The following is a 55,366-nucleotide window of genomic DNA, read 5'->3' as shown; positions in this document are numbered from 1 at the left end:
TCCAGAACCTGCGCGGGATGACGCCCACCGCCATCGTCACCAAGCACCTGCTGGACGGCGACGACACCGTGATCCGGCAGATGGGTGATCAGGTGCGGTCCACCGCCGATTCGCTCAACGTCTCCAAGATCATCAACGGCACGGAGCAGGCGCCCGCCGCCGCGGTCGACGCCGCGCCCCTCGAGGTGCCGCCCGGTCCGATGCCGACGATGCCCCGCATCCACGAGCCCCTCACCCCCGGCGAACGCCCACCCTTCGATCCGGACGCCACGTAGCCCTGCTGCCGCTGCCGGTGGTGCGATCCGCGGCCGGTAGTCGGCAGCGGTTGCAGCTCCCGGAGGGGGCTGTCCCTGTGGATAACGCCGATCCTGTGGATGGACGGCCGCCGAGCACCCTGTCCGGAGCCCGACATCGAGTTCACTGGGTGCATGGGGCGGATCTGGACGCGGCAGCAACTCAAGCTGATGGGATGGAGCGACGCCCGGATCGCTCGCGAGACCGGCGCGGGCATCCGGCGCCTGGCGCACGGCGTCTACGGACCGAACACCGACGCCCCGGCATGGGAGCTGTACCGCGAGCGCATCCTGGCCGCCGCCACAACCTGCGGCGCCGTCGTCAGTCATCAGAGCGCCGCCGCCCTCCACGGCATCCCGGTGCTGCATCCGGATCGCAGCCTCGTCCACTTCACGGTCGACCGCATGAGCGGTGGCGGGAGACGACGCGGTCTGCACATCCACCCCCGGCCGTTGCCCGCGGATCAGGTGACCGTGGTCGACGGTGTCCGCGTGACCACGCGATGCCGGACGGCGATCGACGTCGCCATGTCGGGCGATGTGGACCGCGGTGTGTGCGCGATCGACGCCGTGCGGTTGATCCGGCGCTATCCGAGCCCGATCGACCCACCGCCCGTCGAGCTCGCGGATCTGACGCAGTGCCTCGCCCTGCTCAGCGGGCGGACCGGGGCGTTCGTGGCGCGCAGGGCAGTGGAACTCTCCGTCGACCGCAGTGAATCGGCGGGCGAATCGTGGTCCAGGATGCAGATCCTGGCCGCGGGTCTGCCGATGCCGCGACTTCAGGTGCCGCGCACGATCGAGGGTGAAACCTACGTCGCGGACTTCGATTGGGGACCGATGACCGGCGAATTCGACGGCCGCGGCAAATACGGGGCCGATCCGGCCGAAGTCGACAGCGCGCTCGCCGACGAGAAGCGGCGCCATGCCGCATTCGCTGCCTCGGGCGTTGAGGTGGTGCGCTGGCAGTGGCGGGAACTCGCGGCGCCGAACCGGCTGCGGGACATCCTCACCCCCGCACTGGTGCGGAACGGCCTCCTCGCCGTCGCGTGAGCTATCCCCTCCGGTAGTGCGATCCGCTGCCCGCTACCGGCCGCGGATCGGACTACCGGCCGCGGATCGGACAACCGGAAGGCTAGACGGGAAGCCGCATACCGAGGCTGTGCGGTGCCGTCTCGACGAAGCCGAGCTTGCGGTACAGCGGGCGACCGGGACCGTCGGCCATCAGCGTGATGTACGGATCCGCGGGCGCGTGGGTGCGGATCTCAGCGATCAGCCACTCCAGGATGGCCCGCCCGATCCCGCGGCCCTGATACGTGGGCAGCGTGGCCATATCGGCGATGTGGAAGTACCAGCCGCCGTCGCCCAGCACCCGGCCCATGCCGACCACCGCACCGTCGGACAGCACGTGGCACCAGCGCCAACTGTTCGCGAGCGCACCCGCGGCCTGCTCCTCCGATTTCGGCGACAGCCCCGAATCCGCCCGCAGCCGAACGTAGTCGGCGAGCGGTGGCGGACCGACGACGAGCTCGAAGCTCACAGGTGACGCGTGGTGTCGATCCCCAGGCTCATGCCCGCGAGCCCGCGTTTGCGTACGGCCAGCTTGTCGGCGATGGCGCGCAGCGCCGTACCGGTGGGGGATTCGGGATCGGACAGCACCACCGGGGTACCCGCGTCGCCCGCCTCGCGCAGTTGCGGATCGAGCGGGATCTGGCCCAGCAGTGGCACATCGGCGCCCACGGCGCGGGTGAGCCGGGCGGCCACCTGCTCGCCGCCGCCGGAACCGAAGACGTCCAGCACCGTCCCGTCGGGCAGGGTGAGACCGGCCATGTTCTCGATCACGCCGGCCACCCGCTGACGGGTCTGCAGCGCGATGGCACCGGCCCGCTCCGCGACCTCGGCCGCCGCCGTCTGCGGCGTGGTGACCACCAGGATCTCCGCGCCCGGGATCAGCTGCGCGATCGAGATCGCCACATCGCCGGTGCCGGGCGGCAGGTCGAGCAGGAGCACATCGAGATCGCCCCAGAAGACATCGGCCAGGAACTGCTGCAACGCGCGGTGCAGCATCGGGCCGCGCCACACCACGGGGGTGTTCCCACTGGTGAACATGGCCACCGAGATCACCTTCACGCCGTGCGCCTGCGGCGGCATGATCATCGAATCCACCTGGGTGGGCCGCGCCTCGGTGCCCATCATCCGCGGCACCGAGTGGCCGTAGATATCGGCGTCCAGCACACCCACCGAGAGGCCGCGCGCCGCCAGCGCCGCGGCCAGGTTCACGGTCACGGAGCTCTTGCCCACGCCGCCCTTGCCCGACGCCACCGCGTACACGCGGGTCAGCGACCCGGGCTGGGCGAAGGGGATCACCGGCTCGGCCTTATCGCCGCGCACCGTTTTGCGCAGCTCCGCGCGCTGCTCGTCGTTCATCACGTCCAGCTCGACGCGCACCTCGCCCGCGCCGGGGACGTCCGCGACGGCGGTCCGCACGCGGTCCACGATCTGGCTGCGCATGGGGCACGCCGACGTGGTCAGGTACACCTCGACATCGACCGACGAGTCGGGTTGCACCGCGACCGACTTCACCATCCCCAGATCGGTGATCGGCTTCCCGATCTCGGGGTCGTTCACGGTGGCCAGGGCCGACCGGATCGCGTCTTCCGTTACCGCAGTCATAGCCCCTCCATCGTATCCGGGCAGGGAAATCGGCCGAGCGCGGCCGCACCGGGACCGAGGGCCGGCCGGCTGGACGCGGCCGGCCGGATGCCCGACGGTGGGCCGCAGGGCAGGCAGCGCCTGCAGTGACTTCTTAGGAAGGGCCCGCGATCGCGTCGGCCAGCAGCTCCGGGGCATCGTCGACCCCGTGTACCCGCCACGGCGACACCCAGCCCGCCGCGGCCAGCCCGGAGTACACCGCGCCCGTGCGGACCTGCAGGTCGGCGTCCCGCTCGTAGGCGTCGCGGGTGCGCGAGGCATCGGCCGCCTCCCGGGAACGGGCCCGCTCGGCGGCCACCGCCACCGGCACGTCCAGGTACACCTGCAGATCGGGCACCGGCAGGCCGAACCGCTCGAACTCCAACTCGCGCACCCAGGCCGCGGCGGCACCGTCGGCCGACTCGCCCAGGCGGGCCGCGCTGTACGCCGCCGACGATGCGGCGTACCGGTCCAGCAGCACCACGTCGTGCGCGCCGAGCAGGCCGCGGATCTCATCCGCCGCGTCGCGCCGGTCCAGCGCGAACAGCAGGCCCATGCCGTACACCGACGCCGTGGCGTCGCCGTGCCCGCCGCGCAGCGCCTCGGCCGCGAGATCGGCGTGGATCGAGCGCCCGTACCGCGGGAAGGCCAGCGCCCCCACGGTGAGACCACGGCCGGTGAGCCGCTCCGTGACCGCCCGGGTGAGGGTGTTCTTGCCCGCCCCGTCGAGCCCCTCGATCGCCACCAGAGTTCCCATAGGCGGCAATGCTAGGTGTCGTAGCGGCGCGAACATTGTCCGCGGTGACAATATGGACAGTATGAAACCCCGCATCCTGGTGATCGACGACGATCCGGCGCTGGCGGAGATGCTCACCATCGTGCTGCGCAACGAGGGCTTCGACTCGATGGTGGTGGGCGACGGCACGCAGGCCCTCGGCGCGGCCCGCGAGTTCCGCCCCGATCTCGTGCTGCTCGACCTCATGCTGCCCGGCATGAACGGCATCGACGTGGCGCGCGTGCTGCGCGCCGACTCCAACGTGCCGATCGTGATGCTCACCGCCAAGGCCGACACCGTGGACGTGGTGCTGGGCCTCGAGTCCGGCGCCGACGACTACGTGATCAAACCCTTCAAGCCCAAGGAGCTCGTGGCCCGCGTGCGCGCCCGGCTGCGCCGCACCGCCGACGAGCCCAGCGATCTGCTCTCGATCGGCAACGTGATCATCGACGTCCCGGCGCACAAGGTGACCCGCGACGGCGAGGTCGTGCCGCTCACCCCCACCGAGTTCGACCTGCTGGTGACCATGGCCCGCAAACCGCGTCAGGTGTTCACCCGCGACGTGCTGCTCGAACAGGTGTGGGGCTACCGGCACCCGGCCGACACCCGGCTGGTCAACGTCCACATCCAGCGTCTGCGCGCGAAGATCGAGAAGGACCCGGAGAACCCGGAGATCGTGCTCACGCTGAGGGGAGTCGGCTACAAGGCCGGCCCGGCGTGAGGCGCATCGTGAGCGCCGCATGGTGAAGCGTCCCCGCCTGCAGGACCTGCGCGACCTGCCGCGCGACCCCCGTGAACTGCTCACGGGGGTCGCCCGGTTCGCCGGACAGTCCCTCACCTATGCCGGCCGGGTGTGGCGCCGGTCCCTGCAGTGGCGCGTGGTGACCTCCACGCTGGCACTGAGCCTCGCGGTGCTGCTGCTGCTGGGCTTCGTGCTCACCTCGCAGCTCGCCACTCAGCTGGTCCAGGCCAAACTCTCCGCCGGTGAGGAGGAGACGGCGCGGGTCAAGCAGGTGGTCGAGGTCACGCTGAGCCGCAGCGAGGCCCGCCCCGAGGGGGTCGAGACCACGCTGCGGCAGGTACGCGCGAACCTCGTGACCCAGGGCTCCGACGTGGCTCCGTCGGCGGCCCGGTCGGGCAGCTACGACCCGGTGCTGATCGTGCCGCACGGCGCCGGCCGGGCGCCCACCGTGGTGGGCGCCGAGAGCGAGGTCCCGCAGTCGCTGCAGACCTTCGTGCGCAGCGGGCAGACCGCTTATCAGCACGCGACGGTCACCGACAGCACGGGCCGCTACGGCAAGGTGCTGGTGATCGGCACCCCCGTGCAGTCGTCCGTGCAGGGACTGGAGCTGTACCTGGTGTTCCCGCTGACTCAGGAGGAGGACACGCTCAACCTGATGCAGCGCACGCTGGTCACCGGCGCCGCGGTGCTGCTGGTGCTGCTGGCGGCAGTGAGCCTGCTGGTGGCCCGGCAGGTGGTGCTGCCCGTGCGCTCGGCCGCACGGATCGCGGTGCGGTTCGCCGAGGGTCGGCTCAAGGAACGGATGCCGGTGCGCGGCGAGGACGACATCGCGCGGCTGGCGATGAGCTTCAACGACATGGCCGAATCGCTGTCCAAGCAGATCAATCAGCTGGAGGAGTTCGGCAATCTGCAACGCCAGTTCACCTCCGACGTCTCGCACGAACTGCGGACCCCGCTGACCACCGTGCGGATGGCCGCCGACATGATCGCCGACTCCGCCGACGAACTCGATCCGGGCCTGCGGCGCACCACCGAGCTGATGGTCACCGAACTGGACCGGTTCGAGCTGCTGCTGGCCGAGCTGCTGGAGATCTCCCGGCACGACGCGGGCGTGGCCGAACTGCACTCGGAGAAGATCGACATCGATGTGCCGATCAACGCCGCCGTCAGCACCGTGCGCCACCTCGCCGACGAGTCCGGCACCGAGCTCATCGTGGACCTGCCCGACGATCCGGTGATCGTCGACGCCGACGCCCGCCGGGTGGAACGCGTGCTGCGCAACCTGCTCGCGAACGCCATCGACCACAGCGAAGGGAAGCCGGTGATCCTCACCATGCGCGCCGACGACGACGCCGTCGCCGTGACGGTGCGCGACTACGGCGTGGGGCTGCGGCCGGGTGAGGAGAAACTGGTCTTCAACCGGTTCTGGCGCTCGGACCCGTCGCGCGTGCGGCGCTCCGGCGGCACCGGACTGGGCCTGGCCATCAGCATCGAGGACGCCCGGCTGCACAGCGGCCGGCTGGAGGCGTGGGGCGAGCCCGGCAACGGCGCCTGCTTCCGCCTCACCCTGCCCCGCGAGCGCGGCCACCGGATTCTGGTGAGTCCGCTCCCGCTCAAGCCCACCTTCCGCAAGCCCGCGACGGAGGGGGACGACGATGCGTGAGTCCCGGTGCGCGCGACTGCTGATCGCGCTGCTCGCCGCATCGCTGGCGCTGGCGGGATGCGCCACCATCCCCGGCGATTCCCGGCCCAGTGTGATCGGCGACCTCGGCGGCAAACAGTCGGTCGATCGGAACATCACCCCGCAGAAGGACGCCCCGCCGGAGACGATCGTGCGCGACTTCCTCAAGGCGAACGCGATGGCGGACAACAACTACGCCGCCTCGCGCAAGTTCCTGGTGGCGGCGGGCGCGACCACCTGGCAGGTGCCGCAGCGCGCCGTGGTGGTCAAGAACATCGACGTGCTGCCCACCGAGCGCTCCTCCGATCTCATCAAGGCGACCATCCGCGCGCAGGCCACCGGATTCTTCGGCGCCGACGGCACTTTCGAGCCGACCAGCCAGTCGATCACCCAGAACCTGCAACTGGTGCAGGTCGAGGGGCAGTGGCGCATCCAGGGCCTCAGCGATGTGGGCGCCACCCCGATGCTGGTGATCGACACCCAGCAGTTCCGCGCCGTGTACAGCCGGTACGTGCTCTACTTCCCGGACCCCACCGGCCGCACCCTGGTGCCGGATGCGCGATGGCTCGCCAGCCCCCGCGCGAAACTCCCCGCCGATCTGTTGATGCTGCTGGTGCGCGGCCCGCGGTCGAGCCTGGTGGGTGCCGTCTTCAATCCCTTCGGCAGCACCGCGTCGGTCCGCGGATCGGTGACCGATGCGCAGGGCGCCGAACGAGACCCCGGGGTCGGATACGCGGGTGTCCGCGTCGATTTCACGGGCCTGCCGCGGATGGACCCCGATGTGGGACGCCTGCTCGCCGGGCAGGTGGTGTGGACGCTGGCCGGCGCCGAGGTGCAGGGACCGTACGTGATCACCGTGGACGGCACGCCGCTCGACGATAAGCACGTCTCGGGCTGGAACCCGAACGACGTGGCCTCCAGCAGCCCGAACGCCTCGTCCGATCTGGCGGTCGGCCTGCACGGCGTGCTCGACGGCCGGTTCGTCAAGGTGTCCGGCGCGGCCGTCACCCCGGTGGCCGGGCCCTTCGGCGTGAGCAATTCGATCCGGTCCGTGGGCCTGTCGGCCTCGGGCCGGCAGGTGGCGGCCGTCCTCGATTCGGGTCCGCGCGGCGGCCCCGGCACGGCACTGTCCATCGGCCCGTACGGCGGCGTGCCCACCCAGGTGCTCACCGCGGGCTCGATGACCCGCCCGTCCTGGATGCCCGACGACGCCACGGTGTGGACGGTGCTCGACGGCACCCGGGTGGTGCGGCTGCGGCAGGACCAGACCACCGGCGAGGTCACGCCGACCGATGTGGATTCGGCGGAGGTCGCCGCCGCGGCGCCCGGTCCGATCACCGAACTGCGGCTCTCCCGTGACGGGGTCCGGGTCGCGCTGATCGCGGGCGGCAAGGTGCTGGTGGGCGTGATCCTCACCAAACCCGACGGGCAGCCCACCATCTCCCGGTTGCAGCCGGTGGAGACCGACCGTGACCTGGCTCCGGCCTCGGTGGACTGGCAGACCGGCGACACCTTCGTGGTGGGCCGCAACACCACGGAATCGCCCGTGCTGACGGTGCGCTACGACGCGGGTGACGTCATCGCGCTGCCCAGCCGCAACCTCTCGCCCCCGGTCACGATGGTCGCGGCCTCGCTGAACACGATCTACGCGACCGATTCGTCCGGGGTGTGGAGCATCGCCATCGGCGCGGACAGCGGCGCGCAATACTGGAGCCAGGTGGATCGCCTGGCGGGGGGCCGGGCGAACCCGGTGATGCCGGGCTAGCGCGCCACCGCCGGCGATCGGGGGAGCCGATGCGGATCGCACGTCAGCTGGTGGGCGCCGTCGACGATCTGGTCGACCTGGCGATCCCGCGCACCTGCGGCGGCTGCGGCGCGCCCGCGGTGCGCTGGTGCGGCCGCTGCGAGGCGGCGCTGCACGACGTTCCCGCGCGCATCCGCAGCACCGTCGACGTCGGGGTGCCCGTGTGGACGCTGGGCCGGTACGACGGTCCGCGGCGCCGCGCCGTCCTGCAGCTCAAGGAGCGGGGCCGCGGCGATCTGGCGGTCCCGCTGGGCCGCGCGCTGGCGCACGGCCTGCTGCGGCTGCGGGCGTGGCACGAACTCGACGATCCGGTGGTGCTGGTGCCCGCGCCCACCACCCGGTGGGCCGCGCGGCGCCGCGGCGGCGATGTGGTGACGGCGATGTGCCGGGCCGCGGCGGAGGCGGCCGGGCCGGTGTCCCGGGTGCGCGTCGCCCCGGTCCTGCGATCGGCGGGGCGGCCCGATTCCGTGGGGCTGAACGCCGCCGCCCGGGCGGACACGGTGGCCGGCACCGTCCGCGTGCTCGGGCCCCCGCCCGACGGTGCGCTCGTGCTGATCGACGACGTGGTGACCACCGGCGCCACCCTCGCCGAGTCGGTCGCGGCCCTGGCGCGGCGCGGTGTGCGGGTCTCGGCGGCGCTCACGATCGCGGCGGCGTGAGGGTACGCGAACCCGGCGCGTGACGACACGGTGAACTCAAGGTGCGCAAACGGTGGCGGGCGAGCGGCGGCCGGGCTATCTTCGGGTACTACCAGCGGGCTCGTGAAACGGTGCCCGACCGGTTCCACGGATCGGAGGTGATGCGACACCCTCCTGGCGCCCGGCAATCCGCCCGGCGCAGAAGATCTGAGCCCGAAGACGCGCGCGCAGCAAAGACGGCGGACTGGTGATCCGGCCGGAGTGCACCCGTCGGGGCCCACACGAAAGGCATCTTCTATGACCCTTCTGTCCTCTCGCGATACCAACCGCACCGGTGCCAGCACCGTCGAGGTGGATCCGTTCCGCGAACCCGGCCACGTGGCCGACGAGCGCGACAAGGAGTACCTGACGCCCAACGCCCCCCTGACCATCGACGGTCGGAACGTGGAAGTGCCCGAACACTTCCGCGTCTACATAGGCGACAAGCTGGCGCGGCTCGAACGATTCCGGTCCACCATCACCCTCTTCGAAGTGGCACTGCTCCACGAACCCAATCCGCGGCAGTCCAAGTCGTGCCAGAAGCTCGAGCTCACGGTGCGCGGCAAGGGAGGCGTCGCACACGCGGAGGCGTCCGCGGACAACTTCTACGCCGCGTTCGAACTGGCCCTGTCGAAGGTGCAGTCCCGCATCCGCAAGGCCTCGGACCGCAAGAAGGTGCACTACGGCAACCGCACGCCGGTCTCCGTCTCCGAGGCCACCGCACCGTCGGCCCTGCCGGACGCCTCCGACGCGACGGACGACGATCCGTACGCGGCGCTCGTCGAGGATCACCTGCCCGGTCAGGTGGTGCGCGTCAAGGACCATCCGGGCACGCCGATGACGGTCGATGATGCGCTCTACCAGATGGAGTTGGTCGGTCACGACTTCTTCCTGTTCTTCGACAAGGAGACCGAGAAGCCAACCGTGGTGTACCGACGGAAGGCTTTCGACTACGGCCTCCTCCGCCTGACCTGACGTTTCGCCTACGATGGATCCCGGTCGCCGTGACGGCGGCCGGGATCTTCCGCTTGCGGGATCTTCCGCGTACGAGATTGAGGTTGCTCAGTGGTTCTCTCCAAGGTGCTGCGATTCGGCGAAGGCCGGATGGTCAAGCGGCTCGACGGTCTGGCCTCCTACGTGGAGAGCCTGAACGACGAGTACGAGGCGCTCTCCGACGAGAAACTCCAGGCCAAGACCGCCGAATTCAAGAAGCGACTCGACGACGGCGAGACCCTCGACGACATCCTCCCCGAGGCCTTCGCGACCGCCCGTGAGGCGTCCTGGCGCGTGCTCGGGCAGAAGCCGTACCACGTGCAGATCATGGGTGCGGGCGCCCTGCACCAGGGCGACATCGCCGAGATGAAGACCGGTGAGGGCAAGACCCTGACCTCCGTGATGGCCGCGTACCTCAACGCGCTGTCCGGCAAGGGCGTGCACCTGGTGACCACGAACGACTACCTCGCCAAGCGCGACGCCGACTGGATGGGCCGCGTGCACCGCTTCCTCGGCCTCGAGGTGGACTGCATCCTGGCCGGCCAGGACCCGGACCGCCGCCGCCAGGCCTACGCCGCCGACATCACCTACGGCACCAACAACGAGTTCGGCTTCGACTACCTGCGCGACAACATGGCGCACAGCACCGAGGAACTGGTGCAGCGCGGCCACAACTACGCCATCGTCGACGAGGTCGACTCGATCCTCATCGACGAGGCCCGCACCCCGCTGATCATTTCGGGCCCCGCGGACGGCTCCAGCAAGTGGTACACCGAGTTCGCCCGGATCGTGCCGCAGATGGACAAGGACGTCCACTACGAGGTGGACATCCGGAAGAAGACGATCGGCGTGAACGAGGCCGGCGTCGAGCTGGTCGAGGATCAGCTGGGCATCGACAACCTCTACGATTCGGCCAACTCGCTGCTGGTGAGCTACCTCAACAACGCGATCAAGGCCAAGGAGCTCTACGAGCGCGACAAGGACTACATTGTCCGCTCCGGTGAGGTGCTCATCGTCGACGAGTTCACCGGCCGCGTGCTCGCGGGCCGCCGCTTCAACGAGGGCATGCACCAGGCCCTGGAGGCGAAGGAGAACGTCGAGATCCAGGCCGAGAACCAGACGCTGGCCACCATCACGCTGCAGAACTACTTCCGGCTCTACGACAAGCTCTCGGGCATGACCGGCACCGCCGAGACCGAGGCCGCCGAGCTGCACCAGATCTACAAGCTGGGCGTCATCCCGATCCCCACGAACAAGCCGATGATCCGCAAGGACCAGACCGACCTCATCTACAAGACCGAGGAGGCGAAGTTCGCGGCGATCGTCGAGGACATCACCGAGCGGCACGAGGCGGGCCAGCCGGTGCTGATCGGTACCACCTCGGTGGAGCGGTCGGAGTACCTGTCGCGGCAGCTGGAGAAGCGGAAGATCCCGCACACGGTGCTCAACGCGAAGTTCCACGAGCAGGAGGCGGCGATCATCGCCAAGGCGGGCACGCCCGGCGCGGTCACGGTGGCCACCAACATGGCCGGCCGCGGTACCGACGTGGTGCTCGGCGGCAACCCCGACATCATCGCCGACCTGCAGCTGCGCGAGCGCGGTCTCGACCCGGTCACCACGCCGGAGGAGTACGAGGCGGCGTGGGACGAGACCATCGAGCAGGTCAAGAAGGAGTCCAAGGCCTACGCCGAGGACGTGCGCGAAGCCGGCGGCCTGTACGTGCTGGGCACCGAGCGGCACGAGTCGCGGCGCATCGACAACCAGCTGCGCGGCCGCTCCGGCCGCCAGGGCGATCCGGGCGAGTCCCGCTTCTACCTCTCGCTGGGCGACGAGCTGATGCGGCGCTTCAACGGCGCGCAGATCGAGGCGTGGATGAACCGCGTCAACCTGCCCGACGACGTGCCGATCGACAACAAGTTCGTCTCCCGCGCCATCCGCAGCGCGCAGACGCAGGTCGAGCAGCAGAACTTCGAGATCCGTAAGAACGTGCTCAAGTACGACGACGTGCAGAACGAGCAGCGCAAGGTGATCTACGACGAGCGCCGCAAGATCCTCGCGGGCGCCGACCTGTTCGACCAGATCAACCACATGACCGACGACGTGGTCTCGGCCTACGTGGACGGCGCCACCGCCACCGGCTACGTGGAGGACTGGGACCTCGACGAGCTGTGGGAGGCGCTGCGCACGCTGTACCCGATCGAGCTCGACTGGAAGAAGGTCGTCGGCGAGGACGAGAACGGCGACCGCGACGAGATCACCCGCGAGGAGCTCAAGACGGTGCTCCTCGACGACATCCACGACGCCTACGACAAGCATCAGGAGCGGATCGAGACGGCGGCCGGCGAGGGCACCATGCGCCAGGTCGAGCGGTCGGTCCTGCTGTCGGTGCTGGACCAGAAGTGGCGCGAGCACCTCTACGAGATGGACTACCTCAAGGAGGGCATCGGCCTGCGCCAGATCGCCCAGCGCGATCCCGTGGTCGAGTACCAGCGCGAGGGCTACGACATGTTCAACGGCATGCTCGAGGGCCTCAAGGAGGAGTCGGTCGCGACCCTGTTCAAGGTCCAGGTGCAGGAGCCGGAGAACGACGGCGAGGCCGGGACCCCCGCGGGCAGCACTGCGCAGGTGAACGCGCCGATCGCCGAGCCCGATCCGGAGAAGATCACGCTGTCGGGCCCGTCCGAGCAGGGCGATGCCACGGATCTGTCGCAGGCCGCTGATGAGCCGGGCGGTACCCGCGCCGAGCGGCGGGCCGCGCAGCGCGAGGCCGCCAAGGCCGCGAAGCCGGCGCCCGCGGGGCGCCGCCCCAAGCACCGCCGCAAGTAGGCGCGGCAGCACCGGACCCGGCGGCTACTTGCCGCCGGGTTTGGCGTAGGCGGGCACCTGTTCCTGGCCGCTGTGCTTGGCGAGCACGTCCATCAGTTCGTCGGTGGCGCGCCGCACCGAGGCCTCGTCGTCGAGACTCGCATCGCTGAGATCGAGCGGCGGCAGCACCTCGACGGTGACGGGTTCACGCTTCCAGAAGTTCTTCAGCGTGCGGTCCTCGGTGTTGCGCAAGGCGATCGGGACGATCGGGGTGCCGGTGGCCAGCGCCACCCGCACCGCGCCGGTCTTGCCCTTGTACAGCCGACCGTCGGGCGAGCGGGTGCCCTCGGGGTGGATGCCCCAGGCGCCGCCGTCCTGCACGATCTTCGTCGCCGCGTCCAGCGCGGGGGAGGAGGCGGTGCCGCCGCTGCGGTCCACGGGGATCTGCCCCATGCCGGAGAAGAAGATCTTCTTGAGCTTGCCGCGCAGGCCCGGCTGGGTGAAGTAGTCGGCCTTGGCGAGGAAGCTCACGGGCCGCCGCGCGCTCTGCACCACGTAGAAGGAGTCGGAGATCGCCAGGTGGTTCGCGGCCAGGATCACCGGACCGGTGCGCGGGATGTTCTCCAGGCCGGTGAACTTCGGCCGGCCCCAGGCCCACAGGCCGGGGCCGATCAACAGGTGCCTGGCCACCCGGTAGCGGAAGGCGGCGCGCAATTCGCTGATGGACATGCCCTTGTGTACCGCGGTTCGACGCCGGGCGGGCGGATTCGGGCGAACCGTTGCCGCACCGCTACCGGGTTCGCCCCGCCGGTTCACGCGGCCGTCTCATGCCGCCATCGCATGCCGCGCTCTCATGCCGCCGTGGTGAAGGCGACCCACCGCCACCGTCCGGCCGCGGCTTCCACGCGGCCCGCGGCGGCGAGCGTCCGGCCGCCGCGGCTGTAGGTGAGGAAGACCTCCGCACCCACCTCCGGATCGTCGGGACGGGGCCGCAGCCGCGGGGTGAGGGCCCGCGGCGAGGCCACGTGTACCCGACCCCAGCCGGTCACGGTGAGCCCGGTCCCGGAGTCGGCGAGCACGCGCAGGACGTCCACCACGGTCGCGGACGCGATCGCGGTGAGGTGCCGGGCCGGCCGGCGGCGATCGAGCACCTCGAACAGCGGGCGCAGCGTGGACAGCACGAAGCGCTGGGCATCGGGGTGCACGGCGGTCACCGGCCCGTCGCCCGACGGTGCCGGCGCGGCCGACGGCGGTGCGGGCTCGGGGACCGGCGGCGCATCGCGGTGCGCGGTGCGCGGCCGGCGCAGCGGCAGCGCCGCGGGTTCGGCGTTCGGCGCACGGAGAATGGTGAATCCGCACGGCGCCGGACCGGTCGGTGGGACCGGCGGATGCAGCGGTGAACGCGGTGTGCGACCTGGCGCGACGACGATTGCCCCCATATCGGTTAGACGCATCAGGGCGGCGTCAGGATCCCTCCGGTCGGTCGCGGTGTCAGCGTATGCTGACGCGGACATCGCGACATGGCATTGCAACGGTGGGGAGGCGTGGATGAAGGGCAGGCTCAGCCAGTCCGATGCGGAGTTCTACGCGCTGGAGGACTCGACCACGCCCACGCACGTCGGTTCGCTGGCGATCGTGCAGCGGCCGGCGGAGGGGCTCGAGTACGAGCAGTTCCTGGCGGCGATCGAGGAGCGGCTCGCGGAGGTCCCGCGCTACCGGCAGAAGGTCCGGACGGTGCCGCTGGGCATCGCCCGCCCGGTCTGGGTCGAGGACCGCGATTTCGACATCACCTATCACGTGCGGGTGTCCGCGGTGCCGCAGCCGGGCAGCGACGATCAGCTGCACGATCTGGTGGCGCGGTTGAATTCTCGCCCGCTCGACAAGGAGCGGCCGCTGTGGGAGGTGTACCTCATCGAGGGCCTCGGCGGCGATCGGCTGGCCGTGTTCACCAAGACCCACCTGGCGCTCGTCGACGGCCGCGCCAACGTCGATCTGATGCAGCTGCTGCTCACCGCCGATCCGCGCCTGCCCGAGCTGCCCGAGGACCTGTGGATGGGGCAGCACGAGCCCAGCGACGGCGAGCTGGTGATGGGTGCCGTGATCGACATGCTCTCGCGGCCGGCGCGCACCGCGTCGATGATCCAGGGCGTGGTGGGCGAGGTCGCCGAATCGATCACCGGCCTGCAGGCGAACGCCGCCGATGTGATCGAGCGGGCCTCCTCGCTGGTCCGCGCGCGCACCGCGGTGACACCGGTGCGCTCGCTCAACGTGCCCATCTCGCGCAGCCGGCGGTTCGCGGTGGTCGCCATGGATCTCGAGGAGTTCCGCCGGCTCCGCGCGGCCTACGGCTGCACCGTGAACGATCTGTTGCTGTCGGTGGTGGCGGGCGGCCTGCGCACCTGGCTGATCTCGCGCGGCGAGCCGATCAGCGCCGGCACCGAGGTGCGGGTGCTGGAGCCGATCGCCGTCGACGATGTGGGCCTGGGCGTGGGGGAGCAGGTGCGGGCGTACATCGTGCGGCTGCCCGTGGCCGAGGGCAACGCGGTGGTGCGGCTGCGGCAGATCGCGCACGGCGCGGCGGCGCAGGTGGACCGCAACCGGCAGGTGGCGGCGCGGGCGCTCGCGACCAGCGGCGGTTTCACTCCGCCCACGCTGCACGCGCTGGGCGCGCGGACCGCGATGAGCGTCTCGCCGCGGTCGTTCAACATCCTGGTCACGAACGCGCCGGGGCCCCAGGCGCCGGTGTACCTGGCCGGGATCGAGGTGCAGCAGGTGTACCCGGTGCCTCCGCTCATCGCGAACCAAGTGGTGTCGATCGGGATCACGTCGTACAACGGAAAGGTGTACTTCGGTCTCAACGCCGACCGCGATGGCATGTGGGACGTGATCTCGATGACCGAGTTCCTGTACGAGGCGCTGGACGAGCTGGCGTCCTCAGCGAAGGGAGATCGATGACAGTCCGGGTGTACGTGCCTTCCACTCTGGCCGGCCTGCAGGTGCTGCAGCGCGATGGTCAGCTGTTCCCGTTGGGCGGCACCGTCTTCGGCGTGACGCCCGCGCTCCGCGAGGCCTACACCTCCGGCGACGAGGAGGAGCTCGCCGAGGCGGCGATGCGGCACGCCGCGCGCGCCTCGCTGCGCCTGCTGGCCGTCGACGACGATGCCCCGGGCGCGACCGCGGAGTCCGAGGAGGGCGCCGCCGAACCGGATCCCGTGCGGCGCGTGGTGATCACGGTGGACGTCCCGGAGGCCAAGGAGCGTCCCGATCTCGACGACGCGGTGCTCAAGGTGACCGAGCCGATCCAGCTGTCGAACGTGCTCTCCGTGCACGTGGACGTCTCCGAGGCGGAGGAGGCGGTGGTCCGGGCCGCGCAGGTGGTCGACGCCGCGGACCTGGGCGACGAGGACGCCGAGCTCGCCGTCGGCGATGCCGAGGACCACGATCTGGCCTGGTACGCGACCCAGGAACTGCCCTTCCTGCTGGAGCTGCTGTAGCGCTCCGTGACCGGGACCACGACTGGGACAAGATCACTGGAATTGTCCCATCGGGTTGCGGCCCTCTAGTCTCAGGGTCATGAGCAACTCGTTCCGTGCCTTCCGTGACTGGCTCGAAGCCCCGGCCAAGAACGTCTCCGCCGAGCACCCGCGCACCAATCTGGTGCGCGGCGCGGTGGCACGGCTGACCACGCCGCTGCTGCCCGACGATTACCTGCACCTGATCAACCCGCTGTGGTCGGCGCGCGAGCTGCGCGGCAAGATCGTCGGCGTCCAGCAGGAGACCGACGAGTCGGTCACGCTCACCATCGAGACCGGCTGGGGCTTCAACACCAAGTACGAGGCCGGCCAGTACGTGGGCATCGGTGTGCTCGTCGGCGGCAAGTGGACCTGGCGGTCGTACTCGCTGACCTCCGTGCCGGACATGGGCGAGGGCCGCGGGCCGCGGCTGGTGTCCATCACCGTCAAGGCGATGACCGAGGGCTTCCTGTCGAACCACCTGGTCACCGGGGTCTCCGAGGGCACGATCGTGCGGCTGCAGGCACCGTCGGGCGATTTCACCCTGCCGAATCCGCTGCCGCCCAAGGTCCTGTTCCTCACCGCGGGCAGCGGCATCACCCCGGTGATGGCCATGCTGCGCACGCTGGAGCGGCGCGGCATCCCCGCCTCCACCGACATCGTGGCGGTGCACTCGGCCCCGAGCGCCGATGCGGCGCTGTTCCGGGACGAGCTCGAGGCCTTCGACGCCAACCACGACAACGTGACCGTGCAGCTGCGGTACACCCGCGACGCGGGCCGGCTCACGCCGCAGAACCTCGACGAGGTGGTCCCGGACTGGCAGGAGCGCCAGACCTGGATCTGCGGCCCGGGCGTCTTCCTCAACGACATGGAGGTGGCCTGGAAGGAGCGCGGCATCGAGTCGCGCCTGCACCAGGAGCGCTTCACCATCGAGCGCGCCGATGTCTCCGCCTCGGGCGGCGATGTCACCTTCCTCAAGTCGGGAAAGACCGCCGAGGTCGACGGTGCCACCACCCTCCTCGAGGCCGGCGAGGCCGCGGGCGTGCAGATGCCCTTCGGCTGCCGCATGGGCATCTGCCAGACCTGCGTGGTGCAGCTGGCCGACGGCCAGGTGCGCGATCTGCGCAGCGGTGATCTGCACACCGAGGGTGAGCGCATCCAGACGTGCATCTCCGTCGCGGTGGGCGACTGCACCCTGGACGTCTAGTCCGGTACCGCCAGGGCGGGCTTCCCCGCCGGGTCCGTCACATGCGTTGACAGCCTACGACCCCGTAACTTACGGTTGCGTAGGTTAGAGACGGCTTCGATGGATCACGAAGGGCGGCACCCCGCATGGCGATCACCGACATCCCCGAGTACGCGCACCTCACGGACGCGGACGTGGTGGCGTTGGGCGCCGAACTCGATGCCATCCGCCGTGATATCGAGGCCGTCCGCGGCGAGTCGGACGTGCGCTATCTGCGCAAGACGATCGCGGCCCAGCGGGGGCTCGAGGTGGCCGGTCGCGCGATGCTGCTCGGCGCGCACAAGCGCGGATTCTGGTGGGGCTCGGCGGTATCGCTGGGCGTGGCCAAGATCATCGAGAACATGGAGCTCGGGCACAACATCATGCACGGGCAGTGGGATTGGATGAACGATCCCGAGGTGCACTCGACCACCTGGGAGTGGGACAACGCCGGCACCTCCCGGCTGTGGAAGCACACCCACAACTACGTGCACCACAAGTACACCAACGTCCTGGACATGGACGACGACGTGGGCTACAAGACGCTGCGCGTCACCCGGGATCAGCCGTGGACCCCGTTCAACGCCGGAAACCTGGTCTACAACACGCTTTTGATGATGCTCTTCGAGTACGGCGTGGCGGTGCAGCACCTGGAGATCGGCCGCGCGGTGCAGAAGTGGAACAAGCCCTGGTACGACCAGGCCAAGTTCAAGGCCGACGCCTCGGACGTGGGCCGCAAGATCGGCCGGCAGGTGCTCAAGGACTACGTGGCCGCCCCGCTGGTGGGAATCCCGTTCGGCGGCAAGCGCGGCTGGCGCAAGGCGCTCACCGCGACGATCACGGCGAACGTGATCCGCAACGTGTGGACCAACGCGGTGATCTTCTGCGGCCATTTCCCCGACGGCGCCGAGAAGTTCACCAAGCAGGACGTGGACAACGAGACCCAGGCGGAGTGGTACCTGCGGCAGATGCTGGGCAGCGCGAACCTGTCCGGCGGCCCGGTGATCGACTTCCTCTCCGGGAATCTGAGCTACCAGATCGAGCATCACCTGTTCCCGGACCTGCCGTCGAATCGGTTGTCGGAGATCGGTGTCCGGGTGCGCGCGCTGTGCGAGAAGTACGATCTGCCGTACACGATCGGCCCGCTGCACGTGCAGTACTACAAGTCCTGGCGCACCATCGCCAAGCTCTCGCTGCCCGACAAGTACCTGCGCGACACCGCCGACGACGCGCCCGAGACGGCGAGCGAGGCGATGTTCGCGGGCACCGAGTTCGCGCAGCCCCGGGTCGATGAGCGCACCGGCCGCCGGTTCGGTCTCAAGGCCGCGCGTGCGGCCGTGCACGCACGCCGCCGCCGTCGCGCCTGACGGTCGCGACGGCGGAAGGCGCTGCGGCGGTTACTTCGTGCCGAACTTCGCCTCGAGCTCCTTGAAGTCCTGATCGGCGGAGCCGCCGGCCCGCGTGCCGGCGTCGGTGTTGATGAGCGCCTTGCGCTGCTCCAGCGTGAGGCCGGGCTCGGTGAACGGGTCGACCGGCAGGCAGCCCTCCTTGGGGGCGTCCTTGAGCGAGCCGTCCGCGTTGATGTAGGCCGTGCACTTCTGCAGGTTCTCCGTGCCGGTGGGCTCGGCGCCCGCGGCGCCGGCCGCGGCGAAGCCTCCGACGACGGCGCCGGCGGCGACGGCGGTCCCGGCCACGGCGGTGAGGATGCGGGTCCGGGTCGAGGTGACGGTGGTACGCATGCTGCGTTCTCCTTCGGTAGGTGACTGCCGCACGGTGTTTGCGACATCACCCACGGTCCCCACGCCATGTCCCTAAACCGTCTCAGTGACGCCTCGGCCCGTCACCGTCTTCGCCGCAGGGCTGTGACGGGGCCGAGGTGTGACCTGAGCCCCACGTGGGACAACAATCGTGATTTCGTCCCACGGGCCTGTTACTCTCGATACCGTTCAAAGACGACGGCCGCCGCATGCGGTCTGACCGATTGGGGATCGCCTCGTGGCTATCACTGACATCGCGGAGTACGCGCACCTCACCGACGCCGATATCGAGGCGCTCGGTGCAGAGCTGGACGCGCTGCGTCGTGAGATCGAGGAGAGCCGCGGCGAGGAGGACGCCAAGTACGTCCGCCGCGTGATCAAGAGCCAGCGCGTCGCCGAGACCGCCGGCCGCGTCTTCGGCCTGGCCGCCGGCATGAAGGGCTGGAAGGGCAAGGCCGCCTGGGCCGCCTCCGCCGCGTGCCTGTCGTACGCCAAGGTGATCGAGAACAACGAGCTCGGCCACAACATCATGCACGGGCAGTGGGACTGGATGAACGATCCGGAGATCCACTCGACCAGCTGGGAGTGGGACTCGGCCTCGGACGGCAAGTTCTGGCGCCACACCCACAACTACATGCACCACAAGTACACCAACGTCACCGATATGGACGACGACATCGGCTACGGCATCCTGCGCGTCACGCGCGATCAGCCGTGGGAGCCGTACATGCTGTTCAACCCGGTGTACAACTTCATCCTGATGACCGGCTTCCAGTACGGCAAGGCCGTGCAGCATCTCGAGCTGATGAACGCCATGAAGGCGATGTTCAACGGTGGCGAGCAGTACGCGAACTACGACTGGGAAGAGTTCCGCAGCCGGCTCAAGGTGGTGCTCACCAAGATCGGTAAGCAGACCGCCAAGGACTACGTGCTGTTCCCGGCCATGGCCGTGCCCTTCACCGGCGCCCGCGGTTACAAGAAGGCCGCCTCCGCCAACTACGTGGCCAACACCGTCCGCGATGTCTGGGACCACATGACCATCTTCTGCGGTCACTTCCCGGACGACGCCGAGAAGTTCACCATCGAGGACATCGACAACGAGACCCTCCCCGAGTGGTACCTGCGCCAGATGCTGGGCACCGCGAACTTCGAGGGCAGCAACGCGCTGCACTTCATCACCGGTCACCTGGGCCGCCAGATCGAGCACCACCTGTACCCCGATCTGCCCTCGAACCGGTACAACTACCTCGCCGCCCGCGTGCAGGAGATCTGCGAGAAGTACGACCTGCCGTACAACACGGGCCCGATGTGGAAGCAGTACGCCGAGTCCTGGCGCACCGTGATCAAGCTCTCACTGCCCGATCGGTTCCTCAAGGCCACCGTCGATGATGCGCCCGAGACCCACTCGAACAAGCGTTTCTACGACGAGACCGGCACGTCCACCGTGGTCAAGGGCGAGATCGACGCCGAGGGCAACCGTCGTGGCCTGCGCAGCCACGTCGAGGAGCTGGCGGCGAGCAAGTAGCGGGCGAGATCACCGCGCAGACGGCGTAGCCTTAAAGACGTGGCTATCACAGATGTCGGCGAATACGCACACCTCGATGACGCCGACATCGAGCAGCTCGCGCGGGAACTCGACGCGATCCGGGCCGAGATCGAGGCGTCGCGCGGCGACCGGGACGCGCGGTACATCCGCGGCGTGATCCGCGCGCAGCGCGCGCTGGAGTTCTCCGGCCGTCTGGTGCTGCTCGGCGCCAAGAACCGCTGGCTGTGGAGCGCGGGTGCGGGCATGCTCGGGGTCGCCAAGATCATCGAGAACATGGAGCTCGGGCACAACGTGATGCACGGGCAGTGGGATTGGATGAACGATCCCGAGATCCACTCCACCAGCTGGGAGTGGGACATGGCGTGCCCCGGCGCCCACTGGAAGCACTCGCACAACTTCCTGCACCACAAGTACACCAACGTCGTGGGCAAGGACCTCGACGTGGGCTACGGCGTGCTCCGGGTGACGCGGGACGAGCAGTGGCAGGCCAAGCGCTCCGCGCAGTTCCTCAACAACCTCTTCCTCGGGCTCACCTTCGAGTGGGGCATCGCCCTGCACGACATCGAGCTGGCGCAGGCCTTCGCCGGCAACAAGCCCTGGCCGCAGACCCGCAAGCAGCTCCGCGAGATGGGCACCAAGGCGGCCCGCCAGCTGGGCAAGGACTTCCTGATCTACCCGGTGCTCAGCAAGGCCGTGGGCGGCTCCTTCGGGCGCACCATGAGCGCGAACCTCACCGCGAACGTGATCCGCAACGTGTGGACCTACGTGGTGATCTTCTGTGGCCACTTCCCGGACGGCGCCGAGAAGTTCACCACCGAGTCCATCGTCGACGAGACGCCGGGCGAGTGGTACCTGCGCCAGATGCTGGGCAGCGCGAACATCTCGGGCGGCCGCGCCATGGATTTCATGACCGGCAACCTGAGCTACCAGATCGAGCACCACATGTTCCCGGACCTGCCGTCGAACCGGCTGGCCGAGATCAGCGTGAAGGTGCGCGCGCTGTGCGAGAAGTACGACCTGCCCTACACGGAGGGGCCGCTGCTGCGGCAGTACTACCTCTCGCAGCGCACCATCGCCAAGCTCTCGCTGCCGGACCGCTGGCTCCGGGCCACCTCGGACGACGCCCCCGAGACCGCGTCCGAGCTGCGGTTCGCCTCGGCCCGCGAGCGCCTCGCGCAGGCCCAGGAGGCCGCGCACGAGCGGTTGGTGCACGCGCAGGAGAACGCGCACGAGCGCTTCGTGCACGCGCAGGAGAACGCGCACGAGCGGCTGGTGCACGCCCAGGAGGCGGCACAGGCCGCGCAGGAGACGGTGCAGCGGGTGGGGCTGCGCACCGCACTCGCCGAACTGGGTCGCAGGCGCGTCGAGGAGCGGCGCGAACGTCGCAGCCGCAAACGCCGCCGCGTGTGACGTAGACTGCCGACTTTGGGTAGCCCCCGGGCGCTTCTGGGGACGGGTCGTTTCAGGAGTACGTGGATGAAGCCGTTGCGCGTAGCGATCGTGGGTTCCGGGCCGTCGGGATTCTTCGCCGCCGGGAACCTGCTCGAACAGGACGACATCGAGGTCACCGTCGATGTCTACGACCGGCTCCCCACACCGTTCGGACTGGTCAGATACGGTGTCGCGCCGGATCACCCCGCGATCAAATCGGTCACCAAGATCTTCGACCGCACCGCCCAGCACGAGAACTTCCGCTACTTCGGCAATGTCGAGGTGGCCACCGATGTCACCGCCGCCGAGCTGGCGCAGTGGTACGACGCCGTGATCTACGCGATCGGCGCGTCCGGCGGCCGCCGGCTCGAGGTCGACGGGGCCTGGCTCCCCGGTAACCACCCCTCCAGCGACTTCGTGGGCTGGTACAACGGCCATCCCGACCGCTGCGACCTGGACGTCGACCTCGGCGTGGACCGCGCCGTGGTGATCGGCAACGGCAATGTCGCGCTGGACGCCGCCCGGATCCTGGTCACCGATGTCGAGAAGCTGGCCGGCACGGACATGGCCGATCACGCGCTCGAAGCCCTCCGCCGTTCCGCGGTGCGCGAGGTGGTCGTCCTCGGCCGCCGCGGCGCCGAACACGCCGCGTTCACCCCCTCCGAGGTCGCCGAGCTGGGCAAGCTCCCCGGCGTCGACGTGATCGTCGACCCGGCCGACGTCCCCGTCGAGGACAAGGAGCGCGATAAGGCGCGCCCGCCGGTCGAGCGCAACAACCTCAAGCAGCTGCGCAAGCTCGCCGCGCAGGAGCCGACCGGTGCGGATCGCCGGATCGTGCTCAAGTTCCTCCGCTCGGTGGTCGGCATCGGCGGCGGTGATCGGGTCGGCACCGTCTCGGTCGCCACGAACGAACTGGTCGAGGGCCCGGACGGCACCGTCGAGGCGCAGCCCACGGGGACCGTCGCCGAACACGCTGCGGGCCTGGTCATCCATGCCGTGGGGTACCACGGCACGCCGATCCCCGGCATCCCCTTCGACACCGAGCGCGGCGTCTTCCGCAACGCGGACAGCCGGATCGTGGGCTACGACGGTGCGCCGCTGCCCGGCCACTACGTGGTGGGCTGGATCAAGCGCGGACCGTCGGGCGTGATCCCGACCAACCGGGACTGCGCGCGCGACACCGTCTCGGTGCTGCTCGCCGACGCCGCGGCGGGGAAGCTGGAGCGCAGCGACTTCGACGGTGCGCGGGTGGAGGCGATCATCGCCGAGCGCGTGCCGAATCTCGTGGAGTACGACGGCTGGGTGGCCATCGACGCGCACGAGACCGCGCTCGCGGAGCCCCTGGAGCGGCCCCGGGTGAAGCTCACCAGTGTGGACGCCATGGTCGATGCGGCACAGGGCGGCGCCACCGCGTAACCGTTGACACCGCGCCCGGAGTGATAGAAAGTAGTCAATATTCACTCATGTAGGAATGGCGCGAGCAGAGGCGGTCCACGATGACGCAGCAGCAGGAGATCCCCGCCGAGGTCCTGGAGTTGCACGCCCGCAACGTGACCTTCGACTGGACGGACACACCGCTCGAATGGATCAAGGGCGACCCGTTCGCCAGCGATTTCACGACGGGGCTGCTGCACATGGTGCTGCCCGAGGGGGAGCGCTGGTTCTGCGAGGTGTTCACCGAGGCGCTGCCCTACGTCAAGGACGAGGACCTCGCGCGGGTGATGCGCGGGTTCATCGGCCAGGAGGCCATGCACGCCGAATCGCACGACGGTGCGGTCACCGCCTACCTGGAGCGGCGCGGCGTGGACACTGCCCCGTTCCTGCGCCAGATGGAGTTCGCCTTCCGCCGGATCCTCGGGCCGCGCACGCGGTCCCGCTCGGCCAAGGTCCGCTACAACGACATGGTGCAGCGGCTGTGGCTGGTGGCCGCGATCGAGCACTACACGGCGATCCTCGGCGTCTTCGCGCTCAACGCCGACTGGGAGCGGTTCGACGTGGACCCCACGATGGCCGACATCTGCCGCTGGCACGGCGCCGAGGAGGTCGAGCACCGCGCGGTGGCGCACGATGTCGCGCACTACTTCGATCCCGGCTACCTGCACCGGTGCCGCGCGATGCTCACGATCCTGGCCTTCATGGTCGTGGGCATCCCGCGGGTGGGGCGCTACGTGACCGGTGCCCGTACCGGCCGCCGGCAGTCGCTCATCGGCTTCGTGCTGCGCTACCTGCGGGCCTCGCACCGCGGTGTGCTGCCGCCCGTGCGCAGCCTGGTGTGGTTCACGCTCCTGTACTTCGATCCCCGCTTCCACCCGGACAGTATCGGGTCCACCGAACAGGCCCGCGCCTACCTCGCCACCTCGCCCGCCGTTCGCGCATCGGCCCAGTGACGCAAGCGATCTCGCGCGCCGACTTCGCGGATCCGGCGCTCGCGGAGTTCCTCGCCGCGCACCTGGCGGATATGGCGCCCACGGCGCCGCCCGAGAGCCAGCACGCGCTCGATCTCACCGAGCTGCAACATCCGCGGGTGCGGCTGTGGACCCTGCACGAGCACGGTGCGCTGCTGGGCACCATCGCCCTTGCCGAGGTGGAACCCGGCCACGAGGAACTCAAGAGCATGCGGGCCGCACCGCAGGCGCGGGGCCGGGGGATCGGGCGGGCCCTGCTGGCCTTCGCGATCGACGACGCCCGCTCCCGCGGGATCGCGCGGATCTCCCTGGAGACGGGCAGCCAGGACTTCTTCGCACCGGCGCGGGCCCTGTACCGCGCCCACGGTTTCACCGACACCGGACCGTTCGGCGGCTACGTCGTCGATCCGAACAGCACCTACCTCACGCTCGCGCTGTAGGCGCCGGCCCGGACGGAATGGTCGGCGTACCGTCGATGTTGGAGTAGTCGGCGGCAGAACCCGATCGGGCCGCCGGAGAGGGAGCTCATGACCGACACCGGCACCATCACCACCACCGAAGGCACCGAGACCGCCGTCCTCGCGGGCGGCTGCTTCTGGGGCATGCAGGACCTGATCCGCCGGCAGCCCGGCGTCCTCGCGACGCGGGTCGGCTACACCGGTGGCACCAACCCGAACGCCACCTACCGCAACCATCCCGGTCACGCCGAGGCCGTCGAGATCGTCTTCGATCCGAAGGCCACCGACTACCGGAACATCCTGGAGTTCTTCTTCCAGATCCACGATCCGTCCACGAAGGACCGGCAGGGCAACGACATCGGCTCCAGCTACCGCTCGGCGATCTTCCCGCTGAGCGCGGAGCAGGAGGAGGTCGCCCGCGAGACGATCGCCGACGTCGACGCCTCGGGCCTGTGGCCGGGCAAGGCGGTCACCACGATCGAGGCGCCGGGACCGTTCTGGCAGGCCGAACCGGAGCACCAGGACTACCTGGAGAAGTACCCGGACGGCTACACCTGCCACTTCCCGCGGCCGGGCTGGAAGCTGCCCAAGCGCGCGAGCGCCTAGCTCAGGCCCAGTCGGGCGTGGCGGCCATGTCCGTGAGCAGGGCACGGACCGCCATCGCCCGACGGTGCGCGGTGCCCTCGAGCTGATCGAGGGCGCACTCCGGGTCGGCGGGCGGCCCCAGGTGGGTGCAGCCGCGCGGGCAGTCGGCGGTGGCCTCCGCGAGGTCCGGGAAGGCGGCGATCACGTCGTCGGTGGAGATGTGGGCGAGGCCGAAGCTGCGGATGCCGGGGGTGTCCACCACCCACCCGCCGTCGGGCAGCCACAGCGCCACCGACTGGGTGGAGGTGTGCCGCCCCTTCCCGACCCCGGAGACCACGCCGGTGGCCCGGTTCGCATCGGGCACGAGCCGGTTGACCAGGGTCGATTTGCCGACGCCGCTGTGCCCGATCAGGGCCGTCACCTTCCCGGTGAGCAGATCGCGGGCCTCGTCGATCGGATCGCCCCGCCCGGCGAGCAGCACCTGCAGGTCGAGGTCGGCGAACGCGGCGGTGAACTCGTCCGCGTCGGCGAGGTCGTTCTTGGTCAGGCACAGCACCGGGGTCAGACCGCCGGCGTAGGCGGCGATCAGCGTGCGCTCCACGAAGCCGGTGCGCGGCGGCGGATCGGCCAGGGCGGTCACGATCAGCAGTTGCTCGGCGTTGGCCACCACGATCCGCTCGTACGGGTCGGTGTCGTCGGCGGTGCGGCGCAGCACCGTCTTCCGCTCGTCCACCCGCACGATCCGGGCGAGGGTGTCCTTGCGGCCGGACAGATCGCCCACCACGCCCACGGAATCGCCCACCACGATGGGGGAGCGGCCCAGTTCCCGGGCGCGCATGGCGGTGATGATGCGGTCCGGGTCGCCGTCGAGGGCGCAGCCCCAGCGGCCGCGGTCCACCGAGACCACCATCGCGGTGGCGGCGTCGCTGTGGTCGGGGCGGTTCTTGGTGCGCGGCCGACTGCTCTTGCCCGGGCGCACCCGGACATCGGTCTCGTCGTATTCGCGCTTGCTCAGGATCGACCGTCCAGGAGTGCGTGCCACAGGGCGGGGAAGTCGGGCATCGTCTTGGCGGTGGTGCCGATGTCCTCCACCTGCACGCCCTCGGTGACCAGGCCCAGGATCGCCCCGGCGGTGGCCATCCGGTGGTCGGCGTAGCTGTGCCAGACGCCGCCGTGCAGTGCGGCGGGTTCGATGGTGAGGCCGTCCTCGGTCTCGGTGCAGCGGCCGCCGAGCGCGGTGATCTCCGCGGTGAGGGCGGCCAGCCGGTCGGTCTCGTGGCCGCGCAGGTGGGCGATGCCCCGCAGGTGCGACGGGGAGTCCGCGAGCGCGGCCAGCGCCGCGACGGTGGGCGTGAGCTCGCCGATATCGCGCAGGTCCCAGTCCACGCCATGCAGCGTGCCGGTGCCGGTGGCGGTGAGCGCACCGTCGGCGTGGGTCACCCGGGCGCCCATCTCGGCGAGGATGTCCGCGAACTGCACGCCGGGCTGGGTGGACTGCGGATTCCAGTGCGGCACCGTGACGGCGCCGCCGGTCACCGCGGCGGCCGCGAGGAAGACGGTGGCGTTGGACAGGTCCGGTTCCACGGTCCAGTCGTGCCCGCGCAGCCCGCCTGGCGCCACGCGCCAGGTGTTCGCCTCGGAGGTGTCCACCTCGGCACCGGCGGCGCGCAGCATGTCGACGGTCATCTCGATGTGCGGCATCGACGGCACGGGCTTGCCGTCGTGGTGCACGGTGACGCCCTCGGCGAAGCTCGGCCCGCTCAGCAGCAGGCCGGAGACGAACTGCGAGCTCGCCGACGCGTCGATGGTCACGGCGCCGCCGCGGATCGGTCCGTCGCCGTGCACCGTGAAGGGCAGTGCGTCGCCGTCGATCCGGGCGCCCAGCCCGCGCAGTGCGTCGAGCACGGTGCCCAGCGGCCGGACCCGGGCCTGCGGGTCACCGTCGAACCGGGAGGTGCCGCGCGCCCCGGCGGCGAGCGGGGGCAGGAAGCGCATCACGGTGCCGGCCAGGCCGCAGTCCACCGCGCCGCCGTGCAGGGCGCCGCCGGTCACGGTAACCGTGGTGTCAGTAACGAAGTTCACGTTCGCGCCCAGTGCGGAGAGCGCCCCGGCCATCAGGTCGGTGTCGCGGCTGCGCAACGTGTTGGTCAGCGTCGAGGCCGACGATGCCTGCGCCGCAAGGATGTACGCGCGGTTGGTGATCGATTTCGAGCCGGGCAGCCCGACGGTGCCCGTCACCGGACCCGATGCGAGGGGCGCATTCCATAGCTCCAACCGCTCCACCAGCTCATCCTTGCACATGAGGGTGGCCTGACCTCCGTGCTACCTTGCTCGGCAGAAAGACGCTGCAGATACACCGCCGGGAGACCTCGAAAATGAAGCGCACTCGTTCGTCCGTGGGCAAGGCAGTCGCCGCTGCCGCCGCCGTGGCCGCCGCCACGGCCGTTCTCGCGCCGTCCGCAGGTGCGGAGCCGCCGAAGCCGGTGGAGCCGCCCAAGAACTCGGCCGGCGAATTGGTGATCGGTTCGGGCAACCTCCCGGATTCGGTGAACTTCTCCGGCGCCGTGCTCTCCGGTGCCGCCGCCGGCTGGAACGCCGCCTGGGCCACCCTGAACTCCGCGCGCGTCGAACCCGCCGAGTGCAAGGCGCTGTACGCGGGCTTCCCGATCCCCAAGGGCACGGACACCGCGCAGACCAACGGTTCGGTGCGCGGCACCACCTGGTCGATGGTGGTCTCGAAGTTCGCCGTCGATCTCGCGCCGCAGCGCGCCGCGCTCCCCAAGTGCGGCACCTTCAAGGCGATCACCGGCGACATCGTCAACGAGGTCAGCGTGCGCACCATCGCCGTGACGGGTGCCCCCGATGGCCTGGGCCTGGAGTTCGTGCAGAAGTCCAAGCGCGGCACCCAGGTGCAGTACCTCACCTCGCGGCAGTACACCGCCGTGGTCAACGGCGTCACCATGTCGCTGCGCGGCGGCAAGGAGTCGCGGGAGCCCTCGCCGTACATCGGTGCCGACGATCAGGTGGCGGTCGACCTGCTGACCACGCAGATCGCCATCATCAAGAAGCCGCCGGAGCCCACGGCGAAGCCCGCCCCCGCCCCGGCGAGCGCGGCCCCGTCGGCCAAGCCGGGCGCACCCGCCGCCCCGTCGGCGAAGCCCGCTCCCGCTCCGGCCCCCAAGCCGGCCCCGGCTCCGGCGTCGTCGGCGGCACCGAAGCCCGCCGCACGCTGATCCCTGAACCTTTGTCCAGGTAGGCTGGCGGGGTGGAATCCACCCGGGAATTCAGCGTGGGTCAGCTCGCCGCGCGCAGCGGCGTGGCGGTGTCCGCGCTGCACTTCTACGAGCGCGAGGGCCTGATCACCTCGCGGCGCACCACCGGCAATCAGCGCCGCTTCTCCCGCGAGACGCTGCGCCGGGTGGCCTTCATCCGGATCAGCCACCGCGTGGGGATCCCGCTCGCCACCATCCGCGAGGCGCTCGCCACCCTGCCCGACGGCCGCACGCCCACCAAGAAGGACTGGGAGCGCCTGTCCCGGCACTGGCACAGCGACCTCTCGCACCGCATCGACGAGCTCACCCGGCTGCGCGACAACCTCACCGACTGCATCGGCTGCGGCTGCCTGTCGATGGCCTCGTGTTCGCTGGCCAACCCGCACGATGCGCTCGCCACCACCGGCGCGGGGCCGCGCCGCGTCTTCGACAGCTTCGAGGAGCAGTAGATGTGCGGACGGTACGCCGTGACCACCGATCCGGCGCTGCTGGCGGCGGAGATCGACGCCGTCGATGAGACCGAGGGCACCGAGCTGGACGTGCCCGGCTACAACGTGGCACCGACGACGAACGTGGTCGCCGTCGTGGCCCGGCACTCGCGCGAGCAGCCCGACGAGCCCGCCACCCGGCGGCTGCGCACCGTGCGCTGGGGACTGCTGCCGTCCTGGCAGAAGACGCTCAGCGGCCCGCCGCTGTTCAACGCCCGCGCCGAATCGGTGGCCGAGAAGCCGGCCTTCCGCACGGCGGTGAAGAACAAGCGCTGCCTGATCCCGATGGACGGCTGGTACGAGTGGCAGCTGCTGGAGGATCCCGAGGTGGTGAAGAAGCCGCGCAAGCAGCCGATGTACCTCACCCCGGTCGACGGCACCCGGATGTACATCGCGGGCCTGTGGTCGGTGTGGCGGCCGCAGGGCGCCGGGCTCGATGTGCCGCCCACCCTGTCGGCCACGGTGCTCACCACCGAGGCCGTGGGGCCGCTGCGCGAGGTGCACGACCGGATGCCGCTCGTGCTCACCCCCGACCTGTTCGACGAGTGGCTCAATCCCGACGGCCCCGCCGACCCGGGCCTGCTGCTGCCGCCCGGGCTCGACGTGGCCGAGCGGATCGAGATCCGCCCGGTATCGGCGCTGGTGAACTCCGTGAAGAACGACGGCCCCGCGCTGATCGAGCGGGCCGAGCCGGGCAGCGAACCGGGCCAGCTCAGCCTGCTCTGATCCCGCTTACTTGACCGTGCGGATGAGCTTCTTGTTGAGGAACTCCTCGATGCCCAGCGGGCCCATCTCGCGGCCGAAACCCGAGCGCTTGATGCCGCCGAAGGGCAGCTCGGCACCCTCGGCGAGCACGCCGTTGACGAAGACCATGCCGGCCTCGATGCGGTCGGCGATCCGGGCGGCCTGCTCGGCGTCGGTGGTGAAGACGTAGGAGCCCAGGCCGAACGGGGTGTCGTTGGCCAGCGCGACGGCCTCCGCCTCGCCCTCCACCCGGTACACGGTGGCCACCGGGCCGAACAGCTCCTGCCGGAACGCCGGGTTGTCCTCGGTGACACCGGTGAGCACCGCGGGCGGGAAGTGGGCGCCGCGCCGCTCGCCCACGATCGCGAGCTTCGCGCCGCCGGTCACGGCCTCCGCGAGCTGCTTCTCCAGGTTCTCCGCGGCCCGCTCGGACGAGAGCGGGGCGATGGAATCGGTGGCGGCCAGGATCTTCTCGGTGAACTTGGCCAGGAAGTCGTCGTACAGATCGCCGGCCACGATGAACCGCTTCGCGGCGTTGCAGGACTGCCCGGTGTTGTCCAGGCGGGCCGCGACCGCGGAATCGACGGTGGCGTCCAGATCGTCGGTGGACAGCAGGATGAACGGGTCCGAGCCGCCCAGTTCCAGCACGCACTTCTTCAGGTTCCGCCCGGCCACCTCGGCCACGGCGGCGCCGGCCCGCTCGGAGCCCGTCAGCGAGACCGCCGCCACCCGGGGGTCGGCGATGATCTCGGCGGCCTGCTCGTTGGTGGCGCGGATGTTCACGTACGCGCCGGACGGCAGCCCCGCCTCGTTGAAGATCAGCTGCATCGCCTCGGCCGACTCCGGGCACTGCGGCGCGTGCTTGAGCAGGATCGTGTTGCCGGCGGCCAGGTTCGGTCCGGCGAACCGGGCCACCTGGTAGTAGGGGAAGTTCCACGGCATGATGCCCAGCAGCACGCCGATCGGGCCGCGCCGGATCACCGCGGAGCCGTCGCCCTCCAGCAGCGGCACCGGCTGATCGGCGAGCAGCTGCTCGGCGTTGTCGGCGTAGTAGGTGTAGATCGCCGCCGAGAAGTCGACCTCGCCGAGGGCGTCCTCCATGGGCTTGCCCATCTCGCGGTGGATGATCTCGGCCAGCATCTGCCGGCGCTCGGTGTGCAGTTCCGCGACGCGGCGCACCAGCGCGGCGCGATCGGCCACCGTCGACTCCAGGGGCCACGTGCGCGCCGCGTGCGAGGCCGCGGCCAGGGCGGCTTCGATCTCGGCGGGCTCGGCGGTGGGGTAGGTCTCGAGCACCTCACCGGTCGCCGGGTTCGTGACTGCGTACTGGACGTCGACCATCTTCGGGATCTCCTCGTGGGGGACGGAACGGGTTCGCTCCCAACGATAGGCGTCCGCGGCGAACGGTGGGTGGTTGTCCGTGCTACTGGTCGGCGAAGAGCTGCACCTGGTACCCGTCCGGGTCCTCGACGGCGGCGTACCGCTGGTTCCACGGTGCGTCGAAAGGTTCCATGGCACTGGGACTTCCGGCGGCGACGAGTTCGGCGTGGACCTCGTCGACCACCGCCGGTGAGGCGCACCGCACGCACAACGTGGCGTTCTGCCCGGGTTGCTTGACCCAATCGGGTTCCATCGTGCGGATCACGTCCACGCTGTCCCACATCAGGCGCATCCCGCCGGGCAGGAGGGCCTCGACGTGCGGCTCGTGCTCGGCACCGTCGGGGATGTCCAGGCCCAGGCGGCGGTAGAAGGCGAGGGAGGCGGCGAGATCTTCGGTCACCATACCGATGGCGTCGAAACGCAGTCGTTCAGTCATGGCAGCACCGTATTCGCCGCGACCGCCCGCGGTCTTGAACGTTTCGGACATACTCGAGGGGTGTACAGCGAGCGTCCCGCCTCGATCCCCGGAGCGGTCCGCTGGCGCTCGACGGGCAGTGCCGCACCGGCGCTGATCCTGCCCGACGGCTGCATGGACGTCATCGTGATCGACGGCGCGCCGATCGTCGCCGGGCCGGACGCCGTCGCGGCGCGAGTGGCCGGGAACGACGGTGCGCGGATCGACGGGCTGCGGTTCCCGCCGGGGATGCTGCCGCAGCTGCTCGGCCTCGCCGCCGACGAGCTCACCGGCGCGCGGGTCGCCCTCGCCGAGGTGCTTCCGCACCGCCGGATGGTGCTCTCCGCCGATCCGGAGGAGATCGCGGCGGGCCTGCTGGACGGGGTCGACCTGGATCCGCGGATCACCGGCATCGCCGCGCGACTCGGCGCGGGACGCCCGGTGAGCGCCATCGCATCCGAGGCGGGGCTCGGCGAGCGCGCCCTGCACCGGCTGGCCCAGCGGTCCTTCGGCTACGGCCCCAAGACGCTCGCGCGGATCCTGCGGTTCCAGCGGGCCGTGGCCGCGATCCGAGGCGGTGGTCCGCTGGCGGCGGTCGCGGCAGCGGCGGGCTTCGCCGATCAGGCGCACCTGACCCGGGAGGTGCGGGCGCTCACCGGGACCACGCCGCGGGAACTGCGCGCTACCAGTTGATGCCGGGCAGCCGGTTGATCGTCTTGCGGGCGATGCGGCGCAGGCCCTGATCGCCCGAGATCCCGAACAGCGGGCTGGCGACCGCGGTCGAGAGGTCCTTCGCGCCGTCCTTGGTGGCGGCCAGTTTCCCGCGGGGCGCGGGCGGCGCCTCCACCTCGATCACCTCGGCGCCCCGCTCGCGCCCCTCCGCCGCAGCGGATTCGGGGAACAGCAGGTAGCCCTGGTGCTGTGCGGCCGCGGAGATCCGCGGCGAGAGGAACTGTCCGAACTGGGCGAGCGTGCCCAGCGGGGTGTCGATCCGCCGCGGCCGCTCGACGATGGCGCGCACCACGATCTGTCCGGCCTTCTCGACGGGCAGCGCCATCGCGTTGTCGTAGCCGTCGGTGGGCTCGATCATCCGTGTGCGGGTGAGCGGCATGTGGATGTTGGTGAAGGTCACGTGATCCGACATGGTCTCGGACGCGGTTATATCGCTGAACGCCTCCAGCGCCGACTTCGACGCCACGTACGCCGCGAACCGCGGACCCCGCACCTGCACGCCGATCGACGAGACGTTCACCACGTGGCCGGATTTGCGGGCGCTCATGTGCGGCAACAGTTCCAGGATCAGGTACACCGCGCCGAAGTAGTTCACCGCCATGGTGCGCTGGTAGTCGTGGGCGCGGTCGACGGAGTTGATGGTGGCCCGCCGGATCGACCGGCCGGCGCTGTTGACCAACACGTCCACGTGACCGTGTTCGGCCAGGATCTGCTGCACGGTGGTGCGCACGGCCTCGGGATCGGTCACATCACAGGGGTAGGCGCGGACGATGCCCTTCGGCACGCCGGGCACCCCCGGTTCGGCCTCGATCTCCGCGACCGCATCGGCCAGGTCCTCCGGCTTGCGGGCCACGATGAAGACGTTGGCGCCCTTGCGGGCCGCCTGCTTCGCGGCCTCCTTGCCGATGCCCGAGGAGCCGCCCGTGAGCAGGATGTGCTTGCCCACCAACGGTCCCCGCGGATCGTCGCGCCGGTTGCGGGACGGATCGAGGTGCTCAGCCCAGTACCGGAAGATGCGGGGGCCGTAGGACTTGAGCCGCGGCAGCCGCACGCCGAGCCGGTCCAGCGCCGCATGCGTCGCGGCGGAATCGAAGCGGGTGTTGAAGAACGGGTAGTCGAGCACCGACGGCGGGATGCCCAGCTGCCGGGCCACGGTGTCGCGCAGGGCGCGCACCTCGTTGCGGCGGCCCACCCGCGCGGCGAACTCGCCGAGCGGCGCGCCCGGCAGCGAGACCGTCTTCGGCCCCGAGAAGGCGGGCGCGACGGCGTCGTAGACGGTGGTCATGCTCTGGCCCTTGGGGTCGGCCAGGTGGTACACGGTGCCCGGTTCCTGCGGTGCGGTGACGAGTGCGACCAGCGCCGCGGCCACGAAATCGACCGGCACGATGTTGGTGTAGCCGAGGTTGGCGAAGGGGACCCGCAGGTGGTGCGGGATGGTGCCCATCAGCCGCAGGAACGGGAAGAAGTAGTACGGCCCGTCGATCTTGTCGCTGGCGCCGGTCACCGAATCGCCCACCACGATCGACGGCCGGTACACCTGCCACGGCACGTCGGACTCGCGCACCAGTTTCTCGGCCTCGAACTTGGTGCGGTGGTACGGGCTGGGGAACTCCTGCTCCACATCGAAGTCGGTCTCGGTGAAGCGGCCCTCGAAGTTGCCGGCCACGGCGAGGGAGGAGACGTGGTGCAGCGTGGCGCCGAGCGCACGGGCGGCCTCGATCACGTTCCGGGTGCCCTCGACATTGGTCAGCTGCTGCGCCTCCTCGGGGGCGTCCATGTCGTACAGGGCGGCGAGGTGGATCACGTGGTCCACGTGCTCGGGCAGATCGCCCGGTGCGATGCCGAGTCCGGGCGCGGTGACGTCGCCGGCCACCGGGACCACCTGGGGTGCCGATTCGTGGCCGAGATCGGCGATGAGGCGCTCGAACCGGGGCAGCGACTGATCACGGACCAGCACGTAGATCGTGGCGTCGCGGTCGGCGGCGGCGAGGCGTGCCACCACGGCGCGACCGATGAAGCCGGTCCCGCCCGTGACGAAGTAGCTGGCCATGCCCTGCAACCTACTTTCCGTGGCGGCCGTCGACAAACGGTTCGCGACCGCGCTCACCCCCTGATTATCACGGTGCGGCGAGCGGCGCCACCACCGCCGTCGTCAGGGCCACCAGGTCCGACGGTGCCAGCTCCACCTCCAGACCGCGCCGCCCGGCGGAGCAGAAGACGGTCTCGAAGGTGAGCGCGGTCTCGTCGATCGCGGTCGGCAGCCGCTTGCGCTGGCCCAGCGGCGACACCCCGCCGAGCACGTAGCCGGTCACCCGCCGCACGTCGGCGGGATCGGCCATCGCGGGCCGGTGCAGGCCCAGCGCGGTGCCCGCGGCCTTGAGGCTGAGCTTGCCGGAGGTGGGCACCACGGCCACCGCGAGCTGCTTGCCGTCGCTGATCACCAGGGTCTTGAAGACGCGTGCCGGGTCGTGGCCGAGCGCCTGCGCGGCCTCGCCGCCGAAGGACTCCGCGCGCGGATCGTGCGTGTACTCGTGCGTGGCGAACTCGACCCCCGCGGCCTGCAGCGCCGCGATCGCCGGCGTGGCCGCGGCGTTCTTCTTCCCCATGCGGCCGATCCTAGTGACCGCCGGGAACAAGCCCGGCCGCGCCGCTGTTGCAGCATTCGTGAGTGCAGGTAGCGGAGCAGCGGTGCTCGACCGACCGGTAGCCTTCGGAGGCATGACGGACGGCGACATCACGGATGTGACCGAGCTGGACCAGGCGCAGGGCGATACCGAAGCCGAGGTCGAGTCGGAGGAGCAGCTCACGGCCCGGTTCGAGGCCGAGGCGCTGCCGCTGCTCGATCAGCTGTACGGCGCCGCGCTGCGGATGACCCGCAACCCGGCCGACGCCGAGGATCTGGTGCAGGAGACCTACGTGAAGGCCTACAGCGCCTTCCGCAGCTTCCGCAAGGGCACCAACCTCAAGGCCTGGCTGTACCGGATCCTCACCAACACCTACATCAACGGCTACCGCAAGAAGCAGCGGCAGCCGGCGCAGTACCCCACGGACGAGATCACCGACTGGCAGCTCGCGGCCACGGCGGAGCACAGCTCCACCGGCCTGCGCTCGGCGGAGATCGAGGCGCTGGACGCGCTGCCCGATGACGAGATCAAGGAAGCGCTCGCGAAGCTCCCGGAGGACTTCCGCATGGCGGTGTACTACGCCGATGTGGAGGGCTTCCCGTACAAGGAGATCGCCGAGATCATGGGCACGCCGATCGGCACCGTGATGTCGCGGCTGCACCGCGGCCGGCGGCAGCTGCGCACCGAGTTGGAAGGGGTCGCGCGCGAGCGCGGCTTCCTGCGGGACGGCACCGCTGCCGACGGCGGCGCCGATCAGGAGGTTGAGAAGTGACGTACTCGTCGGACGGCAATCCGGACCTTGAGCTCGACTGTTCCGCGGTGATGGCCGATATCTGGCTACTCCTGGACAACGAGTGCGATACCGAGGCCAAGGCCCGGCTCAAGGCGCACATCGACGGGTGCTCGCAGTGCCTGTCGCACTACGGGATCGAGCAGCAGATCAAGGCGCTCGTGGGCCGCAAGTGCGGCGGCGATCGTGCCCCCGAGAGCCTGCGCGAGCGCCTCACCATCACGCTCCGCCATACCGAGGTGCGGTTCCGCTCCGAGTAGTACTCAGCACACAACGAGGGCCCGTCGGCGATACGCCGACGGGCCCTCGTTCATGTGAAGCTTCGAAACCTGAGCGGGTCAGGAGTTCGGACGCTTGCCGTGGTTGGCAGCGTTCTTCTTGCGCGCGCGCTTCTTACGTCCACGCTTTCCCATGGCGGTCTCCTTCCTGGCCTCGGACATCGCAGTACCCGCTATTGTTTCACGCGGCAGCACGAGACGACAAAAAGGCGGTCGCATGGCATCCCTCGCCGACCTCCTGGCGATCCACACGGATCTGCCCGGACGCGCGGCCCGGCACCTGCAGCGGATCGTCGCCGAGTGGCAGTTGCTCGCCGATCTGTCCTTCGCCGACCTGCGGCTTTGGGTGCGCGAGGACTCGGCCGAGAGTGATTCCCGCGAGCCCGGATACGTGTGCATCGCGCAGTGCCGGCCCAACACCCGGCCCACCGTCTACGACACCGACGGCATCGAGGTCACCGTCGAGCCCTGGCAGGCGCCCACGCTGCACGCGGCGTACGAGGGCGGCGTGGTGGTCCGCGGCGTCACCCCCACCTGGACCGGGCCGGTGCGGGTGCGCCGCCAGGCGGTGCCCGTGCTGTGGAAGGGCGAGGTGATCGCGGTGCTCACCCGGGACTTCAACGTGACCCATCCGCGCACGCCCAGCCCGCTGGAGGTGGCCTACACCGAGTGCGCCGACGACCTCTCCAAGATGGTGGCCGAGGGCGCCTTCCCGGAACCGGAGGATCACCCCACCGGCGAGGCCTCGCCCCGCGCGGGCGACGGCTTCATCCGCCTCGACCCCGAGGGCACGGTGGTCTTCGCGAGCCCGAACGCGCAGTCGGCGTACCGCCGGATGGGGGCCTTCACGGATCTGGAGGGCAGCGTGCTCGCGGAGCTGTCCGCGCAGTTGGTGGGGGACCGGTTCGAATCCGAGGAGCTCACCGACGCGCTCGACGGTGCGCTGGCCCGGGGCGACGGTGCCCGCCTGGAACTGACGACCGGCGGCGTCACGGTGGTGCTGCGGGTGCTGGGCCTGCGTCCGGGCGGCCGTCCCGCGGGGGCGGTGGTGCTGCTGCGCGACGTCTCCGAGCTCAAGCGGCGCGACCGGGCGCTCATCTCCAAGGACGCCACCATCCGGGAGATCCACCACCGGGTGAAGAACAATCTGCAGTCCGTCTCGGCGCTGCTGCGCCTGCAGGCCCGCCGCACCCGCAACGACGAGGCCAAGCGCGCGCTGTTCGAGTCGGTGCGCCGGGTCGCGTCGATCGCTCTGGTGCACGAGACGCTGTCGATGAGCGTCGACGAGCAGGTCGACATCGACGGCGTGGTCGACCGGCTGATCCCGATCATGGCGGATGTGGCGCCCGCCTCGGGCGGTGCCACGGCCGCCGTCACGGTGCTGCGCCGCGGCGACTTCGGGTTCCTCGACGCCGATCGGGCCATGCCGCTGGTGATGGTGGTCACCGAGCTGATCCAGAACGCGATCGAGCACGCCTACGGGGTCGGCGAGACGGGCACCGTCGAACTGCTGGCGGACCGGTCCACCCGGCGGCTGGAGGTGATCGTCCGGGACGACGGTGCCGGCCTGCCCGAGGGATTCGCGCTCGGCGACTCGGACCGGCTGGGGCTGCAGATCGTGCGGACGCTGGTCGCGTCCGAACTGGGCGGCGAGATCACGCTGGCGGCCGGACCGTCCGGCGGGACCGATGCGGTACTGCGGGTACCGCTGCAACCGGCCTGATCGTCACCGCCCCCCCGGACACGAGAAAGCCCGGCGGCCTGTGGCCACCGGGCTTTCTTCGAGTACAGCTGTCAGACAGCGGTGCGCGTACGGGTGCGCGCGTTGCGACGCTTGAGCGCGCGGCGCTCGTCCTCGCTCATGCCGCCCCACACGCCGGCGTCCTGGCCCGACTCGAGCGCCCACGAGAGGCACTCGGCGGTCACGGGGCAGCGGTTGCAGACCAGCTTGGCGTCCGCGATCTGCGCGATGGCCGGACCGCTGTTACCCACGGGGAAGAACAGCTCGGGATCCTCGTCGCGACAGATGGCCTTATGGCGCCAATCCATGTCAGTACTCTCCTTCGGGCGCGCGTGCACCACTCGTAAGTTCTCGGGCTGTTAACGCGGAGTGAACCGAACTGTTTCCGCGCTGTTACGTTTCAAATATTTCCACGTTCTCAGCAGGAGTCAATAGATTCCGGCTCGGAGGTGGGGGATCTCACAGCGGGGGCGGTGAGATCCGACCTGCGGGCGGTGTACTACACTGCTGCCGGTTCGGCGGACTGCCCGCAAGAATAACCGCACAAGCTGCATGTTTGCAATGCTTTTCTTACAACCGTGAGGTAGGCCGCAATCGCGGCGATTCCGATCCGGTCAGTGCGAGCGCTTCGGCCGCCCCGGGAATCGGTCAGCGGACCCGGGGGAGCGGTGGCAGGTCGGCCACCACGCGGATGCGCTCCGGCGAGTACCAGAACCGGATGTCGGTGCGGTCGCCGAGGTGATCGCCGTCCACCTGCGCGGGGACCGGGACCGCGCTGCTGATGCGCAGTTCCCGCAGGTCGTCGTGGCGGATCAGGTGGCGCACCTTCGGCCCCTTGGTCCGCCGCGCGGACAGCATCTGCCGCACCAGCATCAGGTTCGGGATCGTGCGCATGCTCCGCGACGCGAAGACCCCCAGGCCGGTGCCGTAGTCGGTGCCCGGATTGGTGAACACGGCGCGGTTGTTGAGGAAGGTCCACGGGCTGGCGTTGGAGACGAAGGCGAAGTGCACGCCGTCGGTGTCCTCCCAGGTTCCGGGCTCCTCGCCGGGTAGGTGGACGGTGAGCTGCGGTTCGCGCCGCGCCGCGGAGAAGAAGGTGCGGATGGCGGTGCGCACGTACCGCGCGGGGGTGGCCGCCTTGCCCTTGTCGCGCAGGGCCTCCATGTTGGCGATCACCTCGGCGTCCACGCCGACGCCGGCGTTGAACAGGAACCAGCGGTCGTCGGCGCAGCCGAGGCCGATGGTGCGGAAACTGCGGCGCTCCAACAGATCCGTGAGGTGCACGGTGGCCTGCTCGGGCTCGCGCGGCACGGCGAGGGAGCGGGCGAAGACGTTGGCGCTGCCGCCGGGGATCACCGCGATCGCGGGCAGCTCGTCGGCGGGGGCGGGCGGCGGACCGTCGGGCATGCCCTCGCGTCCGAGGATGCCGCACACCACCTCGTTCACGGTGCCGTCGCCGCCGTGCACGATCACCAGATCGGTGCCGTCGGCCCGCGCCTGCGCGGCCAGCTCGGTGGCGTGGCCGCGCTGTTCGGTCTGCACCAGGGTGATGTCGAGCTTGGCGGACAGGGCCATCGCCACCAGGTCGCGACCCGCCGGGGTGATGGAGGTCGCGTTGGGGTTGACGATCAGCAGGGCGCGCACATCGCTCAGCGTACCCAGGCGGACCGATACCCTGGGCCGGTGACTTCCTCCCAGGGCGGGCGCCGCTCCGCCGCCAGCAGCACCCGTGCTCATCAATCGGGTGCGACCCGCACCGCCGCCCCGGGCACCGTCCGTGCCGCGGGCGTCATCGTCGGTCTCGAGGGGATCGTCGCGCTGGGCTGGGGCCTGGTCGAGCTGGTCCGCGGCATCACCGGTGCCGCGGAGAGCAGCCGCGGCGCCTACGGCATGGCCTTCTGGATGCTGCCGATCGGTGCGGCGGTGCTGGCGGGCGGGATCGCGCTGCTGCGCGGGCAGCGGTGGGGTCGCACGCTGGGCGTGCTCACCAACCTGTTGCTCGGCTTCGCCGGGATCAGCGGCGCCTTCTCGCAGGGGCGGCCCGAGGTCGGCGTCCCGATGATCATCGTCGCGGTGGTGGTGCTCGGCCTGCTGTTCAGCCCGCCCACGGTGGCCTGGCTGGAGGGCGAGTACCGGCGCGAGCCCGCCGAGTAGCTCAGCGCCCGCCGTAGCCCACGGCGTCGTAGCCGGTGCGGCCGAACTGGTGCAGCTGCGGCACCCCGTCGTGGTCGTAGCCGAAGATCGACGCCGAGGCCGGGAGCACCGGCAGGTGCCGCCCGAACCGCGGGTCGGCGTCCAGGAACCGCGCGGCCAGCACGCGGCCGATGTGCCCGTGCGCCACCAGCACCACGTCGCCGTCGGCCATCGCGGCGCGCGCCTTCGCGATCACGTCGTCGGCCCGTGCGGCCACCGCGTCGATCGACTCGCCGCCGGGGATCGCGGCGTCCCACACCGTCCAGCCGGCCACGTCCTGCCGGATCTCCACGCTGGTCAGGCCCTCGTAGTCGCCGTAGTCCCACTCGGCCAGCTCGGGTTCGACTCCGGTCACCGTGAGGCCCGCCAGTTCGGCGGTGCGGGCGGCCCGCGTGCGCGGGCTCACCCAGACCGTCGGTGACTGCAGCCGCAGCGCGGCGATCACCGGCGCGAGCGCGCGGGCCTGCTCCTCGCCGGTCTCCGTGAGCGGCACGTCCGTGATGCCGGTGTGCCGCCCCGTGCGCGACCACTGCGTCTCGCCGTGGCGGATGTACACGAGGCGGTGCTGCGGTGCATTACTCATCGCACCATCGTGGCGCACGACTGGGTAGGGTCGCACCATGACCGGTCTCACCGCCTCCGACGGCGCCCCGTTCGTTCTCGCCGTCGCGAACCAGAAGGGCGGCGTGGCCAAGACCACCACCGTCGCCAGCCTCGGGGCCGCCCTGGCCGAGCTCGGCGCCCGCGTCCTCGTGGTCGATCTCGACCCGCAGGGCTGCCTCACCTTCTCGCTCGGCCACAACCCCGACCGGATCCAGCACAGCGTGCACGATGTGCTGTTGGGCGACAAGACGATCGACGAGGTGCTGCTGGACACCGAGGACGGCGTCACGGTGCTCCCCGCCACGCTGGATCTGGCCGGCGCCGAGGCGCTGCTGCTCATGCGGGCGGGCCGGGAGTACGCGCTCAAGCGGGCGCTCACGGAGGTCGCGGACCGGTTCGACGTGGTGCTCATCGACTGCCCGCCGAGCCTGGGCGTGCTCACCCTCAACGGCCTCACCGCCGCCGATGCGGTCGCGATCCCGCTGCAGTGCGAGACCCTCGCGCACCGCGGCGTGGGGCAGCTGCTCAAGACCGTGCGCGATGTGCAGGCCATCACCAATCCGGAGCTCACGATGCTCGGCGCGATCGCCACGCTGTACGACGCGCGCACCACGCACAGCCGCGACATCCTCGCCGATGTCGCCGATCGTTACGAGCTGGCGGTGTTGTCGCCGCCGATCCCGCGCACCGTGCGGTTCGCGGAGGCGAACGCGGCCGGGCGCACGGTGCTCGCGGGCCGGAAGAACAAGGGCGCCACCGCTTATCGGGACCTGGCGCAGAGCCTGCACGCCCACGTGCGCGACGGTGCGCCGCTGGTCACCTGGGAGCCCGAGACCGTCTAGGCTCTCGGCCCCTATGCCGCGGCGTAGGCCTGTACGCGCGTGCCCCACTGCGCCACCAGGCTCTGGCCCGCGAGGGTGAGGAGCACGGGGCCGCCGGTGTATCCGGGGCGGTCCACGGTGACCAGGCGCACCTGGTTGCGGCCGATCAGGTCGTAGGAGGCCAGCGCGGTGGGTCCGGGCACCACGATCTGGCCGCCCACCAGCGCGCCGGGTCCGAGCGTTCCGGGGATCACCATCTCGGCGGCGAGGGTCGTGGTGTCGATCACCACGGTGGACGTGCCGGTGTAGAAGGACGCGATGCCCGCTTCGGCGACCACCGGGACATCGCGCGGGGCGCCGCCGGGTGGCGTCGTGATGTCGACCGAGCGCCGCACGTCGCCGCGGTAGCCCACGGTGACCACGCGGGCCGGTTGGCCGTCGTGCGCGGGCACGTAGGCCACGGCGCCCTCGCGGGAGGCGGTCAGCAGGCGCGGCGCGTCGGCCTCCGAGGTCGTGGCGGTGCCGAGCGTGGGCGCCACCACCGAGGAGGTCTCCTGCGGCCGGTCGGCGTCCTTGGGGGCGGAGCCGATCACGGTGAGCCGCGGGTTGGGCTCGGTGGGGCAGCTCTCCAGGATCACCACGGACGGGCTGGCGGGGAGCGCGGAGCCGATGGTGCAGCCGGAACGGGGCTGGACGCCGGTGTTGACGGGCACGTCGGGGCGGCCGTACTGGACGGTGAGCACCAGGTCCGAGCGGAAGACGTCCACCCGGCGCGGTCCCTGGGTGACCACGTAGCTGCCGTCGCTCGCCAGGTTCACCTCGGCGTCCTGCTGTCCGGACCGGGTGTACTTGCGCTGCCCGGTGCCGGGGTCGAGGGCGGTGATCTCGCCGCAGCCGCGGGCGTCGGGGTAGTAGGCCAGCACGAGGCCGGCGTTGGAGGTGAGGCCGCAGGTGTCCCGGTCGCGTTGGTAGCGCCAGTTGCGCTTCCCGGTCAGCGGGTCGAGCCCGGAGACCTCACCGCCGCGGGCGGTCACCACGCTGCCCGCCATGCTCAGCGCGGGCCGGTCGGCCTCGGCCTCCCAGATCGGCCGCAGCGCGGCGGGCAGCTCGACCAGGGGCGTGGGCACCGCCGACGGTGCCGGGCCGGTCTCGCTGACCGTCTTGCGGGCGGAGCTGAAGTTCCACGCCGCCGCACCCGCGAGCAGCACCGCGACCACGATCGCCGCCACCACGGCGAAGTCGGTTCGGGTCCGGCGCTCGGGTTTCACCACGGCACCGAGCGTAGCGGGAGGGACTTACGGAGCGGCGAAGCCGACCGAGCGGTTCTCGTTGGTGCCGATCTCGACGTACGCGACGCGGGCCGAGGGGACGAGGTACTGCTTGCCCTTCTCGTCGGTCAGCGCGAGGACCTCGGAGCGGCCCGCGAAGGCGTCGCTGACGGTCTGCTTGACGTCCTCGGCCGAATCCTTGCTCTGCACCACGAGTTCGCGGTTCGAGTCCGCGATACCGATCTTGATCTCCATGCCACGAGGTTATCCGCCCGTGGGGCCGCGCGGCGCGCCGGTTCTGCTGACAGCAGTCAGCCCAATCCGAGGGCGGTCATCCGCTCGGCGTGGCGGGTCTGCAGCGACTCGAAGAACTGGGCGATCCCGGGCAGGTCGGCGTCGGATTCGAAGATCAGCGCCGACAGCTCGTCGCGGGTCGCCAGCACCTCCTGGGCCTGGGTGATCGCATCGGACAGCAGCCGGCGGCCCCACAGCGTGAGCGGCGAGCGCAGCGCGGGATTGGCGGTGATCGCCGCGCGGACGCGGTCCACGACGAAATCGGATTCGCTGGTGTCGGCGAGCACCTCGCGGACCGCGGCGGAGGCGTCGGCGGGGAGGGCACGCGCGATCTCCGAGTAGAAGTCGGCGGCGAGGCCGTCGCCGATGTAGGCCTTGACCAGCGCCTCGTTCCAGTTCCGCGGGGTGGTGCGGGCGTGGTACCGGGAGATCACGGGCTGGAACGGGGCGGTGGCCTCGACCACGTCCTCGCCGCGCAGCTCCAGCTGGGCGGCGAGCTTCTCGAAGTTGCGCATCTGGGTGGCGGCCATGGAACCCACGGCGATCCGCCCGCGGAGGTCGGGTGCCATCTCCGACTCCTTGGCGAGGCGTTCGAAGGCGGCGAGTTCGCCGTAGGCGAGCACCGCGAGCAGCGCCGTGACGCCGGGGTGTTCGTCGGTCGATCCCGGGGTCCGCGCCTGCTCGCTCATGCTGCTCATGCTAGAGCCACGGGCCGGGCGGGGTAGCATGGACTGCAGCGATCGTTTCGATCGCCGGTATGTTGTGCGCGCACTCCGCCCGCCAGGGCGTCGAGGAGACCTTCAATGGCCCGAAACAGTGCGCGCGAGAGAAGAAGACGCGACGCTATTCGCCGCCGTTGAAAGGCTGAAACCATCACCACCGCATCGAACAACGACATTCACACCGAGCCCGCCGCCGCGGAGGGCCTGCCCGACGTCCACGTGATCGGCGACGATCACGTCTCGCCCAGCTTCGCCGAGCTCGGCGTCGACCAGGGCATCGTCGACGCCCTCGGCAAGCGCGGCATCGAGCGCACCTTCGCGATCCAGGAGCTCACGCTGCCGCTCGCGCTGGCCGGCAACGATCTCATCGGCCAGGCCCGCACCGGCATGGGCAAGACCTACGGCTTCGGCGTTCCGCTGCTCAACCGCCTGGTCACGCAGGCCCGCGCCGATGTCGGTGAGGACGGCCTCCGCGCGCTCGACGGCACGCCGCGCGCGCTCATCATCGTCCCCACCCGTGAGCTGTGCGTGCAGGTCACCGACGATCTGGCGCAGGCCTCCGACGGTGTCCGCGTGCAGACCACCAAGGGCGAACGCGACCTGAAGATCACCTCGATCTACGGCGGCCGCCCGTACGAGGCCCAGATCGAGGCGCTGCAGAAGGGCGTCGACGTGGTCGTCGGCACCCCCGGCCGCCTGCTGGACCTGGCGAACCAGGGCCACCTGGTGCTCGGCAAGATCCAGATCCTGGTGCTCGACGAGGCCGACGAGATGCTCGACCTGGGCTTCCTCCCCGATATCGAGCGCATCCTCACCATGGTCCCCACCGACCGGCAGACGATGCTGTTCTCGGCCACCATGCCCGGCCCGATCATCACCCTGGCCCGCACCTTCCTCAAGCAGCCCACGCACGTGCGGGCCGAGCACCACGACGATTCCGCGGTGCACGAGCGCACCACCCAGTACGTCTACCGCGCGCACGCCCTCGACAAGGTCGAACTCGTGGCGAAGGTGCTGCAGGCCGAGGGCCGCGGCGCCACCATGATCTTCACCCGCACCAAGCGCACCGCGCAGAAGGTGGCCGACGAGCTGGCCGAGCGCGGCTTCAAGGTCGGCGCCGTGCACGGCGACCTCGGCCAGGTGGCGCGCGAGAAGGCGCTCGGCAAGTTCCGTGACGGCACGATCGACGTGCTGGTCGCGACGGACGTCGCCGCCCGCGGCATCGATATCGACGATGTCACCCACGTGATCAACTTCCAGTGCCCCGAGGACGACAAGACCTACGTGCACCGCATCGGCCGCACCGGCCGCGCGGGCAAGACCGGTATCGCCGTCACCCTGGTCGACTGGGACGAGCTGCACCGCTGGCAGCTCATCGACAAGGCACTCGGACTCGGCCAGCCCGAGCCCGCGGAGACCTACAGCTCCAGCGAGCACCTCTTCACCGACCTGGGCATCGATCCCAAGGTCAAGGGCAGCCTGCCCGGCGTGCGCAAGCGCGCCGAGGGCGAGGTCGTCGAGCGCAAGCCGCGCGAGAAGCGCGAGCCCCGCGCCCGGACCCGCACGCGCACCCGCGGCGGTCAGAAGTCCGACGGTGCCGAGGCCACCCCGCAGGCGAGCGCGCCCGCGGGCGATGCACCCGCGGCGGCCCAGGGCGAGGGCGACGAGGCCGCGCCGCGCAAGCGTCGCCGTCGTCGTCGTTCCGGCGGCGCGAAGACCGAGGGCGCCGCGCCCGCCGAGACCGCGGGCGAGTAGCCACCCACAGGTCCACCGAACGACGGACCCCGCGATCGCCATCCGGCGGTCGCGGGGTCCTCTCGTCTCCGCGAGGGTGATACCCATGACGACGACCACCTCCACCGCGGCCCCCGCGTCGCGACGCATCGCCTCGCTCGATGTGGCCCGCGGTATCGCGATCCTGGGCACGCTCGGCACGAACGTGTGGATCTTCACCGAACCCCGCGGCATGATGGGCTACCTCGATTCGGTGGGCACCGAATCGCTGCCGATCCGGGTCCTGCAGACCCTGGCCCAGGGCAAGTTCCTGGGCCTGCTCAGCCTGATGTTCGGTGTGGGCCTGGCGATCCAGCAGGCGTCCGCGCTGCGCCACGGCAAGCCCTGGCCGGGCCGGTACTGGCGGCGCGCGCTGGTGCTCTTCCTGGACGGCCTCGTGCACTTCCTGCTGATCGCCGAGTTCGACGTCCTGATGGGCTATGCGATGGTCTCCTTCCTGGTGTCGGCCCTGCTCATCCTGCAGCCGCGGGCGCGCACCCGGTGGGTGGTGGCGAGCGTCGGCGTGCACCTGGCGATGGTCGCCCTCGCGGTGGTCGGGATGTCGCTGGCGGGCGGACCGTCCCAGCCCCGTGATCCCGCGCAGTTCAATCCCTATGCGGACGGCTCGTTCTGGGACCTGGTGGTCTTCCGCGCCGACCACGCCCTGGCCTTCCGCGCCGAGGCCGTCTTCCTGATCCCGCTCACCATCGCGATGTTCCTCACGGGGGCAAGGCTTTTCCAGTCGGGCCTGTTCACCTCCGACGGTGCCGCCCTACGCCGTCGCCTGATGGTGACCGGCGCCGTGGCCGCCCCGATCGATCTCGCGTTGGGGATCGCCGGTGCGCCGCTGGGGTTCTCGGGGCCTGCCGTCTTCGTCGGCCGGTACGTGGTGGCGCCGGTGGTGGCCCTGGGACTGCTCGCGCTGATCGCGGAGTTCTACCAGCGCCGCGGCATCGGGCGCGTGGGCGGTGCGCTCAGCAAGGTGGGGAAGACGGCGCTCAGCTGCTACGTGCTGCAGAACGTGATCGCCTCGGTGCTCTGCTACGGCTGGGGGCTGGGCCTGGCGGCGCGGTACGGCGCCGAGCACCGGCTGGTGTTCACCGTGGCGGTGTACGCGGTGGTGGTGGCGTGCCTGCTCGTGGTCTCGGGCCTGTGGACGCGGAAGTTCTCACGCGGACCGATCGAGATGGCGATGCACCGCCTGGCGTGACTCAGGCCCGGCGCTGTCCCTGCAGCGGAACGTGACTGAGCCCGCCCCAGAGCAGCTCGACCGTGGTGGCCACCGCCTCCTCCTTCGGGATGGGGCGGTCGGCGTAGAGCCAGTACCGGGCGCTCACCTGGCTGGCGCCCACGAGCCCCACCGCCAGCATCCGCGCGCGGTACGGGTCCAGTCCGGAGTCCTGGGAGACCAGGTCGTAGACGGCGTCGATGCAGGCATCGACCGCGCCCTCGACGCGCTCCTGCACCACGGGCTCGAGCACATCGGATTCGAAGATCAGCTTGTAGCCCTGGCTGTCGCGGTCGACGAAGTCGAAGAAGGCGCGCACGGCGGCGATCACGCGGTCGTGGTTGGCGGGCGAGCTGCTCAGCGCCTCGCGCACGCCGGTCACCAGGGCCTCGCTGTGGGCGTTGAGCACGGCCACGTACAGTTCGAGCTTGCCGGGGAAGTGCTGGTACAGCACGGGCTTGCTGACACCGGCGCGGACGGCGATCTCGTCCATGCCCGCCGAGTGGTAGCCCAGGTCGACGAAAACGCTGCTGGCCGCCTCGAGGAGCTGGATCCGGCGGGCGCTGCGCGGCAGCCTCGCGGTGCGGCGCGGAGCAGGGTTCACTCCACCGCGGGACTCGCCCGCAGCGGTCGTCGCGCCCAGATCCGCCATCTACTCCACCTCACCGTTCCGGGGGCAAGGTCATCGCCCCGACCTATCGACAATACTCCGCTGCGGCCTCCTCGCTCGCGAGCGCCGCGCGTGCATGGCAAGCTACCCGCGTGTCGGCACTCGCGCCCCTCGACCGCACCAGCGACGTCTGGCCGGGGGAATTCCTCACCGTCCGCGGGCAGCGATTGTTCGTCCGGCACGTCGACGATGCGGCCGCGATCACGGCCCCGCCCGACCCCAGGCCCGCCGTGGTGATGATCCACGGCCTGGGCGGATCGTCGATCAACTGGACCGACCTCGGGCAGGTGCTCGCCCCCACGGCGGCGTCGTACGCCCCCGATCTGCCGGGCTTCGGGCTCTCCGACCCACCGGCCGACGGTGACTACGGGATCGAGGCCTTCGCCGAGATCGTGATCGGCTACCTGGAGACGCTGGTGGCGGCCCGCGCCGGGTACCGGGGCGGAGTGCACCTGGTGGGGAACTCCCTGGGCGGCGCGATCGCCGTCCGGGTCGCCATGCTGCGGCCCGATCTGCTGCGCAGCCTCACCCTGATCTCGCCGGCATTCCCCGATCTGCGGCCGCGGGTGCGCCGGCTGCAGTTCCTGCCGCTGTCCCTGGTGCGCATCCCGGTGGTGGGCCCCGCCGGCTTCCGACTGGTGGGCAGCGCCTATCCGGCACGGCAGGTGGACCAGACCTTCCGGGAGATCCTCGTCGACCCCGGTGTGATGGGGCCGGTGCGCCGGGATCAGGCGATCGACCAGGCCGCGGCGCGGGCGTCGATGCCGTGGGCGCCGGACGCGCTGGCGGCCAGCTTCAACGCGCTGGTGCGCAGCTGGATCGTGGACTTCGGGGCTGCGCACTGGGCGGCGGCCCGCGCGGTGTCGGTGCCGACGGCGGTGATCTGGGGCGCCCGCGACCTGCTGGTGAGTGTGGGGGTGGCGCCCAAGGTGGTGCGGCACATCAAGGGCAGCACGCTCACCGTCTTCGAGGACGTGGGCCATGTGGCGCAGATGGAGCGCCCGGTGCAGACCGCCCGCTTGGTGCGCGACCTGATCACCGCGACGCAGTCCGAGCCGCTCTTTCGGTGATCGAGCTATTCCTGCGACAAACCGTGTCGGTTCTACGCGGGCGGTCCGCTTCGTGGAATTGTTGGCGGCGTGAGTAGTCCTTCGAACCCGAGGCGCCCTCGTCCCGATGGGCGAGCGCCGCTGCGGGCGGAGTGGGATCCGATCAACTCGCCGGGCGACCGCAACCGGCCCCCGCGCGAGCGCGCGTACCGCAAGCAGAGCACCCTCTCGCGGATCCTCAGCACCTACGGGTGGCGCGCCTACGCCGTCCCCGTGCTCGCGGTTCTCACGGTGCTCGCCCTGGTCTTCACCTTCTGGGGCAACCCGCTCGATTCGAAGGCGACGCCCACCGACACCACGGCCGAGTCGATGTCGCGCAACCCGACTCCCGGCAAGACCATCGTCGGCGCGCCGACCGGCACATCGGTGCCCGGGCCCGTCCCGCAGGCGGGCCAGCTGCCCGTGGGCGGCGATTTCACCACGCACGGCAGCGGCCTGTGGCACGTGGTCCCGGGTGCGACGAAGAAGGTGGGCGAGGGCAAGCAGAAGGAGTACACCTACATGGTCGCCGTCGAGGACGGCGTCGACATGGGTGGACTCGGTGGCGATCAGCCCTTCGCGCAGATGATCGACCGCACGCTCTCGGACCCGCGCAGCTGGGTGCACGATCCGGCGATCGCCTTCCGGCGGATCGCCGAGGGCAAGGCCGACTTCACCATCTCGCTCACCTCGCCCATGACCACCCGCCAGGCCTGCGGCTACTCCATCCAGCTGGAGTCCTCCTGTTACAACGGCGAGCTGGGCCGAGTGGTGATCAATCTGGCCCGCTGGGTGCGCGGCGCCACCGCCTTCGAGGGTGATCTCACGGGCTACCGGCAGTACGCGATCAACCACGAGGTGGGCCACGCCATCGGCTACGACAGGCACGTGCCCTGCCCCGCACAGGGCGCGCTGGCGCCGATCATGATGCAGCAGAGCTTCGGCGTGGCGAACCGCGACATCTTCAACCTCGACCGCTCCGAGGGCTTCGACAACGATCTGGTGTGCCGCCCCAACGCGTGGGTGGCGCCGGTCCTGCGCTGAGCGGCCTTCACAATCCGGGAATGACGGCGCGCGCGGCGTCGTTCCACCTCACGTGAGTACGCTGCCGCCGCTCGTCGAACCCGCTGCCGAACTGACCCGCGACGAGGTCGCGCGCTATTCGAGGCACCTGATCATCCCGGAGATGGGAGTCGAGGGGCAGAAACGCCTCAAGAACGCCAAGGTGCTGGTGATCGGCGCCGGCGGGCTCGGTAGTCCCGCGCTGCTCTACCTCGCCGCAGCGGGCGTGGGCACCATCGGGATCGTCGAGTTCGACGAGGTGGACGCGTCCAACCTGCAGCGTCAGGTGATCCACGGCGTCTCCGACCTCGGCCGGCCGAAGGGCGAGAGCGCGCGAGACTCGATCGCGGAGATCAACCCGCTGGTCACCGTGAACCTGCACCCGATCCGGCTGGAGCCCGAGAACGCGGTCGAGCTCTTCGAGCAGTACGACCTGATCCTCGACGGCACCGACAACTTCGCCACCCGCTACCTCGTCAACGACGCCGCAGTGCTGGCGCACAAGCCCTACGTGTGGGGTTCGATCTTCCGGTTCGAGGGGCAGGCCTCCGTCTTCTGGGAGGACGCACCCGACGGCCCGAACGGCGAGAAGCAGGGCCTGAACTACCGCGACCTGTACCCCGTGGCGCCCCCGCCCGGCATGGTGCCCTCGTGCGCCGAGGGCGGAGTGCTCGGCATCCTGTGCGCCTCGATCGGCGCGATCATGGGCACCGAGGCCGTCAAGCTGATCACCGGTATCGGCGACTCCCTGCTCGGCCGTCTCATGGTCTACGACGCCCTGGACATGACCTACCGGACCATCAAGATCCGCAAGGACCCCGCCTCCCCGACGATCACCGAGCTGATCGACTACGAGGAGTTCTGTGGTGTGGTCTCGGACGAGGCGCAGGCTGCCGCCGCGGGCAGCACCATCACGCCTGCGGAGCTGGTCGAGCTGGGCGAGCAGGGCGTGGACTACGAGCTGATCGACGTGCGCGAGCCCGTCGAGTGGGACATCGTGCACATCGACGGTGCCAAGCTGGTGCCGAAGTCGGTGTTCGAGACCGGCGAGGGCCTGGCGCAGGTCTCGGCGGATAAGAAGCTGGTGCTCTACTGCAAGACCGGCATCCGCTCGGCCGAGGTGCTCGCCGCCGTGCAGGGTGCGGGTTACCGCGACGCGGTGCACCTGCAGGGCGGCATCAACGCCTATGCGCGGCAGGTGGATCCGTCGCTTCCGGTGTACTGATCTCGGCGCGGCGCCGCACGATCGCGGACACGGCGCAGGCGACCGCGATGATCACGAGCAACGCGGTGAGCGCGATGCCGTACGGACGGTCGAGGACCGTCGGATTCGCGGCGCCCTGACCGCTGGGCCGCGGTAGCGCGACGGCCGCCGCCAGCGCGAGCGCGGTCACCGCGGCGACGGCGCCGCCGAGCGCCCCGGGCAACCACGCGCGCGGCAGCAGTCGCACGGCGGTGTGTCCGGCGGCCAGGGCCAGTGGCGCGAACACCCCGTCGTGCAGCACCAGGAGCGCGGCGGCCCACAGTGCCGCTGAGAGCAGGTCGCGCGGCGGGAGGTCGGTGAGGAGCACGGCGCCGTAGCCGACGAGGCCGAGGCCGGCGAGCGTGAGCAGGATCCGCAGTGTGGTCATGCCGCCTCGATCCGTGCGACCCATTTGGTCTGTTCCACGCCCGGCCGGGCCGCGGCGATCAGCCGGCACGGGAAGCCGTGGTCGAGGTCCAGATCGGCGCCGCTGAGCCGGAGCGCGAGCAGTGAGGTCGGATCCTGCGCCTTCGCCGCCTCCAGCGTCGATTGCGCGTACAGGCCCTGCTCCAGCGACCGGAACCGCAGGTCGACGCCGTCGAGCCCGGCCAGTGCGGCGAGGTCGGCCACCCGGACACCGGACCACCAGGCGTACTGGGTCCAGCCCTCGACGCAGGCGATGGGCAGCCGGACGGTGTGCTGCGGCAGCGCGCGCAGTTGGTCGAGGCTCAGCTCGACGCGCCGCGGACCGTCCAGCACCAGCCGGAAGTCCGGGGAGGCCGCGTGCTGCTCGACGCCCGCGGCGCGGGCGGTCCGGTTGATGGGCATGCCCTGCGGGCCCTTTCCGGAGCGCGGCGCCAGTACCGCGAGTCGATGCAGCGCCGGGATCGATTGACCGCCCACCACGAGCACCGACATCCCGGCGGCCGCGAGCCCGGCGCCCAGTACGGCGCGGCGGGATACACCGGGCGGCGCGGGCTGTGCGGTGCGTCGGCGGAACTCCTCGACCACCAGCGGCAGCTTGATCGCCAGGTGCACCGAGACCGCGCCCAGCACTACGAAGGCGGTCGCGTAGTGGGCGGCGGGGAAGAAGAACCGCCACGGATACCACTGCGCGATGTTGAGCAGGCCGGTGAACAGTTGGAACAGCATGGACGCCACCAGGACGGCGGTGGCCATCCGCTCCGCGAGGCGGGCCGGCGATCCGATCACGGGGCGGGCGAACAGCTTCGGGTACACCGCGGCCAGTTTGAGCAGGAGCAGCGGGATCGCCGCGACCCCGGAAGCGATGTGCAGGCCCTGCGTCGCCTGGTAGAGCCAGGCGGGGGAGCGCGGGGCGGTGAACCACTGCGGCGGATGCTGGAGCCAGTGGCTGAACACGCCGGTGGCGAAGCAGATCACCACGCACACGCCGAGCATCGCGCCCAGCCGGGCCGCCGTCCCCGGCTGCCGCAGCGCCGGACGCGTCGTGGGCGGGGAGGCGCTCATCGCAGCAACTCGACGCAGGTGCGGCCGCCCAGTACCAGGCGGCGGCGCGGAACGAGTCCGGCCTGGGTGGACAGTGCGGCAATCGCGTCGAATCCGACACGGGCCCAGGGGAACCAGTCGGAGACGGCGCCGGTGGATCGCACCCGGACCCCCTCGGTGACGATCCCGTGGATCGCGGGGTCCACCTCCACGATCACGGTGCCGCCCGGTTCGACCAGCGCGGACGCCCGGCGCAGCAGCCGCGCCGGATCGCCGCCGATGCCGATGTTCCCGTCCAGCAGGATCGCGTGCGACCAGCGGCCCTCACCGGGCAGTGCGGCGAAGACGTCCCTTCGGACGGCGGCCGCGCCCCGGTCCCGGGCGAGCCGTACCGCGTGCGGCGAATCATCCACGCCCAGCGCGGGAATGCCGCGTCGCAGGAGTACGTCCACCATCCGTCCCGGGCCGCATCCGAGGTCGACGGTCGGGCCCTGGCACCACCCCGCGACGGCGGCGATGAGCCGGTGGTCGGAGCGGTCGTGGCCGAGCCAGCGGGCCACGGGCAGGCGGCGCACACCCCCGTCCGTGGTGTGCAGTTCGCCGTGTCGTCCGGCGAGCACGGCGTCCCACAGTGCCGCGGTCATCGTCCCGCTCCGATCGTGGTGACGGCGGCTGCGGTGCGGCGGAACCGGGATCCCGCGGGGCAGAGCGCGGCGACCTCGGCGATGTCGTCGGGGCGGTCCACGTCCCGTAGTTCCGGTAGCTCCACCGGGGCGAGTCCCGCCGCTCGGAGCGCGCGGCGCGTGCACTCGCCGGTGTGCGCGGTGGACATCGGGACGTCCAGGAGGCAGTCCAGCCGGTCGGCGCCGCCCGGCGGCACCCCGAGGGCCCACCATCCGCCGTCGCTGGCCGGGCCCAAGGCGGCCCCGTCGCGGGCGGCGTCGAGCCCGGAGGCCAGGAGTGCCGCGCTCACCTGCGGGGTGTCCATGCCGATCTGCAGTACCGGCCCGCCGGCCTCCGCGGCCCGCCGGTGCGCCGCCACCAGGCGGGTGGCCAGCCCGCCGCCGACCTGCTCGAAGACCTCGCATTCCGCCAGCGCGGCCCGTAGCCGATCGGATTCGACGGCATCGTCGAGCCGCCCGGCGAGCGCCACCGCACAGCGCGCGCCGCGCACCGCGAGTGCCGCCTCCACCGTGTCCACGAGCGACGCCGCGGCCAGCCGGGCGGCGTCGAGGGGACTGATCGCGCCGATCAGTCGGGTCTTCACGCGGCCCGGGACCGGTGCCTTCGCGACGATGAGGACGGTGTTCATCGTGCCGCCCGCAGGAAGTCGATCGTGGCACGGGCGCTGCCCGCCGGCGATCCCGAGACCTTCGATCGGCCACTGGTGCGCTTGCCGTACCGGACCGGGGATTCCACCACTCGCCAGCCGGCGGCGCCCGCGCGGGCCAGCAGTTCCACGGGGTAGCCCGATCGCCGGTCGGTGATCCCGAGTGCGAGGAGCGGTTCGCGGCGGGCGGCCCGCATCGGTGCGATGTCGTGCACGTCGATCCCGTAGCGACCGCGCAGTCGCGCCGCCACGAGCGCGGACCCGAGTCGTGCGTGCCAGGGCCAGGCGTCGGGCGAGGCCGGCCGCCGCCGCCCCACGGCGAGATCGGCGCCGCGGCGCACCGCCTCGACCAGGGCCGGCAGATCGGCGGGATCGAGCGAGCCGTCACCGTCGATCGTGCAGACCACATCGCCTCGGGCCGCGGCGATTCCGGTGTGCACCGCGCTGCCGTACCCGGCTCGCGGCTCAGCGATCACCGTGGCGCCCGCGCGCCGCGCGGCGTCGGCGGTTCCGTCGGTGGAGCCGTTATCGACCACGAGGGCGGTGAATCCCGCTGGTAGCGCATCGATCACGCGCGCGATCGACTCGGCCTCGTTGCGGCACGGGATGACCACGGTGACGGTCTGCTCATCGGTGGAGGGCATGGGGCCAACGCTAGGAACTCGGCGGGCTCCTGCACAGGTGATTGCGATGACGAAAGTGTGACGGGGTGCGTGGGAATCGCGTTCGCGCTGGTCGCGGCGGACCGCGATGGCTACGGTCGAAGACATGCCGTCCGATTCCCCGGCGCCGCCCGCCGATGCACGCCGCGACCGCCGGTCGGTGCTGGTGTGGGCCGCGCTGATCGCCGCGGCCGCCGTCGTGCCCATCATGATGGGCAAGGACTTCCGGGACCGTCTGGTCGCGGAGGCGGCCCCGCTCTTCGGCCGGATCGAACCCCACGTGGGAGTCGGCACCGTGCCCGCCGTGGTGATCGGTGCCGTGGTCGTCCTGTGGGGTCCGGCGGCGGCACGCAGACTGTCCCTGGGCCGGCTCGCCGCGCTGTCGACGGCGGTCCTGTTCCTGTGGTCCCTCAGCCTCGGTACGGTTTCGGGCTGGCACCGGTTCGCCACCAAACTCACGGGCTACGACCAGTACCTGCACGAGGTCCCCGGTGCACGCGGTGATGTGGCCGGTGCCGTGCGCGAATTCGCCCGGCGCATACCCGATTACCAGCCCGACTCCTGGACGGTGCACGTCTCCGGGCATCCGCCGGGCGCCCTGCTGACCTTCGTCTGGCTCGATCGCATCGGGCTGGGCGGCGGAACCTGGGCGGCACTGTTCTGCGTGGCGGCGGGCGCCTCCTCGGCCGCCGCCATCCTGGTGACGGTCCGCGCGCTCGCCGGTGCCGACACCGCGCGGGCCGTGGCGCCGTTCGCGGCCGTCTTCCCCGGCGCGTTGTGGATGGCCCCGTCGGGCGACGCCTACTTCGCGGGGGTGGCCGCGTGGGGGATCGCGGCGCTCGCCCTGGCCGCGACCTCCGGCGGGCGCCGGGCGGTCGGTTTCGGAGTGGCGGCCGGCCTGATCCTGGGCTGGGCGATCTTCCTGAACTACGGCCTGATCCTGATGGGGGTCATGGCGGTCGCGGTCCTGCTGATCGCCCGGAATCCGCGCCCGCTGCTCACCGCGATTCCGGCGGCGCTGTTCGTGGTGGGGGCCTTCGCGGTGGCGGGCTTCTGGTGGCT

58 protein-coding genes (2 of these 58 only partly in view) are annotated in these 55,366 nt (G+C 70.8%); 33 read left to right on the top strand and 25 right to left on the bottom strand.

The window, feature by feature from the left end; genetic code table 11:
• Both tatB and ABD108_RS02655 read left to right on the top strand, forming a co-directional pair.
• A protein-coding gene (gene tatB / locus ABD108_RS02660) for a Sec-independent protein translocase protein TatB (RefSeq protein WP_343929160.1) crosses the window boundary here: on the top strand, window positions 1–275 show its 3' portion. Its footprint begins 205 nt before the window's first position; only the last 275 of its 480 coding nucleotides appear in the window; its start codon lies beyond the left edge, outside the window; the stop codon is at window positions 273–275.
• A 153-nt stretch (window positions 276–428) separates the two neighbouring features.
• The gene (locus ABD108_RS02655; RefSeq protein ID WP_343929159.1) at window positions 429–1,343 is read left to right on the top strand and encodes a hypothetical protein; all 915 of its coding nucleotides are present in this window, start codon (window positions 429–431) and stop codon (window positions 1,341–1,343) included.
• 82 nt (window positions 1,344–1,425) lie between these two features.
• Here the strand turns inward: ABD108_RS02655 and ABD108_RS02650 are convergent, their stop codons facing one another.
• From ABD108_RS02650 to ABD108_RS02640, 3 genes are all read right to left on the bottom strand, one after another.
• Window positions 1,426–1,830, bottom strand: a complete 405-nt coding sequence (locus ABD108_RS02650) for a GNAT family N-acetyltransferase (RefSeq protein ID WP_220656251.1) — start codon at window positions 1,828–1,830, stop codon at window positions 1,426–1,428.
• A complete protein-coding gene (locus tag ABD108_RS02645; protein ID WP_220656250.1) occupies window positions 1,827–2,963 on the bottom strand; it encodes an Mrp/NBP35 family ATP-binding protein in 1,137 nt (378 codons plus the stop codon). The genes ABD108_RS02650 and ABD108_RS02645 overlap by 4 nt, the downstream gene beginning before the upstream one ends.
• Before the next feature lie 133 nt (window positions 2,964–3,096).
• Window positions 3,097–3,738, bottom strand: a complete 642-nt coding sequence (locus tag ABD108_RS02640) for a dTMP kinase (RefSeq protein WP_343929158.1) — start codon at window positions 3,736–3,738, stop codon at window positions 3,097–3,099.
• Window positions 3,739–3,790: 52 nt separating this feature from the next.
• Between ABD108_RS02640 and mtrA the strand changes: the two genes are divergently transcribed.
• The 6 genes from mtrA to secA all read left to right on the top strand — a co-directional run bounded on the left by mtrA (window position 3,791) and on the right by secA (window position 12,479).
• On the top strand, window positions 3,791–4,477 hold the full coding sequence (gene mtrA / locus ABD108_RS02635) for an MtrAB system response regulator MtrA (protein ID WP_343929157.1): 687 nt from the start codon (window positions 3,791–3,793) through the stop codon (window positions 4,475–4,477).
• A 19-nt stretch (window positions 4,478–4,496) separates the two neighbouring features.
• Window positions 4,497–6,161 carry an MtrAB system histidine kinase MtrB gene (gene mtrB, locus ABD108_RS02630; protein WP_220656248.1) on the top strand — a complete coding sequence of 555 codons (1,665 nt, stop codon included), beginning with the start codon at window positions 4,497–4,499 and terminating at the stop codon, window positions 6,159–6,161.
• On the top strand, window positions 6,154–7,944 hold the full coding sequence (gene lpqB, locus ABD108_RS02625; protein ID WP_343929156.1) for an MtrAB system accessory lipoprotein LpqB: 1,791 nt from the start codon (window positions 6,154–6,156) through the stop codon (window positions 7,942–7,944). The genes mtrB and lpqB overlap by 8 nt, the downstream gene beginning before the upstream one ends.
• A gap of 29 nt (window positions 7,945–7,973) precedes the next feature.
• Window positions 7,974–8,642 (top strand): ComF family protein, encoded by a 669-nt coding sequence (locus ABD108_RS02620; RefSeq protein ID WP_343929155.1) that lies wholly within the window; start codon window positions 7,974–7,976, stop codon window positions 8,640–8,642.
• Between the two features lie 276 nt (window positions 8,643–8,918).
• Window positions 8,919–9,635 (top strand): ribosome hibernation-promoting factor, HPF/YfiA family, encoded by a 717-nt coding sequence (gene hpf / locus ABD108_RS02615; protein ID WP_305109940.1) that lies wholly within the window; start codon window positions 8,919–8,921, stop codon window positions 9,633–9,635.
• A 129-nt stretch (window positions 9,636–9,764) separates the two neighbouring features.
• Window positions 9,765–12,479 carry a preprotein translocase subunit SecA gene (gene secA, locus ABD108_RS02610; RefSeq protein WP_425579765.1) on the top strand — a complete coding sequence of 905 codons (2,715 nt, stop codon included), beginning with the start codon at window positions 9,765–9,767 and terminating at the stop codon, window positions 12,477–12,479.
• 24 nt (window positions 12,480–12,503) lie between these two features.
• On the opposite strand, the gene ABD108_RS02605 is transcribed toward secA, so the two are convergent.
• Together ABD108_RS02605 and ABD108_RS02600 are read right to left on the bottom strand one after the other, a co-directional pair.
• Window positions 12,504–13,187 (bottom strand): lysophospholipid acyltransferase family protein, encoded by a 684-nt coding sequence (locus ABD108_RS02605; RefSeq protein ID WP_305109938.1) that lies wholly within the window; start codon window positions 13,185–13,187, stop codon window positions 12,504–12,506.
• 122 nt (window positions 13,188–13,309) lie between these two features.
• Window positions 13,310–13,897: an Rv3235 family protein gene (locus ABD108_RS02600; RefSeq protein ID WP_305109937.1), complete on the bottom strand. Its 588-nt coding sequence runs from the start codon at window positions 13,895–13,897 to the stop codon at window positions 13,310–13,312.
• A gap of 109 nt (window positions 13,898–14,006) precedes the next feature.
• Here ABD108_RS02600 and ABD108_RS02595 point away from each other — a divergent pair, with 109 nt between their 5' ends.
• The 4 genes from ABD108_RS02595 (at window position 14,007) to ABD108_RS02580 (ending at window position 18,562) form a co-directional block, all read left to right on the top strand.
• Complete coding sequence (locus ABD108_RS02595; protein WP_220656242.1) at window positions 14,007–15,413, top strand: WS/DGAT/MGAT family O-acyltransferase; 1,407 nt, start codon at window positions 14,007–14,009, stop codon at window positions 15,411–15,413.
• Window positions 15,410–15,952 (top strand): DUF6912 family protein, encoded by a 543-nt coding sequence (locus ABD108_RS02590; RefSeq protein WP_305109935.1) that lies wholly within the window; start codon window positions 15,410–15,412, stop codon window positions 15,950–15,952. Before ABD108_RS02595 ends, ABD108_RS02590 begins: the two co-directional genes overlap by 4 nt.
• Before the next feature lie 79 nt (window positions 15,953–16,031).
• Complete coding sequence (locus ABD108_RS02585; RefSeq protein WP_220656240.1) at window positions 16,032–17,177, top strand: ferredoxin reductase; 1,146 nt, start codon at window positions 16,032–16,034, stop codon at window positions 17,175–17,177.
• Window positions 17,178–17,302: 125 nt separating this feature from the next.
• Window positions 17,303–18,562, top strand: a complete 1,260-nt coding sequence (locus ABD108_RS02580; RefSeq protein ID WP_220656239.1) for a fatty acid desaturase family protein — start codon at window positions 17,303–17,305, stop codon at window positions 18,560–18,562.
• A 30-nt stretch (window positions 18,563–18,592) separates the two neighbouring features.
• On the opposite strand, the gene ABD108_RS02575 is transcribed toward ABD108_RS02580, so the two are convergent.
• A complete protein-coding gene (locus ABD108_RS02575) occupies window positions 18,593–18,934 on the bottom strand; it encodes a hypothetical protein (RefSeq protein WP_305109933.1) in 342 nt (113 codons plus the stop codon).
• 256 nt (window positions 18,935–19,190) lie between these two features.
• On the opposite strand from ABD108_RS02575, the gene ABD108_RS02570 reads away from it, so the two are divergent.
• The 6 genes from ABD108_RS02570 to msrA all read left to right on the top strand — a co-directional run bounded on the left by ABD108_RS02570 (window position 19,191) and on the right by msrA (window position 25,398).
• On the top strand, window positions 19,191–20,477 hold the full coding sequence (locus tag ABD108_RS02570) for a fatty acid desaturase family protein (protein ID WP_305109932.1): 1,287 nt from the start codon (window positions 19,191–19,193) through the stop codon (window positions 20,475–20,477).
• A gap of 39 nt (window positions 20,478–20,516) precedes the next feature.
• Window positions 20,517–21,908, top strand: a complete 1,392-nt coding sequence (locus tag ABD108_RS02565; RefSeq protein WP_343929153.1) for a fatty acid desaturase family protein — start codon at window positions 20,517–20,519, stop codon at window positions 21,906–21,908.
• A 66-nt stretch (window positions 21,909–21,974) separates the two neighbouring features.
• Window positions 21,975–23,345: an FAD-dependent oxidoreductase gene (locus ABD108_RS02560; protein WP_220656235.1), complete on the top strand. Its 1,371-nt coding sequence runs from the start codon at window positions 21,975–21,977 to the stop codon at window positions 23,343–23,345.
• 80 nt (window positions 23,346–23,425) lie between these two features.
• Complete coding sequence (locus ABD108_RS02555) at window positions 23,426–24,316, top strand: metal-dependent hydrolase (protein ID WP_305109929.1); 891 nt, start codon at window positions 23,426–23,428, stop codon at window positions 24,314–24,316.
• Window positions 24,313–24,774: a GNAT family N-acetyltransferase gene (locus ABD108_RS02550; RefSeq protein ID WP_220656233.1), complete on the top strand. Its 462-nt coding sequence runs from the start codon at window positions 24,313–24,315 to the stop codon at window positions 24,772–24,774. Before ABD108_RS02555 ends, ABD108_RS02550 begins: the two co-directional genes overlap by 4 nt.
• Before the next feature lie 87 nt (window positions 24,775–24,861).
• Window positions 24,862–25,398, top strand: a complete 537-nt coding sequence (msrA, locus tag ABD108_RS02545) for a peptide-methionine (S)-S-oxide reductase MsrA (RefSeq protein ID WP_305109927.1) — start codon at window positions 24,862–24,864, stop codon at window positions 25,396–25,398.
• Between the two features lies 1 nt (window position 25,399).
• Here the strand turns inward: msrA and rsgA are convergent, their stop codons facing one another.
• Together rsgA and aroA are read right to left on the bottom strand one after the other, a co-directional pair.
• Window positions 25,400–26,419 carry a ribosome small subunit-dependent GTPase A gene (gene rsgA, locus ABD108_RS02540; protein WP_255585488.1) on the bottom strand — a complete coding sequence of 340 codons (1,020 nt, stop codon included), beginning with the start codon at window positions 26,417–26,419 and terminating at the stop codon, window positions 25,400–25,402.
• Window positions 26,389–27,678, bottom strand: a complete 1,290-nt coding sequence (aroA, locus tag ABD108_RS02535) for a 3-phosphoshikimate 1-carboxyvinyltransferase (RefSeq protein WP_343929152.1) — start codon at window positions 27,676–27,678, stop codon at window positions 26,389–26,391. Before aroA ends, rsgA begins: the two co-directional genes overlap by 31 nt.
• A gap of 74 nt (window positions 27,679–27,752) precedes the next feature.
• Here aroA and ABD108_RS02530 point away from each other — a divergent pair, with 74 nt between their 5' ends.
• Genes ABD108_RS02530 through ABD108_RS02520 form a run of 3 tightly spaced genes read left to right on the top strand, consistent with a single transcriptional unit; the run spans window position 27,753 to window position 29,863 of the window.
• A complete protein-coding gene (locus tag ABD108_RS02530; RefSeq protein ID WP_343929151.1) occupies window positions 27,753–28,610 on the top strand; it encodes a hypothetical protein in 858 nt (285 codons plus the stop codon).
• 32 nt (window positions 28,611–28,642) lie between these two features.
• On the top strand, window positions 28,643–29,098 hold the full coding sequence (soxR, locus tag ABD108_RS02525) for a redox-sensitive transcriptional activator SoxR (RefSeq protein WP_220656229.1): 456 nt from the start codon (window positions 28,643–28,645) through the stop codon (window positions 29,096–29,098).
• Window positions 29,099–29,863, top strand: coding sequence for an SOS response-associated peptidase (locus tag ABD108_RS02520; protein ID WP_220656228.1), 765 nt, complete (start codon window positions 29,099–29,101; stop codon window positions 29,861–29,863). It abuts the gene before it with no gap.
• A 6-nt stretch (window positions 29,864–29,869) separates the two neighbouring features.
• On the opposite strand, the gene ABD108_RS02515 is transcribed toward ABD108_RS02520, so the two are convergent.
• Both ABD108_RS02515 and ABD108_RS02510 read right to left on the bottom strand, forming a co-directional pair.
• Window positions 29,870–31,222: an NAD-dependent succinate-semialdehyde dehydrogenase gene (locus ABD108_RS02515; protein ID WP_305109924.1), complete on the bottom strand. Its 1,353-nt coding sequence runs from the start codon at window positions 31,220–31,222 to the stop codon at window positions 29,870–29,872.
• An 82-nt stretch (window positions 31,223–31,304) separates the two neighbouring features.
• On the bottom strand, window positions 31,305–31,697 hold the full coding sequence (locus ABD108_RS02510) for a VOC family protein (protein ID WP_343929150.1): 393 nt from the start codon (window positions 31,695–31,697) through the stop codon (window positions 31,305–31,307).
• 60 nt (window positions 31,698–31,757) lie between these two features.
• Here ABD108_RS02510 and ABD108_RS02505 point away from each other — a divergent pair, with 60 nt between their 5' ends.
• On the top strand, window positions 31,758–32,408 hold the full coding sequence (locus ABD108_RS02505) for a helix-turn-helix domain-containing protein (protein ID WP_343929149.1): 651 nt from the start codon (window positions 31,758–31,760) through the stop codon (window positions 32,406–32,408).
• Here the strand turns inward: ABD108_RS02505 and ABD108_RS02500 are convergent.
• Window positions 32,398–34,497: an SDR family oxidoreductase gene (locus ABD108_RS02500; RefSeq protein WP_343929148.1), complete on the bottom strand. Its 2,100-nt coding sequence runs from the start codon at window positions 34,495–34,497 to the stop codon at window positions 32,398–32,400. The genes ABD108_RS02505 and ABD108_RS02500 overlap by 11 nt on opposite strands.
• A 67-nt stretch (window positions 34,498–34,564) precedes the next feature.
• Window positions 34,565–35,053 (bottom strand): Cys-tRNA(Pro) deacylase, encoded by a 489-nt coding sequence (ybaK, locus tag ABD108_RS02495; RefSeq protein WP_220656223.1) that lies wholly within the window; start codon window positions 35,051–35,053, stop codon window positions 34,565–34,567.
• 112 nt (window positions 35,054–35,165) lie between these two features.
• Between ybaK and ABD108_RS02490 the strand changes: the two genes are divergently transcribed.
• Both ABD108_RS02490 and rsrA read left to right on the top strand, forming a co-directional pair.
• Window positions 35,166–35,843, top strand: coding sequence for a sigma-70 family RNA polymerase sigma factor (locus tag ABD108_RS02490; protein WP_304941235.1), 678 nt, complete (start codon window positions 35,166–35,168; stop codon window positions 35,841–35,843).
• Entirely contained in the window at window positions 35,840–36,121 is a 282-nt protein-coding gene (gene rsrA, locus ABD108_RS02485) for a mycothiol system anti-sigma-R factor (RefSeq protein ID WP_220656222.1), read from the top strand. Before ABD108_RS02490 ends, rsrA begins: the two co-directional genes overlap by 4 nt.
• A gap of 78 nt (window positions 36,122–36,199) precedes the next feature.
• Here the strand turns inward: rsrA and ABD108_RS22115 are convergent, their stop codons facing one another.
• Window positions 36,200–36,274, bottom strand: a complete 75-nt coding sequence (locus ABD108_RS22115; protein WP_370452957.1) for a 50S ribosomal protein bL37 — start codon at window positions 36,272–36,274, stop codon at window positions 36,200–36,202.
• An 82-nt stretch (window positions 36,275–36,356) separates the two neighbouring features.
• Between ABD108_RS22115 and ABD108_RS02480 the strand changes: the two genes are divergently transcribed.
• Entirely contained in the window at window positions 36,357–37,862 is a 1,506-nt protein-coding gene (locus ABD108_RS02480) for a sensor histidine kinase (RefSeq protein ID WP_305109921.1), read from the top strand.
• A 71-nt stretch (window positions 37,863–37,933) separates the two neighbouring features.
• Here ABD108_RS02480 and ABD108_RS02475 read toward each other — a convergent pair whose 3' ends face one another.
• Both ABD108_RS02475 and ABD108_RS02470 read right to left on the bottom strand, forming a co-directional pair.
• Window positions 37,934–38,188, bottom strand: coding sequence for a WhiB family transcriptional regulator (locus ABD108_RS02475; protein WP_013125780.1), 255 nt, complete (start codon window positions 38,186–38,188; stop codon window positions 37,934–37,936).
• Window positions 38,189–38,528: 340 nt separating this feature from the next.
• Window positions 38,529–39,524: a diacylglycerol/lipid kinase family protein gene (locus ABD108_RS02470; protein WP_343929147.1), complete on the bottom strand. Its 996-nt coding sequence runs from the start codon at window positions 39,522–39,524 to the stop codon at window positions 38,529–38,531.
• Window positions 39,525–39,563: 39 nt separating this feature from the next.
• Here ABD108_RS02470 and ABD108_RS02465 point away from each other — a divergent pair, with 39 nt between their 5' ends.
• Window positions 39,564–40,034, top strand: coding sequence for a hypothetical protein (locus tag ABD108_RS02465; RefSeq protein ID WP_220656219.1), 471 nt, complete (start codon window positions 39,564–39,566; stop codon window positions 40,032–40,034).
• 1 nt (window position 40,035) lies between these two features.
• Here ABD108_RS02465 and ABD108_RS02460 read toward each other — a convergent pair whose 3' ends face one another.
• A complete protein-coding gene (locus ABD108_RS02460) occupies window positions 40,036–40,656 on the bottom strand; it encodes a histidine phosphatase family protein (protein WP_343929146.1) in 621 nt (206 codons plus the stop codon).
• A gap of 37 nt (window positions 40,657–40,693) precedes the next feature.
• On the opposite strand from ABD108_RS02460, the gene ABD108_RS02455 reads away from it, so the two are divergent.
• Window positions 40,694–41,518, top strand: coding sequence for a ParA family protein (locus ABD108_RS02455; protein ID WP_343929145.1), 825 nt, complete (start codon window positions 40,694–40,696; stop codon window positions 41,516–41,518).
• A gap of 11 nt (window positions 41,519–41,529) precedes the next feature.
• Here ABD108_RS02455 and ABD108_RS02450 read toward each other — a convergent pair whose 3' ends face one another.
• From ABD108_RS02450 to ABD108_RS02440, 3 genes are read right to left on the bottom strand one after another with little or no spacing between them, the layout of a single operon-like run.
• A complete protein-coding gene (locus ABD108_RS02450) occupies window positions 41,530–42,768 on the bottom strand; it encodes an Rv3212 family protein (RefSeq protein ID WP_343929144.1) in 1,239 nt (412 codons plus the stop codon).
• Between the two features lie 24 nt (window positions 42,769–42,792).
• A complete protein-coding gene (locus ABD108_RS02445) occupies window positions 42,793–43,020 on the bottom strand; it encodes a DUF3107 domain-containing protein (RefSeq protein WP_220656215.1) in 228 nt (75 codons plus the stop codon).
• 56 nt (window positions 43,021–43,076) lie between these two features.
• Window positions 43,077–43,748: a ferritin-like fold-containing protein gene (locus ABD108_RS02440; protein ID WP_220656214.1), complete on the bottom strand. Its 672-nt coding sequence runs from the start codon at window positions 43,746–43,748 to the stop codon at window positions 43,077–43,079.
• Between the two features lie 207 nt (window positions 43,749–43,955).
• Between ABD108_RS02440 and ABD108_RS02435 the strand changes: the two genes are divergently transcribed.
• Both ABD108_RS02435 and ABD108_RS02430 read left to right on the top strand, forming a co-directional pair.
• Window positions 43,956–45,536: a DEAD/DEAH box helicase gene (locus ABD108_RS02435; protein WP_220658434.1), complete on the top strand. Its 1,581-nt coding sequence runs from the start codon at window positions 43,956–43,958 to the stop codon at window positions 45,534–45,536.
• 85 nt (window positions 45,537–45,621) lie between these two features.
• Window positions 45,622–46,764, top strand: coding sequence for a DUF418 domain-containing protein (locus tag ABD108_RS02430; RefSeq protein ID WP_343929143.1), 1,143 nt, complete (start codon window positions 45,622–45,624; stop codon window positions 46,762–46,764).
• Between the two features lies 1 nt (window position 46,765).
• On the opposite strand, the gene fasR is transcribed toward ABD108_RS02430, so the two are convergent.
• Window positions 46,766–47,434, bottom strand: a complete 669-nt coding sequence (gene fasR / locus ABD108_RS02425; protein ID WP_220656212.1) for an HTH-type transcriptional activator FasR — start codon at window positions 47,432–47,434, stop codon at window positions 46,766–46,768.
• 110 nt (window positions 47,435–47,544) lie between these two features.
• On the opposite strand from fasR, the gene ABD108_RS02420 reads away from it, so the two are divergent.
• From ABD108_RS02420 to moeZ, 3 genes are all read left to right on the top strand, one after another.
• Complete coding sequence (locus ABD108_RS02420; RefSeq protein WP_343929142.1) at window positions 47,545–48,522, top strand: alpha/beta fold hydrolase; 978 nt, start codon at window positions 47,545–47,547, stop codon at window positions 48,520–48,522.
• A 69-nt stretch (window positions 48,523–48,591) separates the two neighbouring features.
• Entirely contained in the window at window positions 48,592–49,584 is a 993-nt protein-coding gene (locus ABD108_RS02415; protein ID WP_220656210.1) for a DUF3152 domain-containing protein, read from the top strand.
• Window positions 49,585–49,645: 61 nt separating this feature from the next.
• Window positions 49,646–50,827 carry an adenylyltransferase/sulfurtransferase MoeZ gene (gene moeZ / locus ABD108_RS02410; RefSeq protein ID WP_305110392.1) on the top strand — a complete coding sequence of 394 codons (1,182 nt, stop codon included), beginning with the start codon at window positions 49,646–49,648 and terminating at the stop codon, window positions 50,825–50,827.
• Here moeZ and ABD108_RS02405 read toward each other — a convergent pair.
• From ABD108_RS02405 to ABD108_RS02385, 5 genes are read right to left on the bottom strand one after another with little or no spacing between them, the layout of a single operon-like run.
• Window positions 50,781–51,233, bottom strand: a complete 453-nt coding sequence (locus tag ABD108_RS02405; protein WP_220656209.1) for a hypothetical protein — start codon at window positions 51,231–51,233, stop codon at window positions 50,781–50,783. The genes moeZ and ABD108_RS02405 overlap by 47 nt on opposite strands.
• A complete protein-coding gene (locus ABD108_RS02400) occupies window positions 51,230–52,333 on the bottom strand; it encodes a molybdopterin-dependent oxidoreductase (RefSeq protein WP_343929141.1) in 1,104 nt (367 codons plus the stop codon). Before ABD108_RS02400 ends, ABD108_RS02405 begins: the two co-directional genes overlap by 4 nt.
• The gene (locus tag ABD108_RS02395; protein WP_220656207.1) at window positions 52,330–52,956 is read right to left on the bottom strand and encodes a class I SAM-dependent methyltransferase; all 627 of its coding nucleotides are present in this window, start codon (window positions 52,954–52,956) and stop codon (window positions 52,330–52,332) included. Before ABD108_RS02395 ends, ABD108_RS02400 begins: the two co-directional genes overlap by 4 nt.
• The gene (locus ABD108_RS02390; protein ID WP_343929140.1) at window positions 52,953–53,624 is read right to left on the bottom strand and encodes a TIGR04282 family arsenosugar biosynthesis glycosyltransferase; all 672 of its coding nucleotides are present in this window, start codon (window positions 53,622–53,624) and stop codon (window positions 52,953–52,955) included. The genes ABD108_RS02395 and ABD108_RS02390 overlap by 4 nt, the downstream gene beginning before the upstream one ends.
• A complete protein-coding gene (locus tag ABD108_RS02385; RefSeq protein WP_343929139.1) occupies window positions 53,621–54,286 on the bottom strand; it encodes a glycosyltransferase family 2 protein in 666 nt (221 codons plus the stop codon). Before ABD108_RS02385 ends, ABD108_RS02390 begins: the two co-directional genes overlap by 4 nt.
• A 124-nt stretch (window positions 54,287–54,410) precedes the next feature.
• On the opposite strand from ABD108_RS02385, the gene ABD108_RS02380 reads away from it, so the two are divergent.
• On the top strand, window positions 54,411–55,366 hold the 5' portion of the coding sequence (locus ABD108_RS02380) for a hypothetical protein (protein ID WP_343929138.1). 400 nt of this gene lie beyond the right edge of the window; 956 of the gene's 1,356 nt are visible here — the first part of the coding sequence; the start codon lies at window positions 54,411–54,413; its stop codon lies off the right edge, out of view.

This window comes from Tsukamurella strandjordii (genome assembly GCF_039525985.1).
Taxonomy (GTDB): Bacteria; Actinomycetota; Actinomycetes; order Mycobacteriales; family Mycobacteriaceae; genus Tsukamurella; species Tsukamurella strandjordii.
This window is presented reverse-complemented; position numbering and strand designations above follow the sequence as displayed.

Coding starts and splice junctions, on each gene's coding strand:
- ABD108_RS02530 (WP_343929151.1), top strand. CDS start 27,753: ATGAAGCGCACTCGTTCGTCCGTGGGCAAGGCAGTCGCCGCTGCCGCC.
- ABD108_RS02400 (WP_343929141.1), bottom strand. CDS start 52,333: ATGAGCGCCTCCCCGCCCACGACGCGTCCGGCGCTGCGGCAGCCGGGG.
- lpqB (WP_343929156.1), top strand. CDS start 6,154: ATGCGTGAGTCCCGGTGCGCGCGACTGCTGATCGCGCTGCTCGCCGCA.
- ABD108_RS02395 (WP_220656207.1), bottom strand. CDS start 52,956: ATGACCGCGGCACTGTGGGACGCCGTGCTCGCCGGACGACACGGCGAA.
- ABD108_RS02440 (WP_220656214.1), bottom strand. CDS start 43,748: ATGAGCGAGCAGGCGCGGACCCCGGGATCGACCGACGAACACCCCGGC.
- ABD108_RS02405 (WP_220656209.1), bottom strand. CDS start 51,233: ATGACCACACTGCGGATCCTGCTCACGCTCGCCGGCCTCGGCCTCGTC.
- hpf (WP_305109940.1), top strand. CDS start 8,919: ATGACCCTTCTGTCCTCTCGCGATACCAACCGCACCGGTGCCAGCACC.
- ABD108_RS02510 (WP_343929150.1), bottom strand. CDS start 31,697: ATGACTGAACGACTGCGTTTCGACGCCATCGGTATGGTGACCGAAGAT.
- ABD108_RS02430 (WP_343929143.1), top strand. CDS start 45,622: ATGACGACGACCACCTCCACCGCGGCCCCCGCGTCGCGACGCATCGCC.
- ABD108_RS02585 (WP_220656240.1), top strand. CDS start 16,032: ATGAGCAACTCGTTCCGTGCCTTCCGTGACTGGCTCGAAGCCCCGGCC.
- aroA (WP_343929152.1), bottom strand. CDS start 27,678: ATGTGCAAGGATGAGCTGGTGGAGCGGTTGGAGCTATGGAATGCGCCC.
- ABD108_RS02460 (WP_343929146.1), bottom strand. CDS start 40,656: ATGAGTAATGCACCGCAGCACCGCCTCGTGTACATCCGCCACGGCGAG.
- ABD108_RS02480 (WP_305109921.1), top strand. CDS start 36,357: ATGGCATCCCTCGCCGACCTCCTGGCGATCCACACGGATCTGCCCGGA.
- ABD108_RS02555 (WP_305109929.1), top strand. CDS start 23,426: ATGACGCAGCAGCAGGAGATCCCCGCCGAGGTCCTGGAGTTGCACGCC.
- ABD108_RS02475 (WP_013125780.1), bottom strand. CDS start 38,188: ATGGATTGGCGCCATAAGGCCATCTGTCGCGACGAGGATCCCGAGCTG.
- ABD108_RS02640 (WP_343929158.1), bottom strand. CDS start 3,738: ATGGGAACTCTGGTGGCGATCGAGGGGCTCGACGGGGCGGGCAAGAAC.
- msrA (WP_305109927.1), top strand. CDS start 24,862: ATGACCGACACCGGCACCATCACCACCACCGAAGGCACCGAGACCGCC.
- ABD108_RS02490 (WP_304941235.1), top strand. CDS start 35,166: ATGACGGACGGCGACATCACGGATGTGACCGAGCTGGACCAGGCGCAG.
- ABD108_RS02560 (WP_220656235.1), top strand. CDS start 21,975: ATGAAGCCGTTGCGCGTAGCGATCGTGGGTTCCGGGCCGTCGGGATTC.
- ABD108_RS02500 (WP_343929148.1), bottom strand. CDS start 34,497: ATGGCCAGCTACTTCGTCACGGGCGGGACCGGCTTCATCGGTCGCGCC.
- mtrB (WP_220656248.1), top strand. CDS start 4,497: ATGGTGAAGCGTCCCCGCCTGCAGGACCTGCGCGACCTGCCGCGCGAC.
- ABD108_RS02515 (WP_305109924.1), bottom strand. CDS start 31,222: ATGGTCGACGTCCAGTACGCAGTCACGAACCCGGCGACCGGTGAGGTG.
- ABD108_RS02455 (WP_343929145.1), top strand. CDS start 40,694: ATGACCGGTCTCACCGCCTCCGACGGCGCCCCGTTCGTTCTCGCCGTC.
- ABD108_RS02590 (WP_305109935.1), top strand. CDS start 15,410: ATGACAGTCCGGGTGTACGTGCCTTCCACTCTGGCCGGCCTGCAGGTG.
- ABD108_RS02605 (WP_305109938.1), bottom strand. CDS start 13,187: ATGTCCATCAGCGAATTGCGCGCCGCCTTCCGCTACCGGGTGGCCAGG.
- ABD108_RS02620 (WP_343929155.1), top strand. CDS start 7,974: ATGCGGATCGCACGTCAGCTGGTGGGCGCCGTCGACGATCTGGTCGAC.
- ABD108_RS02595 (WP_220656242.1), top strand. CDS start 14,007: ATGAAGGGCAGGCTCAGCCAGTCCGATGCGGAGTTCTACGCGCTGGAG.
- ABD108_RS02520 (WP_220656228.1), top strand. CDS start 29,099: ATGTGCGGACGGTACGCCGTGACCACCGATCCGGCGCTGCTGGCGGCG.
- ABD108_RS02645 (WP_220656250.1), bottom strand. CDS start 2,963: ATGACTGCGGTAACGGAAGACGCGATCCGGTCGGCCCTGGCCACCGTG.
- ybaK (WP_220656223.1), bottom strand. CDS start 35,053: ATGGGGAAGAAGAACGCCGCGGCCACGCCGGCGATCGCGGCGCTGCAG.
- ABD108_RS02600 (WP_305109937.1), bottom strand. CDS start 13,897: ATGGGGGCAATCGTCGTCGCGCCAGGTCGCACACCGCGTTCACCGCTG.
- ABD108_RS02385 (WP_343929139.1), bottom strand. CDS start 54,286: ATGCCCTCCACCGATGAGCAGACCGTCACCGTGGTCATCCCGTGCCGC.
- ABD108_RS02575 (WP_305109933.1), bottom strand. CDS start 18,934: ATGCGTACCACCGTCACCTCGACCCGGACCCGCATCCTCACCGCCGTG.
- ABD108_RS02580 (WP_220656239.1), top strand. CDS start 17,303: ATGGCGATCACCGACATCCCCGAGTACGCGCACCTCACGGACGCGGAC.
- ABD108_RS02390 (WP_343929140.1), bottom strand. CDS start 53,624: ATGAACACCGTCCTCATCGTCGCGAAGGCACCGGTCCCGGGCCGCGTG.
- secA (WP_425579765.1), top strand. CDS start 9,765: ATGGTCAAGCGGCTCGACGGTCTGGCCTCCTACGTGGAGAGCCTGAAC.
- ABD108_RS02655 (WP_343929159.1), top strand. CDS start 429: ATGGGGCGGATCTGGACGCGGCAGCAACTCAAGCTGATGGGATGGAGC.
- ABD108_RS02445 (WP_220656215.1), bottom strand. CDS start 43,020: ATGGAGATCAAGATCGGTATCGCGGACTCGAACCGCGAACTCGTGGTG.
- fasR (WP_220656212.1), bottom strand. CDS start 47,434: ATGGCGGATCTGGGCGCGACGACCGCTGCGGGCGAGTCCCGCGGTGGA.
- mtrA (WP_343929157.1), top strand. CDS start 3,791: ATGGACAGTATGAAACCCCGCATCCTGGTGATCGACGACGATCCGGCG.